The organism is Arthrobacter sp. SE2 (assembly GCF_058244265.1).
In genome coordinates this window covers 1-57,499 of the sequence record NZ_JBZAYA010000016.1, presented here as the reverse complement: position 1 = coordinate 57,499, position 57,499 = coordinate 1, and the positions used below count along the sequence as shown (strand labels likewise).

The 57,499-nt window shown below is 64.1% G+C and carries 50 protein-coding genes and 1 tRNA gene (1 of these 51 cut by a window edge); 26 read left to right on the top strand and 25 right to left on the bottom strand.

The annotated features are described in order from the left end of the window. Positions 1–765: the 3' end of an FAD-dependent oxidoreductase gene (locus AC4CS3_RS18840; protein ID WP_490784705.1), read on the top strand. It extends 1,017 nt beyond the left edge of the window; only the last 765 of its 1,782 coding nucleotides appear in the window; its start codon lies off the left edge, out of view; its stop codon occupies positions 763–765. On the opposite strand, the gene proC is transcribed toward AC4CS3_RS18840, so the two are convergent. From proC to AC4CS3_RS18805, 7 genes are all read right to left on the bottom strand, one after another. Beyond that, positions 746–1,576 carry a pyrroline-5-carboxylate reductase gene (proC, locus tag AC4CS3_RS18835; RefSeq protein WP_490784704.1) on the bottom strand — a complete coding sequence of 277 codons (831 nt, stop codon included), beginning with the start codon at positions 1,574–1,576 and terminating at the stop codon, positions 746–748. The two genes, AC4CS3_RS18840 and proC, sit on opposite strands and share 20 nt — an antisense overlap. A gap of 252 nt (positions 1,577–1,828) precedes the next feature. Beyond that, on the bottom strand, positions 1,829–2,665 hold the full coding sequence (locus tag AC4CS3_RS18830; RefSeq protein ID WP_059389509.1) for a sugar phosphate isomerase/epimerase family protein: 837 nt from the start codon (positions 2,663–2,665) through the stop codon (positions 1,829–1,831). 1 nt (position 2,666) lies between these two features. Beyond that, positions 2,667–3,731 carry a Ppx/GppA phosphatase family protein gene (locus tag AC4CS3_RS18825; RefSeq protein WP_490784703.1) on the bottom strand — a complete coding sequence of 355 codons (1,065 nt, stop codon included), beginning with the start codon at positions 3,729–3,731 and terminating at the stop codon, positions 2,667–2,669. A gap of 71 nt (positions 3,732–3,802) precedes the next feature. Next, on the bottom strand, positions 3,803–4,294 hold the full coding sequence (locus AC4CS3_RS18820) for an SseB family protein (protein ID WP_490784702.1): 492 nt from the start codon (positions 4,292–4,294) through the stop codon (positions 3,803–3,805). 223 nt (positions 4,295–4,517) lie between these two features. Beyond that, a complete protein-coding gene (topA, locus tag AC4CS3_RS18815; protein ID WP_441413200.1) occupies positions 4,518–7,247 on the bottom strand; it encodes a type I DNA topoisomerase in 2,730 nt (909 codons plus the stop codon). A 119-nt stretch (positions 7,248–7,366) separates the two neighbouring features. Then, positions 7,367–8,008: an ArsR/SmtB family transcription factor gene (locus AC4CS3_RS18810; protein WP_345449015.1), complete on the bottom strand. Its 642-nt coding sequence runs from the start codon at positions 8,006–8,008 to the stop codon at positions 7,367–7,369. 36 nt (positions 8,009–8,044) lie between these two features. Further along, the gene (locus tag AC4CS3_RS18805) at positions 8,045–9,718 is read right to left on the bottom strand and encodes a DUF7059 domain-containing protein (RefSeq protein ID WP_490784701.1); all 1,674 of its coding nucleotides are present in this window, start codon (positions 9,716–9,718) and stop codon (positions 8,045–8,047) included. 85 nt (positions 9,719–9,803) lie between these two features. On the opposite strand from AC4CS3_RS18805, the gene AC4CS3_RS18800 reads away from it, so the two are divergent. Both AC4CS3_RS18800 and AC4CS3_RS18795 read left to right on the top strand, forming a co-directional pair. Then, a complete protein-coding gene (locus tag AC4CS3_RS18800; RefSeq protein WP_490784700.1) occupies positions 9,804–10,241 on the top strand; it encodes a DUF6023 family protein in 438 nt (145 codons plus the stop codon). Between the two features lie 43 nt (positions 10,242–10,284). Further along, positions 10,285–10,821 (top strand): DUF6023 family protein, encoded by a 537-nt coding sequence (locus AC4CS3_RS18795; protein WP_490784699.1) that lies wholly within the window; start codon positions 10,285–10,287, stop codon positions 10,819–10,821. 9 nt (positions 10,822–10,830) lie between these two features. Here the strand turns inward: AC4CS3_RS18795 and trhO are convergent, their stop codons facing one another. Further along, positions 10,831–11,724, bottom strand: coding sequence for an oxygen-dependent tRNA uridine(34) hydroxylase TrhO (trhO, locus tag AC4CS3_RS18790; protein ID WP_490784698.1), 894 nt, complete (start codon positions 11,722–11,724; stop codon positions 10,831–10,833). 125 nt (positions 11,725–11,849) lie between these two features. On the opposite strand from trhO, the gene AC4CS3_RS18785 reads away from it, so the two are divergent. Together AC4CS3_RS18785 and AC4CS3_RS18780 are read left to right on the top strand one after the other, a co-directional pair. Further along, positions 11,850–12,545: a GNAT family N-acetyltransferase gene (locus AC4CS3_RS18785; RefSeq protein ID WP_490784697.1), complete on the top strand. Its 696-nt coding sequence runs from the start codon at positions 11,850–11,852 to the stop codon at positions 12,543–12,545. 87 nt (positions 12,546–12,632) lie between these two features. After that, positions 12,633–14,957 carry a DEAD/DEAH box helicase gene (locus tag AC4CS3_RS18780; RefSeq protein ID WP_490784730.1) on the top strand — a complete coding sequence of 775 codons (2,325 nt, stop codon included), beginning with the start codon at positions 12,633–12,635 and terminating at the stop codon, positions 14,955–14,957. Positions 14,958–14,975: 18 nt separating this feature from the next. Here AC4CS3_RS18780 and AC4CS3_RS18775 read toward each other — a convergent pair whose 3' ends face one another. The 7 genes from AC4CS3_RS18775 to ssd form a co-directional block, all read right to left on the bottom strand. Continuing rightward, positions 14,976–15,353, bottom strand: a complete 378-nt coding sequence (locus AC4CS3_RS18775; RefSeq protein ID WP_490784696.1) for an Rv3654c family TadE-like protein — start codon at positions 15,351–15,353, stop codon at positions 14,976–14,978. Then, positions 15,350–15,868, bottom strand: coding sequence for a TadE family type IV pilus minor pilin (locus tag AC4CS3_RS18770; RefSeq protein ID WP_490784729.1), 519 nt, complete (start codon positions 15,866–15,868; stop codon positions 15,350–15,352). Before AC4CS3_RS18770 ends, AC4CS3_RS18775 begins: the two co-directional genes overlap by 4 nt. Before the next feature lie 122 nt (positions 15,869–15,990). Next, positions 15,991–16,365, bottom strand: coding sequence for a DUF4244 domain-containing protein (locus tag AC4CS3_RS18765; RefSeq protein ID WP_490784695.1), 375 nt, complete (start codon positions 16,363–16,365; stop codon positions 15,991–15,993). A 175-nt stretch (positions 16,366–16,540) separates the two neighbouring features. Further along, complete coding sequence (locus AC4CS3_RS18760; protein WP_490784694.1) at positions 16,541–17,191, bottom strand: type II secretion system F family protein; 651 nt, start codon at positions 17,189–17,191, stop codon at positions 16,541–16,543. Between the two features lie 3 nt (positions 17,192–17,194). Beyond that, positions 17,195–17,989, bottom strand: coding sequence for a type II secretion system F family protein (locus tag AC4CS3_RS18755; protein ID WP_490784693.1), 795 nt, complete (start codon positions 17,987–17,989; stop codon positions 17,195–17,197). Further along, complete coding sequence (locus AC4CS3_RS18750) at positions 17,986–19,251, bottom strand: TadA family conjugal transfer-associated ATPase (protein WP_490784692.1); 1,266 nt, start codon at positions 19,249–19,251, stop codon at positions 17,986–17,988. Before AC4CS3_RS18750 ends, AC4CS3_RS18755 begins: the two co-directional genes overlap by 4 nt. After that, entirely contained in the window at positions 19,248–20,474 is a 1,227-nt protein-coding gene (gene ssd / locus AC4CS3_RS18745; RefSeq protein ID WP_490784691.1) for a septum site-determining protein Ssd, read from the bottom strand. The genes AC4CS3_RS18750 and ssd overlap by 4 nt, the downstream gene beginning before the upstream one ends. A gap of 214 nt (positions 20,475–20,688) precedes the next feature. On the opposite strand from ssd, the gene AC4CS3_RS18740 reads away from it, so the two are divergent. From AC4CS3_RS18740 to AC4CS3_RS18730, 3 genes are all read left to right on the top strand, one after another. Then, positions 20,689–22,383: a bifunctional 3'-5' exonuclease/DNA polymerase gene (locus tag AC4CS3_RS18740; protein WP_490784690.1), complete on the top strand. Its 1,695-nt coding sequence runs from the start codon at positions 20,689–20,691 to the stop codon at positions 22,381–22,383. A 44-nt stretch (positions 22,384–22,427) separates the two neighbouring features. Further along, positions 22,428–23,291 (top strand): CHAD domain-containing protein, encoded by an 864-nt coding sequence (locus tag AC4CS3_RS18735; RefSeq protein ID WP_490784689.1) that lies wholly within the window; start codon positions 22,428–22,430, stop codon positions 23,289–23,291. A 210-nt stretch (positions 23,292–23,501) separates the two neighbouring features. Continuing rightward, positions 23,502–23,702, top strand: a complete 201-nt coding sequence (locus tag AC4CS3_RS18730; RefSeq protein ID WP_441413186.1) for a YegP family protein — start codon at positions 23,502–23,504, stop codon at positions 23,700–23,702. 41 nt (positions 23,703–23,743) lie between these two features. Here AC4CS3_RS18730 and AC4CS3_RS18725 read toward each other — a convergent pair whose 3' ends face one another. The 3 genes from AC4CS3_RS18725 to AC4CS3_RS18715 are packed head-to-tail and all read right to left on the bottom strand — an operon-like array spanning position 23,744 to position 26,429. Continuing rightward, the gene (locus tag AC4CS3_RS18725) at positions 23,744–24,424 is read right to left on the bottom strand and encodes an NUDIX hydrolase (protein ID WP_490784688.1); all 681 of its coding nucleotides are present in this window, start codon (positions 24,422–24,424) and stop codon (positions 23,744–23,746) included. Continuing rightward, complete coding sequence (gene nth, locus AC4CS3_RS18720; RefSeq protein ID WP_490784687.1) at positions 24,421–25,212, bottom strand: endonuclease III; 792 nt, start codon at positions 25,210–25,212, stop codon at positions 24,421–24,423. The genes AC4CS3_RS18725 and nth overlap by 4 nt, the downstream gene beginning before the upstream one ends. Positions 25,213–25,223: 11 nt before the next feature. Next, a complete protein-coding gene (locus AC4CS3_RS18715; RefSeq protein WP_490784686.1) occupies positions 25,224–26,429 on the bottom strand; it encodes a hypothetical protein in 1,206 nt (401 codons plus the stop codon). Positions 26,430–26,848: 419 nt separating this feature from the next. Between AC4CS3_RS18715 and acs the strand changes: the two genes are divergently transcribed. The 6 genes from acs to AC4CS3_RS18685 all read left to right on the top strand — a co-directional run bounded on the left by acs (position 26,849) and on the right by AC4CS3_RS18685 (position 35,199). Next, complete coding sequence (acs, locus tag AC4CS3_RS18710; protein ID WP_490784685.1) at positions 26,849–28,894, top strand: acetate--CoA ligase; 2,046 nt, start codon at positions 26,849–26,851, stop codon at positions 28,892–28,894. Positions 28,895–29,090: 196 nt separating this feature from the next. Further along, a complete protein-coding gene (locus AC4CS3_RS18705; RefSeq protein ID WP_490784684.1) occupies positions 29,091–30,407 on the top strand; it encodes an ABC transporter substrate-binding protein in 1,317 nt (438 codons plus the stop codon). 14 nt (positions 30,408–30,421) lie between these two features. Further along, a complete protein-coding gene (locus AC4CS3_RS18700; protein WP_490784683.1) occupies positions 30,422–31,426 on the top strand; it encodes a carbohydrate ABC transporter permease in 1,005 nt (334 codons plus the stop codon). Then, a complete protein-coding gene (locus AC4CS3_RS18695) occupies positions 31,423–32,331 on the top strand; it encodes a carbohydrate ABC transporter permease (RefSeq protein ID WP_490784682.1) in 909 nt (302 codons plus the stop codon). Before AC4CS3_RS18700 ends, AC4CS3_RS18695 begins: the two co-directional genes overlap by 4 nt. Before the next feature lie 5 nt (positions 32,332–32,336). After that, positions 32,337–34,391, top strand: a complete 2,055-nt coding sequence (locus tag AC4CS3_RS18690) for a beta-galactosidase (RefSeq protein WP_490784681.1) — start codon at positions 32,337–32,339, stop codon at positions 34,389–34,391. A gap of 28 nt (positions 34,392–34,419) precedes the next feature. Further along, on the top strand, positions 34,420–35,199 hold the full coding sequence (locus AC4CS3_RS18685) for a DeoR/GlpR family DNA-binding transcription regulator (RefSeq protein ID WP_441415221.1): 780 nt from the start codon (positions 34,420–34,422) through the stop codon (positions 35,197–35,199). Between the two features lie 18 nt (positions 35,200–35,217). Here the strand turns inward: AC4CS3_RS18685 and AC4CS3_RS18680 are convergent, their stop codons facing one another. Next, complete coding sequence (locus AC4CS3_RS18680) at positions 35,218–36,237, bottom strand: LacI family DNA-binding transcriptional regulator (protein WP_441415220.1); 1,020 nt, start codon at positions 36,235–36,237, stop codon at positions 35,218–35,220. Positions 36,238–36,250: 13 nt separating this feature from the next. Continuing rightward, positions 36,251–37,453, bottom strand: a complete 1,203-nt coding sequence (locus AC4CS3_RS18675; protein ID WP_490784680.1) for a Gfo/Idh/MocA family protein — start codon at positions 37,451–37,453, stop codon at positions 36,251–36,253. A gap of 228 nt (positions 37,454–37,681) precedes the next feature. On the opposite strand from AC4CS3_RS18675, the gene AC4CS3_RS18670 reads away from it, so the two are divergent. The 5 genes from AC4CS3_RS18670 to aroQ all read left to right on the top strand — a co-directional run bounded on the left by AC4CS3_RS18670 (position 37,682) and on the right by aroQ (position 43,943). Further along, a complete protein-coding gene (locus tag AC4CS3_RS18670) occupies positions 37,682–38,653 on the top strand; it encodes a carbohydrate ABC transporter permease (protein ID WP_490784679.1) in 972 nt (323 codons plus the stop codon). Between the two features lie 9 nt (positions 38,654–38,662). Continuing rightward, complete coding sequence (locus tag AC4CS3_RS18665; protein WP_490784678.1) at positions 38,663–39,577, top strand: carbohydrate ABC transporter permease; 915 nt, start codon at positions 38,663–38,665, stop codon at positions 39,575–39,577. A gap of 74 nt (positions 39,578–39,651) precedes the next feature. Beyond that, entirely contained in the window at positions 39,652–41,004 is a 1,353-nt protein-coding gene (locus AC4CS3_RS18660) for an ABC transporter substrate-binding protein (RefSeq protein WP_490784677.1), read from the top strand. 168 nt (positions 41,005–41,172) lie between these two features. After that, the gene (locus AC4CS3_RS18655; protein WP_490784676.1) at positions 41,173–43,362 is read left to right on the top strand and encodes an alpha-galactosidase; all 2,190 of its coding nucleotides are present in this window, start codon (positions 41,173–41,175) and stop codon (positions 43,360–43,362) included. A 116-nt stretch (positions 43,363–43,478) separates the two neighbouring features. Beyond that, on the top strand, positions 43,479–43,943 hold the full coding sequence (aroQ, locus tag AC4CS3_RS18650; RefSeq protein ID WP_059389485.1) for a type II 3-dehydroquinate dehydratase: 465 nt from the start codon (positions 43,479–43,481) through the stop codon (positions 43,941–43,943). 131 nt (positions 43,944–44,074) lie between these two features. On the opposite strand, the gene AC4CS3_RS18645 is transcribed toward aroQ, so the two are convergent. Further along, a complete protein-coding gene (locus AC4CS3_RS18645) occupies positions 44,075–45,259 on the bottom strand; it encodes a MarP family serine protease (RefSeq protein ID WP_490784675.1) in 1,185 nt (394 codons plus the stop codon). A 247-nt stretch (positions 45,260–45,506) separates the two neighbouring features. On the opposite strand from AC4CS3_RS18645, the gene AC4CS3_RS18640 reads away from it, so the two are divergent. Continuing rightward, a complete protein-coding gene (locus AC4CS3_RS18640; RefSeq protein WP_011775987.1) occupies positions 45,507–46,184 on the top strand; it encodes a Crp/Fnr family transcriptional regulator in 678 nt (225 codons plus the stop codon). Between the two features lie 180 nt (positions 46,185–46,364). Here the strand turns inward: AC4CS3_RS18640 and AC4CS3_RS18635 are convergent, their stop codons facing one another. From AC4CS3_RS18635 to sp36, 3 genes are read right to left on the bottom strand one after another with little or no spacing between them, the layout of a single operon-like run. Continuing rightward, on the bottom strand, positions 46,365–47,276 hold the full coding sequence (locus AC4CS3_RS18635) for an NUDIX hydrolase (protein WP_490784674.1): 912 nt from the start codon (positions 47,274–47,276) through the stop codon (positions 46,365–46,367). A 17-nt stretch (positions 47,277–47,293) separates the two neighbouring features. After that, on the bottom strand, positions 47,294–47,830 hold the full coding sequence (locus tag AC4CS3_RS18630) for a RidA family protein (protein WP_236812779.1): 537 nt from the start codon (positions 47,828–47,830) through the stop codon (positions 47,294–47,296). 2 nt (positions 47,831–47,832) lie between these two features. Beyond that, entirely contained in the window at positions 47,833–47,988 is a 156-nt protein-coding gene (sp36, locus tag AC4CS3_RS18625; protein ID WP_009359196.1) for a Sp36 family protein, read from the bottom strand. Between sp36 and AC4CS3_RS18620 the strand changes: the two genes are divergently transcribed. From AC4CS3_RS18620 to AC4CS3_RS18600, 5 genes are all read left to right on the top strand, one after another. Beyond that, positions 47,987–50,320, top strand: a complete 2,334-nt coding sequence (locus tag AC4CS3_RS18620; RefSeq protein ID WP_490784673.1) for a transglycosylase domain-containing protein — start codon at positions 47,987–47,989, stop codon at positions 50,318–50,320. The genes sp36 and AC4CS3_RS18620 overlap by 2 nt on opposite strands. After that, the gene (locus AC4CS3_RS18615) at positions 50,313–51,275 is read left to right on the top strand and encodes a metallophosphoesterase (protein ID WP_490784672.1); all 963 of its coding nucleotides are present in this window, start codon (positions 50,313–50,315) and stop codon (positions 51,273–51,275) included. The genes AC4CS3_RS18620 and AC4CS3_RS18615 overlap by 8 nt, the downstream gene beginning before the upstream one ends. A gap of 211 nt (positions 51,276–51,486) precedes the next feature. Next, positions 51,487–53,316 carry an ABC transporter ATP-binding protein gene (locus AC4CS3_RS18610; RefSeq protein WP_490784671.1) on the top strand — a complete coding sequence of 610 codons (1,830 nt, stop codon included), beginning with the start codon at positions 51,487–51,489 and terminating at the stop codon, positions 53,314–53,316. After that, positions 53,313–55,130, top strand: a complete 1,818-nt coding sequence (locus AC4CS3_RS18605) for an ABC transporter ATP-binding protein (protein ID WP_490784670.1) — start codon at positions 53,313–53,315, stop codon at positions 55,128–55,130. Before AC4CS3_RS18610 ends, AC4CS3_RS18605 begins: the two co-directional genes overlap by 4 nt. 85 nt (positions 55,131–55,215) lie before the next feature. Then, positions 55,216–55,292, top strand: a tRNA-Pro gene (locus tag AC4CS3_RS18600). A gap of 289 nt (positions 55,293–55,581) precedes the next feature. On the opposite strand, the gene AC4CS3_RS18595 is transcribed toward AC4CS3_RS18600, so the two are convergent. After that, positions 55,582–55,845, bottom strand: coding sequence for a hypothetical protein (locus AC4CS3_RS18595; protein ID WP_284983317.1), 264 nt, complete (start codon positions 55,843–55,845; stop codon positions 55,582–55,584). 138 nt (positions 55,846–55,983) lie between these two features. Here AC4CS3_RS18595 and AC4CS3_RS18590 point away from each other — a divergent pair, with 138 nt between their 5' ends. After that, positions 55,984–57,270 carry a helix-turn-helix domain-containing protein gene (locus tag AC4CS3_RS18590; protein ID WP_490784669.1) on the top strand — a complete coding sequence of 429 codons (1,287 nt, stop codon included), beginning with the start codon at positions 55,984–55,986 and terminating at the stop codon, positions 57,268–57,270. Positions 57,271–57,499 lie beyond the last annotated feature (229 nt).

Sequence of the window (57,499 nt, the reverse complement as noted above, 5' to 3'; positions counted from 1 at the left end):
GTTCCGTACCGCAGCGGACGCACGGGAACGTTCCCGCACATCATGGACCGCGCCAAGCCTGGCAGCATCGGTGTGCGGCCCGACGGGAAGCGCTTCGTCAACGAGGCCAACGGCTACTACGACTACGTGGAGGGAATGCTTAAGGCGACCCCCGACGGTGAACCCGTCGAGGCCTGGCAGATCGCCGACGCGGAGTACGTGCGCAAGTTCCCGCTGGGCATGGCCAAGCCCTTGCCGGTTCCCCTGTTCCCTTACCTGCGTTCCGGGTACTTGAAAAAGGGAAACACCATTGAAGAACTCGCCGTCGCCTGCGGCATCGATCCGTCTGCTCTGGCGAAGACCGTGGCGGAATTCAACGAAAACGCCCGCCAGGGGGTTGATCCGGACTTCGAACGCGGAGCGAGCGAATTCAACCGCTATGGCGGCGACCCCAAAAACGCCCCGAATCCCTCGCTGCGCCCGTTGGACAAGGGACCGTTCTACGCCGTGAAAATCGTCCCGGGTTCCTTCGGCACCTTCGCGGGCCTCGCCGCCGATCCGCGGGCAAGGGTCCTGAACGAGGCCGGACAGCCTATCGATGGCCTTTATGTCGCGGGCAATGACCAGGCTTCGGTGATGGGCGGACACTATCCTGCCGGAGGCATCAACCTCGGCCCTGCCCTGGCTTTCGGCTACATCGCCGGACGGGAACTAGCCAATGTCACGCCCTACGAAGACGACGACACTCCGGCTCCAGTGGGAGGACCTAAGCGAGCTGCTGTGTGATCTCCGCAGCCCGGGCCGCTGCTGCGCGGGCTCCGTCGGCGATGATCGCGGGTATGCGGCCGTCGTTGAATGCCGCGATGGCACGTTCCGTGGTGCCATTGGGGCTGGTCACGGCGATGCGCAGCGCAGTGGGGTCCGCACCCGGCTCTGCAAGCATGAAACCCGCGCCTGCCACGGTCTCGCGGGAAATCATGAGGGAGAGCTCCGGATCCAGGCCAAGTTCGACGCCGGCGGCAGCCATCGCCTCGGCAAGGTAGAACACGTACGCAGGGCCCGAGCCGCTGATGGCGGACAATGCATCCACCTGCTCCTCCGGTATCTCCACCACGGTGCCTGCGGCGGCGAGGATGTCCTTGGCCAGCTGGAGCTGCTCGGGACTGCAGTTGGTCCCGGGTGAAACGGAGACTACGCCTCGTCCGAGCCTGGCAGGAGTGTTGGGCATGGTGCGGATGACCGGCTGACCTGCGGGAAGGGCTGCTTCCAGCTGGGCGATGGACACGGCCGCGGCAACGCTGATCACAATGGTGTTCTTAGCCAGCGAGGGCGAGATTTCACGTGCGAGATCGGCAATGCCGACAGGCTTGACACCAAGTATGACAACCGAAGCGCCCTTCGTAGCCAGCTTGTTGTTGTCTGGCTCCTCGGCTCCGGCGATGGTCATGACATGGTGGCGCTCAGCCAGTTCGGCGGCGCGCTCTGCTCGACGTACGGTTGCGACGACGTCCGAGGGATCCGTTCCGGCGGCAAGCAGGCCACCCAGGATGGCCTCGTTCATGGACCCACAGCCAAGGAATGCGATTCGGTTGCTCATGGCTCCATGATGCCAGTTCAGCCGCGCCACCGCAGAACCAGTGCAAGGCTTTCCAGGGCCGCAAAGAATTCCCAGCTAGTTCCCAAGGTTATTGCAGGCTGCACCCAAAATCGCTCCGTAACTTAGTAATTACCTCATTGAGGGTGCGAGTGATGAGGCGGGCATGGGGATGTCCGCCACAAGCACCGGTGGTCGAACGGGTTTCCCCCCATTTTCCCGTATCGACCGCCGGTGCTTTCTCGTTTAAGGAACCTAGATCTCGAAGGCTCCCACGAGCGGCGCCCCCAGGTGCTGGCGCGCAAAGCGCAGCGTTTCGGCGAGCCACTCCTCGCGTTCACCGGCAGCCTTGGCCTTGCGCGTTGAAATCTCGGCAACCACGGTGCCCTCGAATCCGTTGGATGCGAGATACTGCAGCGCCTCGGCGCACTGTTGGGTTCCGTAACCGGGGATCAAGTGTTCGTCCTTGCCCGATCCCGAACCGTCCGTGAGGTGGACGTGGCGCAGCTTGCTCCCGAGCGCCCGGATCGCCTCAAGGCTGTTGGCACCCGCGGTGGCGGCATGCGAGAAGTCCCAGGTCACGTCGTCGTAATCCTGGCCCATCGGATCCCAGTGCGGAAGGTAAGCGAGCGCCTCCCGGCCGCGCACACGCCACGGGTACATGTTCTCTACCGCGATGTGCACCTGATACATCGCCGCGATCTCGCGCACACCGGCAGCGAAGTTCTCCGCGTAGTTCGACTGCCAGCGGAACGGCGGATGGACCACTACAGTGTTGCAGCCGACTTCGCGCGCCATCTGGCAGGACATCTCGATCTTGTTCCACGCCGGACCCCAAACCTGCTGGGTCAGGAGCAGGGTGGGGGCGTGGATGGAGACGATCTGCTGGTCGTATCGATGGCTTAGCTGGATGAGGGCATCCGGGTTCTGGCTGGTGGCGTTGTTGGTCACCATCACCTCGACACCGTCGTACCCCAGGTCCTGGGCCACGGCAAAGGCGTCATGGACGCTGAGCGGATAGACGGAAGCGCTGGATAGCGCCACCGGGATCCTCGGCGTGTCTTCTTCGGAATGCTCGACGTCGGTGCTCATGTTAGTTGGCCTGCCTCCCGGCGATGGGGATTGGTAAAGATACTGCCGCGGGCGCGGCCGTTCCGGTGTTGGCGCCCAGGCGTGGTACCGGTACCGCGCCTCCGAGCCCGACGTGCGGGGCCGGGGCCAGCGGGCCGTCGAAGATCAGCTGGTCGAGCCGGCGCAGGATCAATCCCTCGCGCAGGGCCCAGGGGCAGATCTCCATGCTGGGAAACTCGAACATTTCCAAGGCGGCCTCAGCGACGAGCGCACCCGCAAGGATCTGCGCCGCCCGCGCATCTGAGACGCCCGGGAGGTACAGCCGGTCCTCGACGGTCATGGCCGAGATCCGCTGCGCCCAAAGTCCCAGGTCCGTGGCGTGGAGTTCGCGTTTGACATACGGACCGGCGCCGCTCGGTGCAGCACCCGCGATGCGGGCAAGCGATCGGAAGGTCTTGGACGTTCCGGCCACCAGGTTGGCCCGGCCCAATTGCTTGAACTCACGCACGACCGGCTTGAGTGTATGGCGGATGTACTTGCGCAGCTCTTTGACGCTCTTGGCCGTGGGAGGGTCATTGTGGAGCCAGTCCCTGGTCAAACGGCTGGCGCCAAGCGGTACTGACACTGCGAGTTCGGGCAGTTCGTCCTGGCCAAACGCCATTTCGAAGGAGCCGCCGCCGATATCCAGGTCCAGGATCGGACCGGCGCCCCAGCCGTACCAGCGCCGGACCGCGAAGAACGTCATGGATGCTTCTTCGCTGCCGGTCAGTTCCTGCAGGGTCACGGTGGTCTCGTGCTTCACCCGGGCAAGGACCTCGACGCCGTTGGTGGCTTCGCGGATGGCCGAAGTACAAAAAGCCAGGAGGTCCTCGGCCTTGTGGCGGGCTGCGAACTCCCACGCTTCGAGGACGAATTCGATCAACTCGTGTTGTCCGGCGTCGTTGATGTTACCGTCGGCGTCCAGGAACTGAACCAGCGAAAGTGGTCGCTTATGGGAGGCAAACGCGACCGGGCGTGCGCCTGGATGCGCGTCCACCAAAAGCAAATGGACGGTGTTGGAACCGATGTCTAGGACGCCAAGACGCATTCTGCCATTATTCCCCGATTCGAAGCGTGTGAAGCAAGTTCGACTGCCGATTCGTGCCGGCGGTTAGTCAATTAGTCCCGGGGTCCGTCGGTGCGTGCTTCTACGGTCGCGTCTGCGGCCGGGCCGTTGGCTTCGTCGGCTTCGTTGGCTTCGTCGGCGCGGGTGAAGTCGCGGCGGACGTTGGCGATGCCTTCCGGGCCCATCTCGAAGCCGTGCTCGCTGCCGGGGTTGATCACCAGGCCCAGCTCGTCACCGATACTGTCCAGAATCGCAGAGCCGTGGGTGCCAAGGACGTTTGGCGCTGCCTCGAGGAAGTGCGACTCCACCCGGCTTGGGTGGCTGAACACGGCGAGGACAGGCTGGCCCTCTGAGTTCGCAAGGACAAGCGGCTCCACGGCGGCGTCAGGCTTATCCAAGGAGTCGGTGCTCAGGATGTAGACCTCGTTGTTCAGGAAGGCCAGGATGACGTCCACCGGGTTCGCGTCGGGTTGCCCGGACTTTGCGAGCTTGGACTCAAGGTCGTTCAAGGGCAGGGATTCCGGTGCTGCAGGCTGATCTGTCATGGTTCCACTCGATCACGGTTCCCCTGCCCGAAGCAATTCCCGGGCCGCTCTCCGCCCTCCGCCCGACCACCCGCCGCCCACCCGCCGCCGAGATCGTGGGTGCGGGCCGGAATTCCTTAACCATCCGACCGGCAGTCCGACCGGCAGTGATCCGGCAGCGTGCGTCTAAGCGAGGAACGAGCGAGCACGCAGAGGATTGCTCCCGTTCGGAGCTGTAGCGGAACTACTTCTTCGCAGCAGCCCTCTTCGCCGGCGCCTTGCGGGCCGTCGTGGTGGTCCGCTTGACCGGACCCTTGGCGCGCTTCTCCGCAAGCAGCTCGATGGCCTGCTCCCGGGTCAGCTCCTCCAAGGACGTGGCGCGCGGAACCGTGATGTTGGTGACGCCGTCGGTGATGTACGGGCCGAAACGGCCTTCCTTCACCACGATGTTCTTCTCCGAAACAGGGTCCGGACCGAACTCGGCCAGGGGCGGTACGGCTGCACGCGCACCACGCTGCTTCGGCTGGGAGTAGATCTCCAGTGCCTGGTCCAGGGTGATCGTGAAGATCTCTTCCTCGGATCCTATGGAACGCGAGTCCGTGCCCTTCTTCAGGTAAGGCCCAAAGCGGCCGTTCTGCACCGTGATGGGGTTGCCTTCGGCGTCCGCGCCGAGGACGCGGGGCAGGCTCATGAGCTGAATGGCTTCATCGAGCGTCACCGAGTCAACGGACATCGACTTGAAGAGCGAACCCGTACGCGGCTTGGCCTTGACAGGCTTCTTCGCCGGCTTGGGTTTGCCGTTTTTGTAGTACTCCACCGGCTGGTTTGCCAGCTGCTCTTCCGTCATCTCGGGGATGATCTCGGTGACATAAGCGCCGTAGCGTCCGTTCTTCGCAACCACGGTGTGCCCGGTGTGGGGGTCTGCACCCAGGACACGTTCCTCGGGGGCGGCCGTTTCCATGAGCTCCACGGCCTTGGCGGCAGTGAGCTCGTCCGGTGCGAGGTCCTCGGGGACGTTGGCACGCGCCGACTCCACGACCTCGCCGGTCTTGGGATCGATAGTGGGGATCGAGCTTTCCAGGTACGGGCCGAACTTGCCGACGCGCAGCGTAATGCCTTCGGCGATCGGCACCGAGTTGATCTCGCGGGCATCGATTTCACCGAGGTTGTTGACGATGCTCAGGAGACCGGGATCGGCGTCTTCACCGTAGTAGAAGTGCTTGAGCCAAGCAGCACCGACGGCCTGGCCGTTGGCGATCTTGTCCAGGTCACCTTCCATGTCCGCCGTGAATTCGTAGTCCACGTAGTCGGTGAAGTGCTGTTCCAGCAGGCGGATCACGGAGAAGGCGATCCAGCTGGGAACCAGCGCAGACCCTTGCTTCCGGACGTAGCCGCGGTCCTGGATGGTGGAGATCGTGGACGCGTAGGTGGACGGACGGCCGATGCCACGCTTTTCCAGCTCTGCCGTAAGCGATGCTTCCGTGTACCGCGGCGGTGGCGAGGTCTCGTGGCCAACGGCAACGATTTCCGAAGCGGTGAGGGAATCGTCCTTGGCCACGTTGGGCAGGCGCCGGGCTTCGTCGGAATCGTCGTCGCCGCGGCTCTCGTCCTTGCCTTCTTCGTAGGCCGCGAGGAAGCCCGGGAAGGTGATGACCGTTCCGGAGGCCGAGAATTCGGCGTCGCGACCATCGCTAGCCACTGCGCCGAGGCGGATGGTGGCGGTGGAGCCCTTGGCGTCGCCCATCTGGGAGGCAATGGTGCGCTTCCAGATGAGTTCGTAGAGGCGGAAGGCGTCGCCGGTCAGATGGTTGGCCACCTGGGCCGGGGTGCGGAAGGAGTCACCCGCGGGGCGGATGGCTTCGTGGGCTTCCTGCGCGTTGGCGGCCTTGTTGGCGTAGACGCGGGGAGACTGCGGCACGTACTCGGGACCATAGAGTTCGGCGGCCTGGCGGCGTGCAGCCGTGAGGGCTTCGTCGCTCAATGCGGACGAGTCCGTACGCATATAGGTAATGTAGCCGTTTTCATACAGGCGCTGGGCGATCTGCATGGTGCTCTTGGAGGTGAAGCGCAGCTTGCGGCCGGCCTCCTGCTGAAGGGTCGACGTCGTGAACGGCGCCGCAGGACGGCGCGTGTAGGGCTTGGTGTCGACCGAACGGACGCGGAAGTCCGCATTCTCGAGTCCGGCGACCAACGACGTCGCGAGTTCCTCGTTGAGGTGGACCGCGTTCGCGGAGGTGAGGACACCGTCGTCGTTGAAGTCACGGCCGCTGGCTACCTTCGCGCCGTCGACGGCAGCAAGCTTCGCTTTGAACGTCGCGGAGCCGGTACCGAACTGGCCCGTCAGGTCCCAGTACGATGCGGACTTGAAGGCCATGCGTTCGCGCTCGCGGTCGACCACCATGCGGGTCACCACGGACTGCACACGGCCGGCCGACAGGCCACGCGCAACCTTGCGCCACAGCACCGGGGAGATTTCGTAACCGTACAGGCGGTCCAGGATGCGGCGCGTTTCCTGGGCGTCGACGAGCGCACTGTCGACGTCGCGCAGGTTGTCCATGGCGCGGTGGATGGCTTCCTTGGTGATTTCACCGAAGGTCATGCGGTAGACGGGAACCTTGGGTTTCAGGACCTCCAGGAGGTGCCACGCGATGGCCTCGCCCTCGCGGTCCCCATCGGTTGCGAGATAGAGCGCGTCAGCGTCTTTCAGCTGGGCCTTGAGCTCGGCGACTTTTTTCTTCTTGTCCGGAGACACGACGTAATACGGTTTGAAGTCGTTTTCGATGTCGACGGCGAACTTGCCAACCGAGGTCTTCTTCAGTTCTGCAGGGAGGTCCGAGGGCTGTGGAAGGTCGCGGATGTGACCGATCGAGGCCTCGACAATGAAGCCTTCGCCCAGGTACTTGGCGATGGTCTTGCTCTTGGCCGGAGACTCCACGATCACGAGTTTCTTGCCGGTTTTTGCCTTGCTGGGCACGGTTCTCCTACAGAAAAATGAATTGCTTGGGCTCGTGCCCATATTGGCCTAGTTCACCATATTTTGCAGAATCGTGCGTTTCCATGTGCACAAGTGCTGTTGAGGAACGGTGCGTTTGGTTAGCTTGAAGACGGCGTCCGGTCGTCCGGAATCATCGACCACATCGTAGCGATTCGCACCGCTCCTTCGGGAATCCGCGTGGGATCTTCGAGTTCATATGACCTGATGAGGTTCTGGAATTTGGCCTTGAGATCCGTTCGCTGATCCGGGGTCAAGTACAGCAGGTCGCTGGACAGCACCATGGCGGCTGCCTCGTTCGCGGCCTCTCCGCGCTGGCGCCGCTCACCCCGGGCCCGGGTAAACGCGGTGGCCCGGCGCCGGAAGGCGTCCAGTTCGAGTTCGACGACGGCGATCTCCGGGCTCGGAGCGTTGCCGCCGGATTTGATAGTGAAGTCCGAACCCGCGGCCTTCCAACGGCGTTCGCGCGCATCGCCCTCGTTGTCTGCAGCCGTCACAATCCCCCATTTCTGGAGGGCCCGCAGGTGGTAGCTCATGGCGCTCGGCGTGAGCCCTGTCTGCGCGGCGAGCTCCGTGGCCGTGCGGCTCAGCTGCGTGGAATACAGCTCCGAGATCACCTCAAGCCGGGCGGCATGCGCAAGCGCACGGATCGCTTTGGGGTCGGTGATCTCCACCGTCTTCTCGGGCCGTTTCCGGCGCTTCGGGGATGCCAGCCCGGTGGGTACCCCATTGTCTTCATTCACCGGAACAGTTTATCCGCCGGTGCCGGCGCAAATGTCCTATGCCGCGGGAAGCAGGAAGCCGTCGCGGACAAGGTTCTCCACGTCGGAGAGCAGCCCGGCGCGGAATGCGTCGTCGTCGAAGTCGTCCCCTCCACCCAACAAGGCGGCCAAGGCACCGATCAGCTGGCGGACGGACAACTCGCCGTCACATGCCGACACGAAGCCGGCGAGCTCGGTGCTCAGCAGATTCGTCCGGCGCAGCCCCGCGCCTTGGCGCAACAGGATGACGCCTGGGTGTTCGGCGCCGGGCCGCTGGTGGCGTTCCTCGGTCACGTCTTCGGCCACCACCAAGTGGGCCTCGGAGAGCTTGTGGGTGACCAGCCAGTCAGCGCGTTCGACGGCGGCGGCAAGGTGTGGGCCGATCGGTTGCTCGATGGGGTAGGTGATTTCTTCGAAGCGGGTCGGCGCAGCTCCTGGACGCTCGCCCAGCGGCCGTCGGAGCCAGATCATTCCGAAGCCAATTGCCTCCACGTTGCGGGACGCGAAGTCCTCCAGGTAGGCCGCGTAAGCATCACGGTAGAGCTCACGGTCGCGGCCTTCGGAGGCGTCCTGCAACCAGGTCTCCGCGTACAGCTCGGGACTCACCTGTTCCCGCTGGATGAACCAGGCCTCCGTGCCGGACCCCGCCAGCCACGACGCAGGCCGTTCGCTCCAGCCGCTGCCCGCAGGGATCTCCCAGTTGCCGAGCATCTGCGCCGTGCCGCCGGGCGCGAGGATATCGGGAAGGGTGCGTACGAGGTTGGCGACGATGTCGTCGCCGGGCAGGCCGCCGTCGCGGTAGGTGAACTGATCCGAAGAGTGCTCGCCGGCACTTCGCGGGGTTATGACGAAAGGCGGATTGGACACCACCAGATCGAACGTCTCACCCCCGACGGGTTCCAGGAGCGAGCCCAGCCGCAAGCTCACCCGGGACTCGAGATCGGCCGGGTCAAGGTGCAGTGCCTCGGCATTGAGCATCAGGTTGAAACGGGTGAACGCGAGGGCCCGTTCAGAGATGTCCGTAGCCGTGACGTGCTCGCTGTGGTGAAGGAGGTGGAAAGTCTGGATCCCGCAACCCGTCCCGAGGTCCAAGGCGCGTTTCGAGTGCCGCCGGATGGTGGTCTGGACAAGCGTGGTGGATGCCTGCCCGATACCCAGCACATGGTCATGCCGGAGCACGCCCGGCTGCTGGTGGGCGGCGAGGTCGCTGGAAACCCACAGCTCGGCGCCGCCGCTGCCACTGCTGTCTGCTCCGGAGTCGCCTTCCCAGCCGTACGGCCGCAAATCCACTTTCGCGGCGACAGCACCGCCGTCGTTCTTCTCCACCAGGCCAAGCTCTGACAGGCCCGAGGTGCGGATGCGCGGCAGGGCGGCGTCAACGTCGCTTTCGGTTTGCGGGACAGCGAGAAGCCACAAGCGCACGACGACGGCGAGGGCGGCTTTCGCGCTGTCCGTCGCCGGGCCTTGGGCGGAGGCAGCCGGTTCGGTGACGATGAGTGCGGGGATGAGCTGATCGCGGGCGAGGGCCGCGTGGGCGGACCCTCCCAGAATTGCTGCCACTCCGTCCACCGTGTAGCCAACGTTTCGCAGGTCTTCGGCGAGCGCTGTGAGCAGCTCGGGAAGGTCGCTGCGGGGAGCGTCGAGGGTGGTGGGGGCGGTCCCAAAGATGGCGGGCGTTGCGGGATCAGTCACCGTTCAAGTCTATTGGGGGTGGCTGGGCGCCTCTCGCCGGATTCCTGCGTCGGCGAGGAGGCGTTCGAGCAGGTAGCGTTGAATCATGGCATTTCACCCCTCCACTTGGCGTCGCGCCGCACTTTTGGTCATTGGCGCAGCCGCCCTGGCGATGACGGCGTGCTCCTCCGGGGGATCCGTCTCCAACGCGGACATCCCCGCGTGGAAGGCGACCACCCTGCCCTCGGCGGCCGGGGTTGTCCTGGAGGACTCCGGGAAGATCCCGAACCGCGACCCCTTGGTCAAGAGCTTCGCGAACGTCGCCGCGGGTAGCTACACCTTGACCGTGGCCTGCGATGGCGGCGGCAAGGCATTCTTCGACGTTTCCTCGGGCAGTACGCAGATCACAGAGGCCGGGGCGGCATGCAATGGCAGCCGCGAAACGTCCCGTATCAAGATTCCCTCGACCGGTCCGCTGAGCATCAGCGCAAGCAGCGTCGATGCTCCCGTGATCTACGCGTACCAACTGGTACCGGCTTCGTAACCCGCCCCTCGTTCGGGCCTACAGCCCGGCGTAGAGTCGGATCATGGGGTGGGCACGCGCCCTGAAGGTAGCGACGACGCGGCCGGCGATTCCCGCCGTCGTGCTTTGCGGTGTGCTCGCGTGCGGCACGATGGCGTCGTGCGAATACAGCTACGAGGACGGTCGTGCGGCGGCAAGCAGTCCGCCGTCGGCGGCCATCACGGATCCGGTAGTGACCCGCGACCCTGGGCTGGGACAAACCGTCACGGGCGACGCGCTGAAGGCTTGGGCGCAGGACGTGCTTCCGGACGTGAACGGGTTGTCCTTCTATAGCAGTTTCGGCGTGTTATCGGCCGGCGAATCCCGCGACGAAGAGACCACCCAGCTTCCGGGCGGAACTTACGCAGTGACGCTGGCGTGCCGAGGTGCCCGCAGCGCCGAATTCACCGTGCGAAACGGAAGCGAAGTCATCACCGAGGTGATGCTGCGGTGCGGCACCACGCGGGTCAGGGTCCTGAAGCTGGAGACGGACGCCGTCCTCGGTATCACGATCACCGCCAATGCACCGGCGAACTTCGCGTACCGGGTGAGCCGGATCTAATGACCGGAGCTAGGCTGCGCAGCCTTCCGGGCAACGCAACGTTTCCGGGTTCGAGGCACATTCCGCGCAATACAATGTGAGGTTGCGGCAGCTCAGATTGGAGCAATTTTCAAACTTGTTGGTGGGCGCCTGGCAGCGGACGCATTGGCCGATGGTCTTGGCGTCCTCACTGAATTCCATGTGCATGCGCTTGTCGAAAACGTACAAGGAGCCTTCCCACAGGCCCTGGTCCTTGTAGGTTTCGCCATAGCGGACTATCCCGCCGTCGAGTTGGTAAACCTCCTTGAAACCGCGGTTCACCATGAGGCTGGAAAGGACTTCGCAACGGATTCCGCCTGTGCAGTAGGTGACGACAGGCTGGTCCTTGAGGTCGTCGTATTTTCCCGAGTCGAGTTCCTTGATGAAGTCGTGGGTCGTGGCGACGTCGGGAACGATCGCGTCCTTGAACTTGCCGATCTGGGCTTCGAAGGCGTTGCGCCCATCGAAGAACTTCACCTTCTGGCCCGCCGCCTTCTTTTCCTCCACGAGTGCGTGGAGCTCCTCAGGCTGAAGGTGGGTGCCGCCGCCGACGACCCCGTTCTCATCCACCTTCAGTTCGCCGGGGGCACCGAAGGACACGATCTCATCGCGAACTTTGACGCTGAGCCTCGGAAAGTCGTCGGCTCCGCCTTCGGACCATTTGAAGTCGATACCGTGGAAGCCTTTGTATTCCTTGGTGGTCTTCACATACTGCTTGACGTTGTTCAGTTCACCGCCAACTGTGGCGTTGATGCCGTCGCGCGAAATAAGGATGCGCCCGGTCAGGCCGAGCTTCTCGCACAGGGCGCGCTGCCAGAGCCGGACGGCGTCCGGGTCCGCGATCCTAGTAAAGCCATAGAAGAGCACAATTCTGTTTAAAGCCACGTATTTAAGGGTACTTGGTGGCCCCAAACCCAGGTGTCGGGCCGTCGTCGGGCTGCTCTAAGTGTTAATGGAGCTGTTACTGACCGCCACTGTTGATTCCCAGACCGCTGGCATAGTCTCTCTACATGAGTCACGACGCCTTGGTTGAAGACATCGCTGAGCTGCTCGAAGTCTGGGTGGCTGGCTGGTCCGGGTCCCGGAGCTACGAAACGCGAAAGGAAGGCCGGTTCCCGGCGGCCCTGCGTGCGGACAAAACCGGCGACTGGGAATTCTTCGCACATGACCCATCGGATGCCGAGTTCGCCGAGCTGGCTGCCAAGACCGCCCAGGCAGACACTCGTATCCTGACGATCCTCACGAACGACGCCGGCCGCTATACCCAGTTGGCCCGCGAGAACGGACTGAACGTCACCTCCGATTCCCAGACCATGATGATCGTGGACATGGGGACACAGGATGCGGAAGATCCGTGGCTCTCGGATGATGACCTCAAGCTCACGACCTTCGACAGCAAGGGCGTCCATTACGCCGTGGTCCGTGCCGGCGAAGAGGTGGCAGCCAGCGGTCAGGTGTTCGTGGTCAGGCAGACAGCGGTGTTCGACAAGATCGTCACCGAGCCCAACTACCAGCGCCGGGGCCTGGGCAGTTTCATCATGAAAGCCCTCGCCGCGCAGGCATTTCAATACGATGTTGAAAGCGGCCTCCTCCTGGCTTCCTTGGATGGACAGCATCTCTACTCGCACCTTGGCTGGAAGCACGTGTGCCAGGTGCTCATGATGTCCACCAAACCGGTCGACGAGACTGACCTGTCTGTGGCGTAGCCGACCTTCCTTTAGGCGTCGGCGGCCCTCGGCGCCGCTCCGTTTCCGGCGCGGTGACAGAATGTTCAAGTGAATGCAACTGAATCGATGATCTCCCTTCTGGGCAGGAGCCCGGACCCGGAGCAGTTGCGACACGTCCGCACTATTCCGGCGCGCCAGGCGATCCATGAGCCATGGCCGGCCTGGACCCATCCCGATGTCATTGCCGCCTACGGAACCTTGGGCATCCACGAACCGTACCGGCACCAGATCGAAGCAGCCGAGCTCGCCCACTCCGGCCAAAACGTCGTCATTGCCACCGGGACCGCATCCGGGAAGTCGCTTGCCTATCAGCTGCCTGCCCTCGACGCGATACATCGTTCCGAGTTGAGGGTGCTGTCCGAGCCGGGCAAAATCCACGACGACGGTGCCGTCACCCTGTATCTCTCCCCCACCAAAGCGCTTGCAGCCGACCAGCTGGCAGCGATCCGCGCACTCAAGCTACCTACGGTCCGGGCGGAAACGTACGACGGCGATACCGAGCAGTCCCAGCGCCGCTGGATCCGCGATCACGCCAACTTCATCCTCGCCAACCCCGACATGCTGCATTTCGGGATCCTGCCCAACCACACGTGGTGGGCCCGCTTCTTCCGCAGGCTCCGGTACGTCATCGTGGACGAAGCCCACAGCTACCGTGGGGTGTTCGGGTCCCATGTCGCCAACCTCATGCGCCGGCTCCGGCGAATCTGCGCCTACTACGGTGCCGGCACCTCCTTTCCTGAACCCGTGTTCATTGCGGCGTCGGCGACAGCGTCGGACCCCGGAACATCCTTTGCCCGGCTCATCGGCACTCCCGTCCGCGAAGTTTCCGAGGACTGTTCCCCGCACGGCTCCACCACGGTGGCTTTCTGGGAACCTGCCCTGACCGAGCTGAAGGGCGAAAACGGTGCAAAATCCCGCAGGACCGCCGTGGCCGAGACCGCCGACTTGCTGGCCAATCTGGTGTCCTCCCGTGTGCGTACCATCGCCTTCATCAAGTCAAGGCGCGGCGCAGAAACAATTTCGTCGATCACCAAGAGGCTCCTCGATGAGGTGGACCCCAGCCTGCCCCAGCGGGTTGCGGCGTACCGCTCCGGCTATCTCCCCGAGGAAAGACGGGCTTTGGAAAAAGCTTTGCGTTCCGGTGAGCTGCTTGGCGTCTCCAGCACGTCGGCATTGGAATTGGGCATCGACATTTCCGGACTCGACGCGGTGCTGGTAGCCGGCTGGCCCGGGACGAGGGCGTCCCTCTTCCAACAGATCGGACGGGCCGGCCGCGCAGGCCAAGACGCCATTGCCGCCTTCGTGGCCAGCGACGATCCCCTGGACACATACCTCGTCAACCATCCGGAGGCGATCTTTGACGTGTCAGTCGAGGCCACCGTCTTCGATCCCGGAAACCCCTACGTGCTCGGCCCCCACCTGTGCGCGGCAGCCGCAGAGCTCCCGATCGGAGTGGCCGAACTTGAGCTGTTCGGGCCAACGTCCGAATCCCTGTTGAATCAGTTGGTGGAGCAGGGGTACCTGAGGAAACGGCCTGCCGGCTGGTTCTGGACCCATCCCGAGAGCGCCGCGGCCATGGTGAACCTCCGGGCAGATGGAGGCGGCCCCGTAAGCATCGTGGACTCCGAGACTGGCTCCCTTTTGGGCACCATGGACTCGCCGCAGACGCACTACCAGGCGCATACCGGTGCGATCTATGTGCACCAGGGCGACAGTTACTTGGTCGAGGAGCTGAACGAAGAGGACCATTGCGTGGTGGTTCGTCGAACCAACCCGGACTACTACACCACAGCACGGGACGTGACGCAGATCGAGGTCCTGCAGACTCTCCGGACCATGGAATGGGGCGATATCGCAGTCCACTTCGGCGAAGTGAAGGTAACAACACAGGTGGTCTCCTTCCAACGTAAGGCACTGATTTCCAATGAGGTTTTGGGGGAAGAACCGCTGGAACTCGGGGCCAGGGATCTTTTCACCAAGGCGGTATGGTTCGTGGTTCACAATCGTTCGCTGACTGGCGCAGGCCTTGTTGAGGCCCAGTTCCCGGGTGCGCTTCACGCCGCGGAGCACGCCGCCATCGGACTTCTCCCGTTGGTCGCTTCGAGTGACCGTTGGGATATCGGTGGAGTCTCAACAGCGCTGCACGCCGACACCGGAGTTCCCACGATCTTTGTCTACGACGGGCATCCAGGCGGTGCCGGATTTGCCGAACGTGGCTTCGAAAAAGCCAAAGTGTGGTTGACCGCCACAAGGGACGCCATCAAAGCATGCGAGTGCGACACCGGCTGCCCTTCCTGCGTCCAGTCCCCCAAATGCGGCAACAAGAACAATCCGCTGGACAAGGACGCGGCGGTCACGCTGATCAACGTGCTCCTGCGCGACGCTGCCTAGACGCTGGTCCGGGCTGTTCTAGGGCGGCGGCCCGGCCCGGGAGCGGCCGGTCGCGGTCCCGAAGACTGCGCCGCGGTCCAGCTCAGTGCGGACCTCTACGATCCCGCCTGCGCCCACTGTGCAAGCCGACAGCGAAGCTCCGTGGCGCGCGGCCGTTTCGCTGGCTACCACGCAAGGATCTCCGGTTGTCAGGCCGCGGGCTGCGTCGGCTCCTGCGAGCGCCGCGAGATCGGCGGCAGATGCTGCGCGGTGCCCCATCGCCACGGCCTGGGCCAGCATGAACGCCGCCGCCATGCAGATCATGACAACAAGGCCCAGGGCAACGGCGAGGATGGTTCCCGAACCGTATTCCGCAACACGCCCGCCATCGCCGGCGCGGGCGCTACCTGCCCTCACGCCGCGACCTCTTCCACCGCGGCTTCGAGCCCGAGCAACGGCACAGCACCTCTGAAATCCACAACGCCGTCCCGGGAGGCGAGGAAGGTAACGGTGGCTGCCGACGACTGCGGGGCCTCTCCCCTTGCCGATGCCGTCGCCGAGAGCCTCCATGGGATGAGGGAGCCCAACGGGCCAACGACCCGGGCGGAGACTGTGACCTTGATCCACTCGCCGTCTTCCGCAACGACAGCCGAGGCGGCATCGCCCGCCAGTCTTCGAACGATTCCGTCAACGGCCAAGTGGCCATCTCCACGGGCGAGGGCCCTGGCTCCTGCCCTGGCCGCCTCTTCCAAGCGAAGCTGCGTAATTCCCGCGGCCGATCCTGCCAGAAGCAACGCCAAAAGAAGCAGGACAGCGGGCAGCGCCACGGCGAACTCCGCAGTGACGGCACCGTGGTTCCTCTCAGGAAAGACCCGTCGCCGACCGTGCTTCGGCGGGCCATCGAGCTTCTCGGCCGGAGGAGGCCGTCTGATCGAAGGAGGCCCCTGCCGCGCCACTCCGGCAGCGGAACGGGCCTTCTTCCCCGCGAGCGCCCATATCAACGCCTGTGCAGGTATCGAGCTGACAGCACGGCGCTTTGAACCCCACCGCGGCGTCATGGCAGGGAGAGCGCGCTGCGAATGAGGTTGAGGAGGAAGCCACGTACTTCCTCACTGCGAAGAATGACCACCAAGAGTCCGGCGAAGCCCACAGCTGCAAGCGTGGCGATTGCATATTCGGCCGTTGCCATCCCTAGCTCGGATCCCATGAGCCGCATCTTCGACCGTTTCGGAGCGGCAGAATCGTCGCTGGGCCGCGCACGGCCTGTTTCAACGTTGGAATGCAGGCGGGTTGGCAGCCGAACGGGCTTCCTTCCCGACGAGCCCGGGAACAGTTCAAGGACCTCGGCCTCCGGCCGACGAAGGGATACGTGGGCAGGGGCCATGGCAGTCTGGACGGGGGCCGTGACGGTTTCGACGGTTGCGTTCATTTCAGTTCCTTTCTTCGCGCCGGCTTGGCTGCCGGCCGTACTCCGACTCTTCCGTTGGCATTTGGGCTTCGAAAGGCCCCAAGTCTCCTAAGTGGAAAACTCGCTTCTGACCTTTCCTGTGGAGGGAAACTGGCATGTGCACCAACGCTCAGGCCGACCCGGGCGGGGCTGCCGGCTATCCCCCGGACGGGAGCATGGCCAGCAGCACTGGGACGACGCCAAGACAAATGAAGGCAGGCAAGGAACACAAACCCAGTGGAATCACGAGTTTCACTCCGAGCGCGGCAGCGCGCTTTTCCGCCATCCTGAACTGTTCACGCCGGAGGCGAGCTGCCTGGGCATAAAGGATGGCCGAGGATGGCGCGCCTGTCAGGGCAGCGAAGGTGAGCGCATCCTTTAGCTTGCGCGCTTCAACGCACAGCTGGCCCGGACTCCGCCATGCCGCCTCCCAGTCCGTTCCGATGTCGAGCGCAGCAACCACCGTCCGCAGGGAGCGGCCAAGCTGAGGGGAAGCGCACCCGGCGATCAACTCAAGGGCCCGTCCGAGCCCCGCCCCTGAGTCGAGCATGGCAGCCACCAACTCTAGGATCATCGGCACATTGCGCAAGCCTTCCTGGCTCTCGGGATTCGAGTGAGCGCCCACCGCCTCGCCTCTACGAGCGTTCTTCAGCGGGCCGCTGCTCCCGGGCGTGCCGTTGCCCCCGGGTGAGCCGCGAAGCATCCGCAGGGCCGTGCGCCGCCAGGTTCTTCCCTGATACCCCAGCCCGAGAATTGCTGCGAAGATCAACGTCAGGGACACAGCGATGGCTGGGAAGGTCGAGCCCATCAGTCAACGCCCCGCTGCGGCATGCACCAATCGAGATGACCAGATCCTGCCGGTGACGGTCAGGACGCCCCCAGCCGCGAGCGCTGCCAATCCGACGCCGTTGGCCAGCAGGACCCCCAGCGGGTCCACGCCAAGCATCATGCCCAACCCCAAGCCGAACACCGGCAGCCACGTCAGAAGGCGCACCGTGGCTTTCGGGCCGGCCAACGCAGTTTGCCGCGCATCACCGGCGTCGTCCTCGGCCTCAAGCTGGGCGGCGAACCGGGTCAGCACGTCGGCTAAGGGACAACCACTCGCCTCCGAAACATCCAAGCAGGCGGCAAGCTCTCCCCAGATTCGGCGTTCCACGGGGTTCCCGCCCTGAAGATTCTTAGCTGACGACGCCCTGATGGCTCCGGCGACCGACGTCCCCATCATCGAGGCCGCCCGCGCAGCCGCGAGAACTTGGAGAGACCCTGACGACAGCTTTCGTCGCGCATTGAGGACCTCCGGGTCGCCCGAACCAAGGCGGTGTTCCCTGCCTCCGTGCACCATCCAGAGTTCCTCCCAGAGCCTCGAAGTCGAACGGCCTCCCCGGAGGAGAGCGGCCAACTGCTGCACGAGTACCGTGAGCGGCAATGCGTCGGCGCGAGAGCGTCTCCGCAGCGTGCGCGCCTCAGCCCCGGCCCCGGCCCCGGCCCCGGCCGCAGCCGAGGGGGCGCCCGGCAGGGCATGCACTACCCGTCTGCCAAGTCGCCGGGACGGTTGGAAGACCATCCACGCAGCGGCCGCCAGGACGAGGACGAGGAGTCCGCTCACGCGAGCGCCCCAAGGTGATCTGAACGGGAAATCGGTCCCTGCGACCCGGGCAGGGGCACAGGCAGGAGCCCGGGATCCAGCTCAAGGCGCGCTGCGAGGTCCTTCCACGCGGGGCCGGCAACGGCGGAACCGGCCCGCAGTTCGACTGCAGGCACGATCGATTGGACGGTCGCATCCTCCGCCAACAATCCAATGCAGGAAACTCGTCTGCCGGCCGGCGTCCGCTCGACGTGAACCACCGCGTCCAATGCCGTTGAAATCTGCAATTGAACAGCTTCCCGGCTCAACCCTGCGAGCGCGCCCAACGCCACGAGCCTAGCCGGGACGGCGGATGCAGTGTTTGCGTGGATTGTGCCACCGCCACCCGTGTGGCCGGTATTGAGTGCCGTCAACAGCTCACGGACTTCCGCACCGCGGCACTCGCCCACGATCAACCGGTCCGGCCGCATCCGCAGCGCCTGGCGGACGAGCTCGCCGAGGTCGAGTGCGCCGCTGCCTTCAAGGTTTCCGTGCCTGGACTCAAGGGAGACGACGTGCGGGTGCACCGGGTTCAGCTCCGAGGCGTCCTCAATCAGGACAAGCCGATCATGGGGGCTACTCAACGCGAGCATGGTGGACAGCAACGTGGTCTTCCCGGAACCGGTGGCACCACTGATCAGGAAGCTCAACCTGTGGTCTACGATGGCCTGCAGCACCTGCTGGACGGGCGCCCCGAACATGCCTCCATCACGCAGCTCGTCCATGGAGAAGACCTCCTCGCGCCGGATCCGAACGGACAACAAAGTTCCGGCGGCGGAAATCGGAGGCAGCACTGCGTGCACCCGGTATCCGCCGTCGAGGCGGACATCGACGCACGGCGAACCGTCGTCCAAACGACGCCCGCCGGCCGCCACAAGCCGGGAGGCCAAGGCACGGATCTGAGGTTCGCCGTCGAAATGCACCCGTGCCCGTTCCAGCCCCTTGCCGCGGTCGAACCACACCGAGTCCGGGCCATTCACGAAGATGTCCGTCACCGAGGCATCGCGTGCAAGCTGTTGGAGGGGTCCAAGTCCGCTCAGTTCGGCGCTGATCGATTCGACGGCGGCAAGCGCCCCGGCGGTGCCGAGTAGCCTGCCCGTGGCGTGGACGGCCGCTGCCACGCGCGATGGGGTGACCGGTCCGGCGTCGGCCATGACGGTTTCCCGCACGGTTTCAAGGAGCGCGGCGTCCACGAGCCGGGTATTGCGTCGGCGCTCGCCGCTTGGGAATGCAGGGGTACTCATGCCGCGCCGTCGTCGAGTAGTTGAAGGACGGATTCTGCAAAGCGACGCACGGCCTTGCGCTTGCCGAATTCCAGAAGGCGTCCAAGTTCAGCCGCCGCGGCAGTACCGCGGAGTTCGCGGAGCACCCCGTGAAGCGGCAGTCCCAGCGATTCGGCGATGAGGGGTCCGTCGAGAGCCGAACCGGCATCACCCCGGACCACCAGGGCTGTGTCCACGGGAGGCAGCTCCTGCAGAAGCCTGGCCGCAGCTACTGTCGCCCGGAGTTGGGCCGGTGCCACGAGAAGGATCCTGTCGCAGTCCCAGGCGAAACCGTCAAGCGATTCTGTTCCGCGGCCGATGTCGACAATGACCAGTTCAAATCCCCGCCGCGCCGCATCAAGGACAGTCGCGACGGCTCCGGGCTCCACGTCTGGGGAACGGTCGCGACTGCCCGGCCAAGATAAGAAGGAGAATCCTCCGGCTATGGGCAGTGAGTCGCTCAGCTGCCCGGTGCCGATGCTGCCGCTGGCACCTGCAAGATCGGGCCAGCGCAGTCCGGGCGCATCTTCAGCGGCCAGGCAAAGCTCAAGGCCCCCTCCCCGGGGATCTCCATCAACCAGCAGCGTCCGGACTCCGTGGACGGCCGCTTCCTGGGCCAGCCAGATGGCAGCCGTGGACGCGCCCGCACCCCCGCATCCTCCCGTCACGCCGAGCACGAGTCCTCCGGGGTCCGGATCACGGGACCTGCCGAGGTGCTCCGCCAGCCAGGCTGCAGCTTCCGGCAATACAGCCACGCGTTCGGCCCCCAGCGCCGCTCCCAATTGCCACAAACTGTCCCCCTCCCCGTTGAGGCCCAGCAAGACGGAAGGTGCACGACGACGGGGCGGAAGTCCGCGGACATCGCTGCCAAGAAGCACCATCCCCGCGGTGTCCCACATGGGCAAGGCAGCGGATGAATCGACGATTGTCCGGAGACTGACACCGACGGCGGCCGCGATCCTTTCGGTTTCGGCTTGTAACCTGACGTTCGCCGTCACCAAAAGGACTTCCCCGGAATTGGCAGGAAGCCAGGGCTCTCCAGACACCGCGTCTGAGGACACCGGGTCCGGCTCGGCGCCGGACGATGGACCCGATCTTCCGGGCCGCGGGCGGCCACGTTGCAGCGCCGTCGGGCCGCGCACGCCGTGATATCCGACCCCGTGTCCCCGGCTGTTCTGGCTCCGCTCGAGATGTTGCCCACTCATGAAGCCACTCTCTCCGTTCCGCCACGAGCGTTGAAGGCCCGTATCGGCGTATGTGGATAAGCACCGGCAACAACCCCTGTGGGGGACGGGTCCCGCATCGCGGACGGAAGGGCCACGGGCGGAAGGCCCCCGGACTGAAGCGCCAAACGCATAGCGGACGGCAGCTGTCCGCAAAGTGCAAGGTTCCACGGATTCACAGGGCAGAATTGTCAGCATGTACCTGCTGCTCGCCGCCCATCCAGACGGCGCAGCTATTCAGGAAAGCAATGCTGCCGGAGTAGCCGTGGCGGAGCCGCGCGTCGTACGCAAGGCCGATCTCGCCGGCGTCGTCAGCGTGTTGGAGAAGAGCCGTCCGCGCTGGGTCTGGAACCGGACCCAGGATTGGTACCCGGCGATGCTCCAATCCGGGGTGGAACTGGAACGTTGCCATGACCTCACACTCTGCCGCGCCATCCTGGTCCATTCCGAGTTCACCGCCCACACGGAATATGCCCGCAGCGCGGAAAAACTCACTCAAGACGACGACATGCCGGTCCCGCCTCGGGTCCTCCAGCCTCCCCCGCCGCCCGCCGATCAGGACGCGCTGTTCGACGACCTGGTCCCACGAAGTACCCAGCCCGGGCTGGACGAGATCCGGGCCGAGTTCGCGGCACAGCAACACGCGCTCGGCCTGGCCACCAAGGAGGAAGGCCGGCAGCACCGCCTGAAACTGCTGCTCGCCGCGGAATCCGCCGGCGCGATGATCGCCGCCGAAATGCAGTTCACGGGTGTGCCGTGGCAGGAGGCGTTGCACGAAGAAATCCTGGAAGGCCACCTCGGTCCCCGGCCTCCCGCCGGCCACCGGCCAGCACGGCTGGAGGCTCTCTGCAACGAGCTTCGCGGGATTCTGCAGTCTCCGAAGCTGAATCCGGATTCACCACAGGACCTCATGCGTGCCCTGCACCGGAACGGGATCGAAGTAAAAACCACCCGCCAGTGGGAACTCAAGGAATCCAAGCATCGGGCCATTGAGCCACTGCTGGAGTACAAGAAGCTCTCCCGCTTGTTCACTGCCAACGGCTGGTCGTGGCTGGACGCGTGGGTGAACGACGGGCGGTTCCGTCCCGAGTACGTGGTGGGTGGCGTGGTTTCCGGCCGTTGGGCGTCCAGGGGCGGCGGGGCGTTGCAGATTCCCCGCCAAATCCGGGGCGCGGTGCATGCCGACCCGGGGCACAAATTGATCGTCGCAGACGCCTCCCAGCTCGAGCCGCGGGTTCTGGTGGCACTAGCGCAGGACTCGAAGATGGCCGAGGCTGCGCGCGACAAGGACTTGTACGCCGGCATCGCCGCGCAGGGCTTCGGTGGCGACCGTTCGAAAGCCAAGATCGCCCTACTCGGCGCAATTTACGGTGCCACCACGGGCGAATCGGGTCGCCTCATGCCTCAGCTGACCCGCACTTATCCCCGGGCAGTCGGCTTCGTCGAACAGGCAGCCCGCGACGGCGAAGGCGGCCGCACCGTGACCTCAAGGTTGGGCCGCAGCAGCCCGCCGCCGTCGGAACGCTGGATCCGCAGCCAGCAATCCACGACGGCGGAAGAACAGCGGCGCGCGGACAGCATTGCCCGCTCGCGGGGCCGTTTCACGCGGAACTTCGTGGTGCAAGGTTCCGCGGCGGACTGGGCGTCGTGCTGGCTCGCTGAACTTCGACGGCGGCTGCGCACCGCACGTGCCGACGGCCTGCCCGCCGGGGAACTCGTGTTCTTCCTGCACGACGAGGTCATGGTGCACGCGCCTACAGAGTCGGTGGAAGCCTGCATCAAGGCCATCGAAGAGGCCGCGGCCGCCGCCAAGGAACTGTTGTTCGGGCGGGTTCCGGTGGAATTTCCGGTGAGCGTCGCCGTCGTCGATTCTTACGACAAAGCGAAGTAAGAGCCGCTCTTGCCCCGGGCGCAACAGCAGAGGACGATTGCCCCGTGGGACACAAGGGCCACGCACCGCTGGCTGCATACATTGCCTTCCAACTGACAGAGTTGGAGGGACAATTGCCGCTGATCGCAGCGGCAGATCCGGAAGCCGTACACAACGCGAGGCTTGCCCTTCGCCGGCTCCGTTCAGTGCTCAGCTGCTATCGAGGCATGATCCCGAAACTCCCCCGGCCGGCCCGCGAGGAAGTGAGTTGGCTCGCAACTTCACTTGGCGAGTCCAGGGATGCCTACGTCCTGGCGCAGAGGATCCGGCTGTCCCTCGACACAAAGGATTCCTGGAAAAGCCCCGAGGCCGTGCACCTGGCCGTGGAGGAACTGGAAGCGTCCAGCGCCCGGCTGGCCGCTGCCCTTGGAGGGCACAGGCGCAGCAAACGCACGGTGCGGGCCGCAAGGGCAGCGCTCTTGGAAGTCCCCGCTGCCCGGGAATACAAGCACCCGACGGCGGACCTTGCCGAGCGTCTCCAGGCGCGGTGGGAGCGGTTGCAGCACAGCCTCGCGGAGCAGGCGGGGAGCAGCGACCCGGAGGTGCGCAACGCTGCGCTCCACCAGGCACGCAAGGACGTCAAGTGCCTCCGCTACTCGGTCGAGGCAGTTGCGGAGGCCTTCAGCCATCACGCTTCCGGGGTGATCCAGCCGGCGATCGGCCTGCAGCGTTTGTTGGGCGAGCAACATGACGCCGTCGTGGCCGGCGAATGGATCAGGGAGCTGGCGAAAACCCCCGGCATTGACGCTGAGGATGCCCAGAGGCTGGAATCGATGGAGGTCCGGCGGCGACTCAATGCGGAGGAAGAGTTCCGGATGGCGATCGCCGAATATCCGGTGCCGGCGCCCAGGCGCGCACTGATCTTTTGAAGCCCGGAACCATAGCCGCCGGACGGCCCGAAAGCGAGTCATATGGCGGAAACGAACCCGGCATGACACGGGCAAGTAATGTACCCCAAAGTAACTTCAGCCCTCCCTGCTCTTCTCGATAGTCTCGAGTTATGGCTTCCGAAGTGAGGAATGCCACAGTGCAAGGACGCACGAACTGTGCGAGGCAGTATCCAAGGGGGAACCGCAACGATGGCTGGACGATTCGAAATTCTCAGAGACGGCGAAGATGGTTACCGATTCCGGCTGGTGACAGCCGACGGAACCCTGGTTGCGGAGTCTCCGCAGTTTAAACACCTGAAGGCTGTGGCGGCCGGCATCACCGCTGTGCGGGAAAATGCCGCCACCGGCATCGTGGTGGATCGCTCAAAAATAACCCCGCACGCAGCGTAGCGGGAGGGGCGCAGCGCCCGGCGGCGCCCCTGCTGCGCGGGCTAGATCTCTATTTCGAGTACGCGCTCCGTGTCCCACGGAACAGTCCACCCCAAAGCGTCGAACAGGCCGCTGAGCACCATCCCGGTGAAACCCCAGACCATTAGTCCGTTGACTTGGAAGACCGGGCTCGAGAACGTCCGGCCAAGCCGCGTGAGCGTCCCGGTGTATCGGTTGTCGGGATCCAAGAGGTCACGCACCGGAACACGAAACACTTGCGCGGACTCGGCGTAGTCCACCACCCTCACTGGCGACGGCGACGCCCACCACGCCAAGACCGGTGTGACCACAAAATTGCTGCGGATCAGGCCGAGTTCCGGCATGACACCCAGCACCTGCACGCCACCGCTGTCCAGGCCGGTCTCCTCCACCGCCTCCCTGAGGGCTGCCGCCACGGCTGACTCATCCCCGGGATCGATGCTGCCGCCGGGGAACGCCACCTGCCCTGGATGGTCGTCCAAGGTGTGGGCGCGTTCCAGGAGCAACACGTCCAAATCCGCCGGGGCCACCGGTTTCCCGGATTGGGCGGGAATGTCGTCCAAAACGCCGAAGAGCATGAGCACGGCCGCTTTTCGCGCCCTGTCCGGATCTACAGTCGCGGCCGCAATCCGCGGATCAGGGGCGGGATGCTGGCCGGAATCAATCCTGGTGATGAGGCATACTAAATCCTCGAGCGCGGTCATGCCGGTCTCCTCTGTGATTCCATCCGAATCTCGGCCGCACGATGGGTTTCGGCAAGCAGCTTTTCGAGAAGCGCTTCGTTGCCCGGCGCCAGTTCGTACTTGAGCAACTTGGCCGCTTTGACGGGATCCTTTTCGCCTTCGCCATAACTCGGGCACCAAGTGGCCACCGCACACGCTCCGCACGCCGGCCGGCGTGCATGGCAAACCCTGCGGCCGTGGAAAACCACGCGGTGGGACAGCATGGTCCAGTCTTTGGGCTCGAACAGCTCCGCGACATCGAACTCGATTTTCACCGGGTCCTCGGACGTCGTCCAGCCAAACCTGCGCGCCAGCCTGCCGAAATGCGTGTCCACAGTGATTCCCGGAACGCCGAATGCGTTGCCCAGCACCACATTTGCCGTCTTGCGCCCGACGCCGGGAAGCGTCACCAGATCTTCCAGCCGGCCGGGAACCTCGCCATCGAACTCGTCCACCAAGCGCGTGCTCAACGCCAGGACGTTCTTCGCCTTCGCACGGAAGAAACCGGTGGGCTGCAGGATTGCCTCGAGCTCGGCAATCTCAGCCTCGGCCATGCTCCGGGCATCCGGATAGCGTGCGAACAGGATCTTGGTGACTTGGTTGACCAGCACATCGGTGGTCTGGGCGGACAGCACCGTGGCCACTACCAGCTCGAAGGGGTTCCGGAAATCAAGCTCAGCGTGGGCGTAAGGATAGAGCTCAGCAAGCGCCTTGTTGATTTTGCGCGCACGCCGCTTCAGAGCGAGCGGGGTCTCGACGACGGTGTCCACGGCCGGCCTGGTCAGCCGCGTTCGATGTGGGCGAGATCGCGCAGGACGCCCACACTGCCGTCAGTATCCTGCACGAGGAATTCCTCACCTCGGTCTTCGAGGGCCAGGACCCACGCGCCCGGTTCGATGGTGAAGGCGGGCATTCCTGTGTGCTCGTCGACAACGACGCGGGGATGGGCCACGGCGAACCAGAATGCCTCGTACCCGGAGGCGTGGTACCCGGAGGCGTGGTCGGATTCGTCCTTCCGAGTGGCCGGATCAACGGTGGCGCCGATGGGCTCGTGTTTCCGGGGCTGATCGACCGTGCCGATGTGCTGGGTAGCCGGTCCTGCGCCGGCGTTCGGGCCGCCGACGATCGGCGTAGCCATGGTGGCGGTAGGCAGGTGCTTGGGCTCCTCGGGCGTGGGCGCTTGCGCGTCCCGTCCCCGGTCGGCAACTGCAGCCTCTGCGGATTCGGCAGGTACGACGGCGGCGGGCACGGCTGTCGCGACGGCGGCGGCTTCGGTGGCCGCCGGTTCAGGGGCAGCGGCTTCTGCGGCAGCCTCAGGGGAAGCGACAGGTGCGGCTGAGGCGGGTGCGGCGGGGGTCTCTACGTGTGCCGGGCTGGCAGGCTCCGGCTTGGGCTTGGCGGTCTTCGGCACCGCAGGCTTGCGGGTTGGAACGGCCGATTCCCGGGCCACAACGTGAGCTGGCTGTTCTGCCCTGTCCTGGAAATCGTCGCGGAGAAGCGGCAAGTGGGGAGCCAAGACCGTCGCTGCCAGAAGACCTACCGAGCCGATGAGTCCGACGAGCACGAAAACCGTAAACGCGCCTGCAGCGGACAGAAAGTACAGGGTCAGGGCGAACGACGCCACGACCGAAGCGAACTGGTCGGTCGAAAGGGAACCGATTCGCACGATATTCGCCGGCTGCAGGCGCCGGGCAACGAACAAAGCGGCAACTACGAGGGGAAGAATGATCCCGAGTGCCAGGAAGAAAAGGTTGTCAAGGTTCCACAGGTTGTAGCGCCCGCCAAACATCGGCAAGAGGGACCCCACGAACATCAGGAGGGTGGAGCCGAAAACGGTCAGGTCCCGGATAGTGAACGGACCCAGCACGGCCTGGTACTTCGGGGAGGTCATGCTGCCGGGCTCTGGCGCCCCGGCTCCAGGTGTTGCTTCGGGGGCCGATCCAGGCGCGATTGCACCGTATTTCGGACCTTGGCTCGTCTGGTTCATATGCAAATCTCCTTTGTACGGCGGTGCCCGGTACGCTGCCGCCCGAGGTTGCAGCCCGTGTTTTCGGGCAAGGCCAGGCGGCAAGTTTTCGCGTCTCGAGACCTCTTCAGCCTATGCCACGCGTCTGACAGTCCACTAGTTGGCACCAGCGCGGAGGCAGGCATGCTGCTCCGTAATATTCCCCGCGTTTGAGCCAAGCGAAAGCCTTCAGCGCCGTTCGGCGCGAATCACCAGCCGCTCACTGTCCGGATTGTGACCGTGGACACTTGTTGTCGGTCCAAAACGCTAAGGTGGGTTCCGGAAAAGCTCTTTGCGGAATCCCGTGAGGCGCCGTAGCCCAACGCCGTGCACGATTGGTGGTGGGGCGGCCTCGTGGCGGGACTGCCGCGCGGCAGAGATCGATGAATGATGAGGTTCACATGTCCCAGGACGCCAATGGATCGACGACCACCGCTGCAACCGGATCTGACGGGGCCGGCAACGGCGATGCCCTCGAAAACCTTCTTCACGAGGACCGGAAGTTCGCGCCCGCTGCTGAGTTCGCCGCGAATGCGGTAGTCGGCGCCGACGTGTACGCGGAAGCGGCTGCGGACCGTCCCGCGTTCTGGGCGAGGCAGGCCCGGGAGCTGCTGGACTGGGACACGGACTTTGACCGGGCGCTGGACTGGTCCGATCCGCCGTTCGCGAAGTGGTTCGTCGGCGGGAAGATCAATGCCGCGTACAACGCCCTGGACCGGCACGTGGAGAACGGGCTCGGGGACCGGGTGGCGATCTTCTTCGAGGGCGAACCCGGAGACACCCGCACGTACACGTACGCGCAGCTGACCGAAGAGGTCAAGAAAGCCGCCAACGCGTTCGAGTCCCTCGGGGTGGCCAAGGGTGACCGGGTGGCCGTGTACCTGCCGATGATCCCCGAAGCGGTGATCACGATGCTGGCCTGCGCCCGGATCGGGGCCGTGCATTCGGTGGTGTTCGGCGGTTTCTCCGCCGACGCGCTGCGCTCCAGGATCGATGACGCCGAGGCCAAGCTTGTGGTCACCGCGGACGGCACGTACCGGCGCGGCAAGCCCAGCCCGCTCAAGCCGGCCGTGGACCAGGCCCTCGCCAAAGAAGGACATTCGGTCCGGAACGTCGTCGTGGTCAGGCGCAACGGTGAGCCGGTGGACTGGCACGAGGGCCGGGACCGGTGGTGGGAGGACACCGTGGGCACCGCGCCGGGCGAGCACACCGCCGTCGGGCACGATTCCGAGCACCCGCTCTTCATCCTCTACACCTCCGGGACCACGGGCAAGCCCAAGGGCATCCTGCACACCACCGGCGGCTACCTCACCCAGACCGCCTACACCCATAAGGCGGTGTTCGACCTGCACCCGGACACGGACGTGTTCTGGTGCACCGCCGACGTCGGATGGGTCACCGGCCACTCCTACGTCGCCTACGCACCCCTGGTCAACGGCGCCACCCAGGTCATGTACGAGGGCACCCCGGATTCCCCGCACCAGGGCCGCTGGTGGGAAATCGTGGAGAAGTACAAGGTCTCCATCCTCTACACCGCCCCCACCGCGATCCGGACGTTCATGAAATGGGGCAAGGAGATCCCGGGCAAGTACGATCTGTCCTCGATCCGGGTCCTGGGTTCGGTGGGGGAGCCCATCAACCCCGAGGCGTGGATGTGGTACCGGGAGGTCATCGGCTCCAATGCCGGCAAGAACGGGGAAAAGAAGGAACACCCTGCCCCGATCGTGGACACCTGGTGGCAGACCGAGACCGGCGCCCAGATGATCGCGCCCCTGCCGGGCGTGACGGCGACCAAGCCCGGTTCCGCGCAGGTGGCGCTGCCGGGCATCGCGATCGACGTCGTGGACGAGGCCGGGGAGTCCGTCCCCGACGGGCACGGAGGCTACCTCGTGGTCCGCGAACCCTGGCCGGCCATGCTCCGCGGCATCTGGGGGGACCCCGAACGGTTCAAGGAGACCTACTGGTCCCGTTTCGAGGGCATGTACTTCGCCGGCGACGGGGCCAAGAAGGACGACGACGGCGATATCTGGCTCCTGGGCCGGGTCGATGACGTCATGAACATCTCCGGCCACCGGCTCTCCACCACCGAAATCGAATCCGCGCTCGTCTCCCACCCCTGGGTGGCGGAGGCCGCCGTCGTCGGAGCCTCCGACGAAACCACCGGCCAGGCCGTCGTCGCGTTCGTGATCCTGCGCGAATCCGCCCCGTCGGGACAGGACAGCGGCGACTCCACCGTCGCCGAACTGCGGAACCATGTGGGCAAGGAAATCGGCCCCATCGCCAAGCCCAGGCACATCCTGGTGGTCCCGGAACTGCCCAAGACCCGTTCCGGGAAAATCATGCGCCGCCTCCTCAAAGACGTCGCCGAAGGCCGCGAACCCGGCGACGCCACCACCCTTTCCGACCCCACGATCATGGCCCAGATCGCGCAGTCGCTGAAGAAGTAGGCTCTGGCCCAGACCACGCGGCGCCACGCCACCACGCAAGGGCGGCGGTTCTCTGCAAAGAGGACCGCCGCTTTAGTGCCAAAAACCCTCCGTCGCAAGAATGTTATATTTAGTTCTTTCATGTTCTCTTTTGAGCGGTTATAGTCGAGTTCTACGTGAGAAAACTCACAAGCACCACGCTTTCAAGGGAGAGAACATGGCAGCGAATCTTGACCCGTTCCAGTCGGCCCACAACGCTGGCCCTGGACGCCGCACCATCCTGAAAACGCTCGGTATCGGTGCAGCTGGGCTCGCCGGCATTCCGCTGCTGGCTGCCTGCACCGGTGGCTCCGGGCCGGCCCCCGGGGCCTCCTCGAACAGCCTGACCTTCGGCTCGGGCTCTTCGGACGATGTTCCCAAGGCCGCCTACAAAGCCGTCACCGATGCCTTCACCAAGAAGTCCGGCGTCACGGTGGCCACCAACGTCGTCCCGCACAACGACTTCCAGAACAAGATCAACTCCTACCTCCAGGGCAGCCCGGACGATGCCTTCACGTGGTTCGCCGGCTACCGCATGCAGTACTACGCGGGGAAGGGCCTCCTGGCTCCCGTGGATGACGTGTGGACAACAATCGGCAGCAACTTCTCCGACGCCATGAAGAAGGCCTCCACCGGGCCGGACGGCAAGATGTACCTGGTCCCCAACTACAACTATCCTTGGGGCTTCTTCTACCGGAAGAGCTTCTGGGCGGAAAAGGGCTACGCAGTCCCCAAGACGTTCGATGAGCTGAAGACCTTGGCCACCAAGATGAAGTCCGACGGCATCATCCCCATCGGCTTCGCGGACAAGGACGGCTGGCCCGCGATGGGAACCTTCGACTACATCAACATGCGCCTCAACGGCTACCAATTCCACGTGGACCTGACCGCCCACAAGGAAAGCTGGGACCAGAAGAAAGTCAGCGATGTCTTCGACACCTGGAAGGCCCTCCTGCCGTTCCAAGACCCGAATGCCCTCGGCCAGACCTGGCAGGACGCGGCCAAGGCCCTCGAAGCCAAGAAGACCGGCATGTACCTGCTGGGCTCCTTCGTGACCCAGCAGTTCACGGATACCGCCGTGCTGGCGGACATCGACTTCTTCCCGTTCCCGGAAATCGCAGTGGAAGGCACCGACGCCGTCGAAGCCCCCATCGACGGCCTGCTCCTGTCCAAGAAGGGCGGCGACAACAAGGCGGCGCACGACTTCCTGGCGTTCATGGGATCAGCCGAAGGCCAGAGTGCCTACTCAGCCGTGGATGGCTCCAACATCGCTACCGTCAAGGGCGCCGACACCTCGAAGTTCACCCCGCTGAATAAGAAGTGCGCGGACACCATCGCCAATGCCAAGTACATCAGCCAGTTCCTGGACCGGGACGCCCTCCCGGCCATGGCCAACAACGTAATGATCCCCGCGCTCCAGTCCTTCATCAAGGACGGCACCGTGGACGTCAAGAACCTTGAAGCGCAGGCCAAGACCCTTTACGCAGCCCAGTAGCTGAAGGAATCCCCATGAGTACTACCGCCGAGAAACCGGCAGCACCGGACAGCGAGCCCGGTGCTGTTGGGCGAACCATTGCCGGCAAGAGCCGGCCCGGCACCGGCAGGCGGACCGGCAAAGCAGGCAGGGTCCGCCGCCTCACCCGCCGCGACAAATTCATCCTCGCGATCATGGTGGGCGTGCCCACACTGATCCAGCTCCTGCTGGTCTGGCTGCCGACGCTCTTCTCCATTGCGCTGAGCTTCACCCGCTGGAACGGCCTGGACCTGAAGGACATCAAGGCCGCAGGGACGGACAACTACCGATACGTGGTCCAGGACTATCCTCCGTTCTGGCCGGCCATCCAACACAACGTCCTGTGGCTCGTCTTCCTGGCCCTGATCGCGACGCCCCTCGGCCTGCTGCTGGCCGTGCTCCTGGACCAGAAGATCCGCGGCAGCAAGATCTACCAGAGCATCTTCTTCACACCCGTCATGTTGTCCCTGGCCCTCATCGGCATCATCTGGCAGCTGTTCTACAACCGGGACAGCGGGCTGCTGAACTATCTCCTGGGCACGGCGGGCACACCGCAAGCCGTGGACTGGTTCGGAAATTCCAACGTCAACATCTGGGCGGCCATGGTTGCAGCTACCTGGCGTCACGCGGGCTACGTCATGATCCTGTACTTGGCCGGGCTGAAGGGCGTGGACCCCTCGCTGAAGGAAGCGGCGTCGATCGACGGCGCCAATGCGGCGCAGACGTTCTTCCGCATCGTTTTCCCGGCAATGCGCCCCGTGAACATCGTGATCGTGGTGATCACCATCATCGAGTCGCTGCGTGCCTTTGACATCGTGTACGTCATCAACCGAGGGACCAACGGCCTTGAATTGATCAGCGCCCTGGTGATCCAGAACCTGATCGGCGAAGGCCAGGTGATCGGAGTGGGCTCATCCCTCGCGGTGATTCTCCTGGTCATCTCGCTGATTCCCATCGTCTTCTACCTCATCCGCACCTTCGGCAAGGAGAGCAAGGCATGAGCACCCTCGCCAACCCCATCCCGCGCACGGCAGCCGTAGGCGGAACCCGGACCTCCGGGAAGCGCCACTACGGGACCCACATCTTCCTGACCGTCATGGCAATCATGTGGCTGATTCCGCTCGGTTGGTCCTTGTTCACGGCTTTGCGTCCCAAGGCGGATACGGACAAATTCGGCTACTTCAGCCTTGGCGGCACTTTCAATTTCGACAACTTCATCACGGCCTGGACCCAAGGCGGATTCTCGAAGTATCTGTTGAACTCGGTGATCATCACCGTCCCCTCGGTGCTTTTGACCCTGTTCTTTGCCTCGATGATGGCATTTGCCGTCTCCAGGGTGAGCTGGAAGTTCAACATCACGCTGCTGATCATGTTCACGGCCGGCAACCTCCTGCCCCCGCAGGTCCTCGCGGCCCCCTTGTTCGAGATGTTCAAACACGTCACGTTGCCCTACTCGTTCAGCGATTCCGGCAACCTGCTCAACACCTATATCTCGGTGATCGCGGTGGACACGGCATTCCAGATCGGGTTCTGCACCTTCGTTCTTTCCAACTACATGAAGGCCCTCTCGTCCGACTTGACGGAGGCCGCGCTGGTGGACGGTGCCGGGATCTGGCGGCAGTACTGGAACATCATCCTGCCGCTGTGCAGGCCCGCCCTCGCGGCGCTCGGGACCCTGGAAGTCATCTTCATCTACAACGACTTCTTCTGGCCGCTGCTCTTCATCCAAAGCGGTAACCGGCTGCCGATCACTACAGCAATCAATAACCTGCAGGGCGAGTTCCTCAGCAATTACAACCTGCTCGCAGCGGGCGCCACCATCACCGTGATACCCACCCTGATCATCTACCTCGTGCTGCAGCGCCAATTCGTGGCCGGTCTCACGCTCGGTTCCAGCAAAGGATAAAACGCATGGCAATGGATTACATCGTGGACAAGCTGGGCGGCCGGATCGCGTTCGGCGGCGACTACAACCCAGAACAATGGCCCGAAGAGGTCTGGAAACACGACGTCGCCCTGATGAAGGAAGCCGGGGTGAACCTGGTCAGTGTCGGCATCTTCAGTTGGGCCCTTCTGGAGCCCGAAGAAGGCCGGTACGAATTCGGCTGGCTCGACAGGATCCTCGACCTGCTCCACAGCAACGGCATCAGCGTGGATCTGGCGAACGCGAGTGCTTCTCCACCGCCGTGGTTCAGCCGCAAGTACCCCGATTCACTCCCGGTGGATGCCGACGGCGTCCGGCAAAGTTACGGTTCGCGGCAGGCCTTCGCGGCGTGCTCGCCTGACTATCGCCGGGCGGCAGCAGCCCTGACGACGGCGATCGTGCAGCGCTACGCGGGGCACCCCGCCGTCGTGATGTGGCATGTCCACAACGAGTATGGCTGCCACAACCAGCCGGACTTCGGCCCCCACGCGGAGCGTGGCTTCCAGGAATGGCTCCAGGCCAGGTACGGGAGCCTGGACGCGCTCAACGAGGCCTGGGGCACGGCCTTCTGGTCCCAGCATTACTACGACTGGGCCGAGATCCTGCCGCCGCGCCGCTCGGGAACGTGGGTGAACCCCACGCAGCAACTGGATTTCGCGAGGTTCTCCTCCGATGCCCTTCTTGAGTGCTTCAAGGCAGAGGCAGACATCATCAAGGCACATTCGAAGCACCCGGTGACCACCAATTTCATGGGCTTCAACATGGGCCTCAACGCCCCTGTTGACTATTGGCGCTGGTCAGGACACATGGATGTCGTGTCCAACGACCACTACCTGATCGCCTCCGACGAACGGAACTTCCAGGATCTGGCCATGACGGCGGACCTCACCCGCGGCTGGGCACAGGGCAAACCATGGCTCCTGATGGAACACTCCACCTCGGCAGTCAACTGGCAACCCCGCAATGTGGCGAAAGCGCCGGGCGAAATGCTGCGCAACTCCCTGCAACACGTGGCCCGCGGAACCGACGGAGTGTTGTTCTTCCAATGGCGCGCCTCCCGCGCCGGGGCCGAAAAGTACCACTCCGGACTGGTCCCTCACACCGGCCGCGAGAGCAAAGTGTGGCGGGAAGTGGTGGAGCTCGGCCGTGCGCTCGAGAGCATTTCGGAGGTGGCCGGCTCCACGGTCCAAGCCGAAGCCTGCATCATCCACGACACCGACGCCCGCTGGGGCACCGAACTGGACTCGCACCCCAGCGAGGACGCACGGAACCTCCCGGAAACGCGGCGTTGGCACGACGCCCTCTACCGGGCCGGCGTCACCACGGACATCCGGCAAAGCACCGATGACCTTTCCGGCTACAAACTGGTGATTGCGCCCATGCTGTACCTGGTCACGGATGAAGGCGCGGCAAAACTCCACGAGTATGTCGAAGCCGGCGGAACCCTGGTGATCACCTATTTCTCCGGAATCGTCGACCAGAACGACCACATCCGCATGGACCCGGTCAACGGCGGCGGCTATCCAGGGGCGTTCTCCGAACTGCTCGGCGTGAGCATGGAGGAATTCTTCCCCCTGCGATCCGGGGATGCCGTCGGCTTGAGCCGCTTCGGCTCCGGGACGGTCTGGAGCGAGCTGGGTAAGGCAAGCGGGGCGGAGGTGCTTGCCACGTTCGACGGCGGCACGGGGCCGGGCGGGTCCGGCGTCGACGGCTCGCCGGCAGTGACCCGTCGGGCCGGATCTGCCGGACGCGGCTCCGCCTACTACGTGGCCACGAGTCTGGGCCGCGAGGGGCTTGCCGAACTGGTGCAGCTCCTCTGCTCGGACGCCGGGGTGGAGCCGGTCCTGGGTGTCCGGCCTCCGGAAGATGTGGAAATCGTCCGCAGGAGCAACGGCACCAAGGACTGGACCTTCGTCATCAACCACAGCGCGCAGGACGTGGAGGTGCCGCTCGACGGCGTCGAGCTCCTGAGCGGGTCACCCACCGGAGGTACGCTAAACCTTACTGCCGGAGGCGTCGCCGTCGTCGCCACTCCCGCTTAGCCACCCCCCGTCGTCCAGAAAGGCTCCGATGCTTCAGGCAGCCCGCCACACCGCCATTGTCGACGCCGTCCAGCGTGAACGGGTTGTCCGTGTCTCGGACCTCGCGCAACTGCTGGGCGTCTCAGCGATGACCGTTCGGCGCGACATCGAGTCGCTTGAGGAGTCCGGACTCGTCGAACGTATCCATGGCGGGGCCAAGATACCCGGCGATGCCCGGACCCACGAGCCCGGCTTCGAACTGAAATCAACCCAGCTGATCGATGAAAAGCACGCGATCGCCGTCGAAGCCGCCACCCTGGTCCATGAGGGCATGGCCGTGGGACTGAGCGCCGGAACCACCACCTACGAGCTCGCCAAGGTACTCCTGGAAGGCCCGCGGATCACCGTAGTGACGAACTCCATCAGGATTGCGGATCTCTTCCACAACGCCTCAGGTTCACGGCAGGGTTTCCCGGTCATCGTGACCGGCGGCGAACGCACGCCGTCGGACGCCTTGGTGGGTCCCATCGCCACTGCCGCGCTGAAGCAACTGCACCTGGACACCCTGTTCCTGGGCGTCCACGGCATGGATGCCGACGCGGGATTCACCACGCCCAACCTGCAGGAAGCCGAAACCAACAGGGCCTTCATCAGTGCGGCCCGCAACGTGGTGGTCTTGGCGGATCACAGCAAGTGGGGAACGGTGGGCATCGCCTCGATTGCCCAGCTGGAGGAAGCCGACGTACTCGTGACGGACTCGCATCTCGGCGAGGACGCCCGGCGCATCCTCGCCGACGGCGTCGGGAAGCTCAAGATCGCCGCACCATAGCGTGGGAGGGGGAACGCGCTACGGGCACCCGCACGATTGCCGGATGCGAAGCTGCGTGGGGAAGACCCTATGCTGCGGGGGTTCGTTCCGGTTCTCGCCCACCAGTGCGGACACTGCGGCCTCTGCCATCTCCCACACGGGCTGCTCCACCGTGGTCAGGGCCGGCCAGCTGTATTCCGCCTCGATCGAACCGTCGAAGGACGCCACGGCGATATCGTCCGGAACGGACAAGCCAGCCTCGCGGATTGCCCGGAGGAGTCCGATTGCCTGCATATCGGAGCTGGCGAAGATCGCCGTCGGGCGGTTGTCCGCGGCCAGGAGGCGCTGTCCGGCAGCATAGCCCCCGGGGCGGTCGAACCCACCGCGGGCGAGCGGCCCAACCGGGAGTCCGGCAGCTTCCAGCGCCCGCCGCCAACCCTCCTCGCGCCCGTCAGCCTCGTTGTCGGCCGTGATGCCCATGGCGAGTCCGATGTTGGTGTGTCCGTGGCCGATCAAATGTTGCACGGCCAGGCGGGCTCCGGCTTCAAGGTCCACGCCCACGCTGTTGAAACCAGGGGCGACCGAGGCATGGTTCAGCAGGACCGATCGGATTTCCGTGCCGAAAAGCTCCAGTAGATCGGGTTCGAACATGACGCTGGCCAGGACCACTCCATCAACCTGCCGGTCAGCGAGGTTGCGTATGTGGCGGCGTTCGGAGTCCAGGTTGTTGTCGGAATTCGTCAACAGCAGGGCATATCCGCGCTCGGCGGCAGCCACTTCCACCGCGTGTCCCAGCAGCGCCCAGAACGGGTTGCTGGAGTCGGGAATCACGAGGCCGAGGGTTTGGTTGGACCCCATTTTGAGCGCACGTGCGGCGGCATTCGGCCGGTACCCCAGGATCCGGATGGCCTCCTGGACCTTCGCTTCCGTTGCCGGCGCCACCTTCTTGGGGCCGCCGTTCACCACATAGCTCACGACGGCGGTGCTCACCCCGGCGTACCGGGCCACGTCTTTGCGCGTCACCGGTCCGCGCGGGGTGTGCACTGCCGAAGTTGTCATTGGATCATGCTAGCTACAAAGCCTCGGGAGCATCGCCGAAATCGCGGATGGGAAGCCGCTCGCCGCCGCGGAGGGCGGACTCGTGCGCCACGACGCCGGGAAGCGTGAAGCGCGCCGCCACCCACGCGTTGACCGGGGGAAGGCTTCCTTTGTTCACGGCGGTGACGAAGTCGTCCACGAGGAACTGGTGGCTGCCTTCGTGCCCGGTGGGGGCTCCCTCGAATTCAACCGGGAGCCGGCCGGCGTCGTGCACCGGAGCGAGGCCGGAGATGAACGCACCGCGAAGTTCGGGTGCGACGTCCGCCAACGAGGGGTCATCGGCCGACATGCTGGGCTTGGTCTCCACCTGGTCCGAGACGTCGAGTACTCCCTTTTTGTCCTGCCACAGCGTGGTGGTGGCCAGCTGTTCAAAGCTTGCCTCCGTGCCGAAGAAGCGGAAGCGCGATTCCCGGATGTGCGAGGGGTAGCCGACGCGGCGCATCTCGTTGGTGCGCATCACGCCGCCGTCGTTCATTTCGAACAGCGCAGTGGCGTTGGAGAAGTCATTGTCGAACATGCTGACTTCCTTGTCGAAGACGCCGTCGCCGCGGTCATCCTTGACGCCGATGCAGCTGACGCTCACGGCGTGCCCGGGTATGGCGCCCAGCACGCCTCCGATGGCGTGGGTCGGGTACAGCATGGGCGGGTAGCTTGCAGTTGCTTTCCAGTTTTCGCCGCCGCTGTACTGGTAGGCCTCGTAGAATCCGAGGTCCATGTCGTGGACGTAGTCGCCTTCGGTGTAGAAGATGCGGCCGAACTTGCCGGCGGCGTGCTGCTTGCGGGCATAGACGGTGGCGGGGTTGTAGAAGCTGGTCTCTCCCATGGCATACACGAGCTTGGTTTCACGCACGGCGTCGATGATTCCGGAGATCTGTTCCTCGGAGATTGCCATCGGAACAGCCGAATAGACGTGCTTCCCGGCGCGCAGCGCCTTGATCACCAGCGGCCCGTGCGTCCAGCGCTGCGTGAAGATAGCGACGGCGTCGACGTCGGAGGCCAGCAACTCGTCGAAACTGCCCATGGTGCCGTCGAGCCCCAGCTGTTCAACAGCTTTGGACGCGCGTTCAGGGAGCTCGTCCACTGCGTAGACCGCGGAAACCCCGGGGTGGAGCTTGAAGAGGTGGGCAAATTGGCCGCCGAACTGGCCGAGGCCTACTACTCCCATTGAAAACGTCATTGTTAGCCCTTCGATTCATGTGGGTGGCTTCAGAGTGCCCTCGCCGCGCCGGGAGAGGCTCGACGAAGGACTCAGGCCAGTGAATCACTGGGATCTACTCGAGTCAACAAAAAGCAATAAATCTAAAATAATCGAACAAAAGTTCACAAGATCACTTGACCACTTCAGATCTACTCGTGTAGATTTCCATCAGTTGTAACCCATATCACAGTCAGGGAAGGGTCGAAGATGACCACGCTCACCAAACATCCTGATCCGGAGCTCTCCGCTGCCGGCCGGTCGCGGAAGTCACGGAAATCGCAAAAAAGGGGAAAGCCCGGTGCAGGTTTCCGCGGCATCGGCGATCTTAAGATCGCGCTCCTCTTCATCGCCCCGGCGATGGTCGGCTTCGTGCTCTTCTACCTGGTGCCGACCATCCGCGGCATCTACCTGAGCTTCACCGAGTACAGCATCCTCGGAGACCCGGAATGGATAGGCGTCAAGAACTACCAACAGATCGCCAAGGACCCGCTCTTCTGGAACGCCCTTGGGGTCACGTCGGAATACGTCGTGATCAACATCGTGCTTCAGACGATCCTTGCCCTGGGCCTCGCAATCCTCATGCACCGGGTCGCCAAGTCAACCCTCATCCGCGGGGCGCTCCTGCTTCCGTACCTCATGGCGAACGTCATCGCCGCGCTTCTGTGGTTCTGGATGCTCGACTACCAGATCGGCATCGTCAACCAGTTCATTGAGTGGTTCGGGCTGCCCCGCGTGGCCTTCTTCGGCAGTGAGCAATGGGCTATCCCCACGCAGGCGCTCATCAACACCTGGCGGCATATGGGCTACACCGCGCTGCTGATCTTCGCAGGCCTGCAAGCCATTCCCAACACGGTGTACGAAGCCGCCAGCATTGACGGGTCCAAGGCGGTCAGCACCTTCTGGCGGATCACCCTCCCGCTGCTGCGCCCCGTTCTCGCCCTGGTGCTCGTGGTGACCGTCATCGGTTCCTTCCAGGTCTTTGACACTGTTGCCGTGACCACCCAGGGCGGCCCCGTCAACGCAACCCGCGTGCTGCAGTACTACATCTACCAGCGCGCCTTCAACGAGCAAGACTTCGGCTATGGCTCGGCCCTCGCCGTGATCCTCTTCCTCATCCTCGCGATCGTGGCCTTCATCCAGATGAAGTTCCTTCGCGGCAACCAGTCGGACCTGGACTAAGGACACAACATGACCACCGTTTCCTCCCTCAAGGCAGGCGCCCGCCGTCGTCCGTTCAACTGGCGCCGCGCAAGCGCCTGGGTGCTGCTTGGCATCGCCATTGCAGTGAGCGTGCTGCCGTTCTATTGGGTTCTGCGCACGGCCTTCTCCACCAACGGATCGCTTGCCGCCAACTCGGCAAGCCTCCTCCCTGCCGATTTCAACCTTGGTGCCTTCAAGCGCGTCTTCGGCCTCCAGACCGCCTCCGAAGCCATCGCCGAGGGAGGCTCCGGTGCCTCCATCAACTTTTGGCAATACCTGTTGAACTCCCTGCTCTTCTCGAGCATCACCACCGCGGGCGCCGTGTTCTTCAGTTCAATGGCGGCCTACGCCTTCGCCCGGCTGCGTTGGAAGGGCCGCGACGGCGTGTTCACGCTTTTCCTCGGCACCATGCTGGTCCCACCGATCTTCACGGCCCTGCCGAACTTCCTCCTCGTGAAAAACCTTGGCCTGCTCAACTCGATGCTCGGATTGGTCCTGCCCTACCTGTTCATGACCCCGTTCGCGATCTTCTTCATGCGCCAGTTCTTCCTCAACATGTCCCGCGAGGTGGAGGAAGCCGCAATGCTGGACGGCGCGAAACACTGGCGGATCTTCTTCCAGATCGTCATGCCCAACGCGGCCGCCCCCATCGCGACCCTCGCCCTGCTCACCTTCATGGGCCAGTGGAACGAATACTTCTGGCCGCTCCTGGTCGGGACCTCCGAGGAATCGCGCGTGCTCACGGTGGGACTGGGCGTCTTCAAATCCCAGTCCCCGCAGGGCGCCCCGGACTGGTCCGGCCTTATGGCCGCAACCCTGATCTCCGCCCTTCCCGTCCTCATCCTGTTCGCGATCTTCGGCAAGAAGATCGTCAACTCGATCGGCTTCAGCGGCACCAAGTAGTCCCTCCTCCATCACGTCCCCAACGGGCCGGCTCATGCCGTGTGCCCAACCCTCCCCACCCGAAAGGTCCCACCATGAAAAAGAAACTACTCGGCGCCGTCGCCGCGGCCGCTGTGGCCACCCTCGCCCTCTCCGCCTGCGGGAGCGGAGGAGGCAGCACCGCCGACTCTGCCAAGGGCGAGGTCAGCTATTGGCTCTGGGACGCGAACCAGCTTCCCGCCTACCAGCAGTGCGCGGATGACTTCCACAAGGCCAACCCGGACATCACGGTCAAGATCACCCAGACGGGCTGGGATGACTACTGGGGCAAGATCACCAACGGGATGGCCTCTGGAACCGCCCCCGATGTCTTCACCGACCACCTTTCCAAGTACCCGGAATTCATCAAGACCAAACAGCTCGTCGCACTCGACGACGCGGTGTCCAAGGACAAGGTGGACCTCGCCCAGTACAACGCTGGCCTCGCGGACCTCTGGGTGGGCCAAGACGGCAAGCGCTACGGCCTTCCGAAGGACTGGGACACCGTTGGCCTCTTCTACAACAAGAAGATGGCAGCCGACGCCGGCCTCTCGCCTGAGCAGATGGCCTCGCTGAGCTGGAACCCGCAGGACGGCGGAAGCTACGAGAAGGCGATCGCGCACCTCACCGTTGACAAGAACGGCAAGCGAGGCGACGAGCCCGGTTTCGACAAGAACAACGTCGCGGTGTTCGGGCTTGGGCTGCCCGGTTCCGACGCCGAAAACGCCGGACAGACCCAGTGGAGCTTCCTCTCAGCCACCACGGGCTGGAGCGCTACGGACAAGACCCCCTGGGGCTCGCACTTCAACTACGATGACAAGCGCGTCCAGGACACCATCGCCTGGTGGGCTTCACTGGCCCAGAAGGGCTACATGCCCAAGCTTGAGACCACAGTTGGGGCCAACGCACCTGACGCCTTCGGCGCCGGCAAGGCCGCCATCAACGCTAACGGCGACTGGATGATCGGCCAGTACAGCGGCTATAAGGGCATCGACCTGGGCATCGCCCCCACCCCGAAGGGCGTTGACGGCAAGAACGCCTCAATGTTCAACGGCTTGGCCGACTCCATCTGGGCCGGGACCAAGAAGAAGGACGCCTCCATCAAGTGGGTAGAGTACCTCGGCTCCTCGGCCTGCCAGGACGTCGTAGCATCCAAGGCCGTTGTCTTCCCGGCAATCAAGACCTCCACCGACAAGGCCGCCGCGGCCTTCACGGCAAAGGGCATTGACGTCTCCGCCTTCACCCAGCATGTGAAGGACAAGTCCACCTTCCTGCTCCCTATTACTGACAACGCCGCCAAGGTATCGGGCATCATGAAGCCGGCCATGGACGCCGTCATAGCGGGCAAGGCACCGGCAAGCTCCCTCACGGCTGCTAACGACCAGGTCAACGCCCTCTTCTCGAAATAGTCCCTCGGCGAGAGCCCTTCAACGGCCGGCTCCCGCTATCCTGATCAGCAACGCCGCAGCCCCGCCAAACCGGTCCGGGCGCCGCCGCTTCACTCCTTTGCCGGCGGCGCCCGGACTCTCCACTCCCTCGTAACGCACTCCCGCGACTCTCTGAAAGGGAACCAGCACATGGACCCGCTCCACCTCCGTTCCGCCGGCACAAGCCTGGTGGTCAGTTTCGATAACGGAGAGGCCGAGGTCATCCACTGGGGTGCCGATCTCGGCAGCGCCCTCCCGGACCTCGCCATCCTGGGCGAACCCATCCCGCACTCCGCCGTCGACGCGAACGTACCGGCGGCGCTCCTCCCCCAAGGCTCCTCCGCCTGGCAGGGCCGTCCGGGCCTCCGCGGCCAGCGAATCGCCGACGGCGTCCCGGGACTGGACTTTTCGCTCCGGCTTCGCGTAGTGGATGTGCAGGCTGACGGCAGCTCCGCCGTCGCCTCTGCAGCGATTGTCCAGAAGGATCCCGACGCCGGAATCACCGTGACGTCCACGCTCACCCTTCACCCCGGCGGCCTCCTCGAGCTGCGCCACACTGCCGTCAACGACGGCACGTCCCCCTTCCAGCTCGACGAACTGGCCACCGTCCTCCCGGTGGGGCCGGACGCCGTCGAACTCCTCGACCTCACCGGGCGCTGGTGCCGCGAACGGCACCCACAGCGCCGGGCCGTCCAGCAAGGGACCTGGGTGCGGACGGGACGCCACGGGCGCACGGGGCACGATTCCTCGCTGCTTTTCGCGGCGGGTACCGCCGGATTCGGCAATCGCCACGGAAAGGTCTGGGCCACCCATCTGGCCTGGAGCGGCAACCACGAACAATTCGCCGACACCGTGGCCGATGGCCGTACCATGATCGGCGGCTCCGAGCTCCTGGGCCCGGCCGAAGTGGTGCTCCAGCCCGGCGAGGGCTACACCACGCCCGCACTGTTTGCCGCCTACTCGGACCGCGGCCTGGACGGCATCAGCGAAGCCTTCTACAGCTGGTTCCGGTCCCGCCCGCACCACGTCCTGCCTGCGGCTTCCACGGGACTCCCCGCCGGCAAGGCCCGCCCGGTGGTCCTGAACACCTGGGAGGCCGTGTACTTCGACCACAAGCTGGACAGCCTGATCGAGCTCGCGGAGTCCGCTGCGGAACTGGGCGTTGAGCGCTTCGTGCTCGACGACGGCTGGTTCCGCGGGCGCCGTGACGACCACGCCGGCCTGGGTGATTGGTACGTCGACGAAACCCTTTGGCCCGACGGCCTGACACCGCTCATCGAGGCCGTGAACTCCCACGGCATGGAATTCGGGCTCTGGGTGGAACCGGAAATGGTCAACCTGGATTCCGATGTTGCCCGGGCGCACCCCGACTGGATCGTGGGCCCCGCTGCGCTCTCCCACAAGAACGGCGGCCGCCTCCCCCTGGAATGGCGCCACCAGCACATCATCGACCTCGTCAACCCCGCGGCCTGGCAGTACGTGTTCGAACGGATCGACGCCCTGCTGGGGGAAAACAACATCAAGTATCTCAAATGGGACCAGAACCGGGACCTCAGCGAGCATGGCCATGCAGGCCGGGCATCCGTGCATGCGCAGACCCTTGCGGCCTACCGGCTCTTCGACGAGCTCCGCAAGGCCCACCCCGGCGTCGAGATCGAAAGCTGCTCTTCGGGCGGGGCCCGGGTGGACCTCGGCATCCTTGAGCGGACCGATCGTATCTGGGGATCGGACTGCAACGACGCCCTCGAGAGGCAGACCATCCAGCGCTGGACCGGCGTCGTGGTTCCACCGGAACTGGTGGGCGGGCACATCGGACCCACCACCTCGCACACCACGGCCCGCACGCACGATCTCTCCTTCCGCGCCATCACTGCGATGTTCGGGCATTTCGGCATGGAATGGGATGTCCGCCAAGTGCAGGGCGCCGAACGCGAGGAACTCAAGCGCTTCATCGGCCTCTACAAGGAGCACCGCGGGCTCATCCACAGCGGGCGGATGGTTCGTGCGGACGTCCCGGACGACTCGCTGATGCTGCACGGCGTAGTGTCCGACGACGGCGACGCTGGTTTGTTCGCCGTCGTCAGCACCCGGACGTCGTTCGCGGAACAACCCGGACGGCTGGCTGTTCCGGGCCTCGACCCCGAGCGTTCCTACAGGGTGCAAGCCATTTTCCCGGCCCCCGGCGATGCCGACTATGCCCGCACGTTCACCCAGGTGCAGCCGCCGGCATGGTTGCCATCCGGGGCCCAGGCGAGCGGCCGATTCCTTGCGGAGGTGGGGCTTCCGATGCCGGTCCTGAACCCGGAGCACGCGCTGCTGCTCAGCTGCACCGCGGTGTAGCTGCTGTTTGGCGTTTCTTACGCTGTTTGGCGTTTCTTACGCTGTCCAGCGCCGCGGCGCCGCCGGGCAGCGTAAGAAACGCCGGACCGGCTCGGCGCACCGATAGATTGGGAGTCATGACTGAAGCTCCCACCGCCACCGAAGCCGGTCGCGGCACCATCCTCGTCCTCAATGGCCCCAACCTGAACCTGCTGGGCACGCGCGAGCCGGAAAAGTACGGCACTTCCACGTTGGCCGACGTCGAACAGCTCGCCATGGCAGCCGCCGAGGCCAACGGCTTCACAGTGGACTGCGTCCAGTCCAACCATGAGGGCGACCTCCTGGACGCCATACACGGAGCCCGCGGAACCGCCGTCGGGATCGTCATCAACGCTGGTGCCTACACACATACTTCCGTGGCACTGCGGGACGCCCTTGCAGCAGTGCAGCTTCCCGCCGTCGAGGTCCACATCACCAATGTGCACCAGCGCGAGGAATTCCGGCACCACTCCTACCTGTCTCCGGTGTGCTCCGCAGTGATCGTCGGCGCAGGAGTCCAGGGCTACAAGCTGGCCATCGACTACCTCGCCACCGCGGTCTAGATCCTCGGACGGAGCAGGGTTCCCTCGGCACTCCCCTGGGGACATGCTCAACGTTCGCGGCCAGCACTGGACATATTCGCAATATGTCCAGTGCTTAGATCAAGCGCAGAGCATGTCCCTTGGTGGGAGGGCTATTTCTTGGTGCACTGGCCCGACGACACCGCATCGCTCAGGGATGGTGCTTGCTTGGCCACTGGCGAGAGCTCGTCCATGGTGAGGGCATAGCCAACTGCCACATCCGAAGTGGTCTTGGCGAAGACCACGCCGGCAACCTGCCCCTGGGTCGTCAGCAGCGGACCGCCCGAATTGCCCGGCTGCACGTCTCCGGCCAGCTTGTAGACCTGCTCCGGGGACGGGTTGTTGCCATAAATGTCGGGGACCAGCAGGGTCGAGATGCCCTCCACCGCGGCTGGCTTGGACTGGAACGGACCACCGTGGGGGTAGCCTGCGAAGGCCGCCGGCGAACCAGCCGGAAGGTCGGCGCTCAATTGGAGCGGCGCCGTCGGGAGACCGTCGACGGCGACCACGGCCAGGTCGCGTTGGCTGTCGAAGAAGACCACTCGACCAGGCAACGCACCGCCGTCGGGGATTTCAACTACAGGCTGCGACACGCCCGCCACGACGTGCGCGTTGGTCACCACGCGGCCGGGGGAAACCACGAAGCCGGAGCCCGTCTGGTTTTGGCCGCACTGGTAGGCCGTGCCTGCAATCTTCAGCACTGAATGGGCCGCGTTGTTGAGTGCCGGAGTGTCAGTGCTGGTGTTCGGAACGGGCACTGGAGCCACGGGGCCAATGCCCTCGATGAGCTGCGGAATGCCGTTGCCCATGACCGTGGAACGCAGTTGCGCCACGCTGGCCTTGACGGGTGTGGGCGTTATGGTGTCGATGAAGCGGATCACCTTGGAATCGGCGAGCTGCTGCGAAACGAATGGCACACCCAAGGAGCCGATGCTGAATGCCAACATGGACATGACCAGTGCGGCGACTATCAAGCTAACGAAACCACCCAGCACGCGGTCAAGTGCGTGCAATGGCTGGATGCGCACCGCTTTGCGGACCCTCTGGCCGATCCAGGTACCGAGCCCGTGCCCCAGGACAATGAGCACCACGGCCGAGCCGATAATGGCGGTCAGCCTCCAGCCACTGTCCTTCACCCAGTCGCCGACAAGCGGGACCGCGATAAAAGCAGCCGCTGCGCCTACTGCGAAGCCTGCGATTCCTCCGAGCGTCACGAAGAAGCCGTTGCGCAGTCCGTAGATCAGGTAGGAAAGAAGCGTCAAAATCAACGCCAGGTCCAATATGGTCAAGCCGAACACCAAAGCTCCTCACAGCCGGGTAAGCCCCAATTGTAGTTGCACAGACTGACAGCTTCCCTTCGGAAGCAAGCTGTCGTCCAGATCGCGCAGCCGCCGCCCAGCAGGGCATTCCCGGCCGATTGAGGCGCGGATTTGGGCCTCTTCCGCGTGATTTAGGGCGTTTCGGCTGCCAAGTACGTCACAGAGGCGACAAAATTCTGAAACAATGGCTGAAGCGCCCCAGCCGAACTTTTACTCAGGAGATTTCATGGATATCGAGGTATTGCGCCGCGCACCCCTCTTCGCCACCCTTGACGACGACGCTTTCCGTCTGCTGACGGACGAACTCACAGAGGTGGACCTTTCACGCGGAGCGTCCGTTTTCCGTGAGGGCGATCAGGGTGACCAGCTCTACTTCATCGTGTCCGGCAAGGTTAAGCTCGGCCGCACCTCTCCGGACGGCCGCGAATCCCTGCTGGCCATCCTCGGCCCGGGCGAGCTCTTCGGCGAGATGGCCCTGTTCGACCCCAGCCCGCGCACCGCGACAGCCACGGCCGTTTCCGAGACCCGTCTGGCAGGCCTGAAGAACGAAAGCCTCAACGCCCTGCTGCGCACTCGGCCCGAGGTGTCGGCACAATTGCTGCAGGCCCTCGCCCGCCGCCTGCGCCGCACCAACGATTCCCTGTCCGACCTCGTGTTCTCAGACGTCCCGGGCCGTGTCGCCAAGGCCCTGCTGGACCTCGCGGACCGCTTCGGCCGGCCCGCGACCGACGGCGTCCTGGTGGCCCACGAACTCACGCAGGAAGAACTGGCCCAGCTGGTCGGAGCCTCCCGCGAGACGGTCAACAAGGCCCTTGCCGAGTTCGTTCAGCGCGGTTGGCTCCGCCTGGAGGCCCGCGCAGTGGTCATCCTGGACATGCAGCGACTCCGCCAGCGCTCCCGGTAAATATCCACCAAGACACACATGCACGAAGGTCGCCCCGGTTGAACCAGGGCGACCTTTTGCATGAGCGGGATGGGGACAATCTGGGGAAGGACAGAAGCCCGGCATCCGGCAGCGTGCGTCTAAGCGAGGCACGAGCGAGCACGCCGAGGATGTCGGGCTTCCGTCCGAGATTGTGGCAGCTCAGCGCTCCCGCTGCGGCTCCCCTGAAACCGTCCGGGCGGCTTCGACTTCGAGCATGAGTGCGCCATCCTCCTCGACGAGCCGCGGCTGGTACATGTGTGGCTTCCGTTTGTAGCTGAGGTACGCAATGCAGCCTTGGGAAGCGGCCATCTTCTCGAGGATGATCTCCGACCCCGGCACCAGCAATTGGCCCAGTGGCAAGCCAACCGTGTTTTCCTGGCCGATTTCGTCCCCAAGCGCAGTGGTTTCGCGATCGGCCATAAGTTTGGAAACGCACACCCAACGCCCCCAGACACCCTTGCTGGCCAGCAGCGAGGGCTGTTGGTTAACCGGAAGGGTTGCCGCGAAGTAGCGGGTGTTGAAGCGACGGTGCGCGAAGTCCGGGCTGAGCCAGTTGACGAGCGGCTTGAGCAGGTCCGTCCGCAGCGACAGGCCACGCTTGGCCAGGACATCCGTGAAGGACTTGTCCTGCGCTGCTACGGCCTCGCGGGCCTTCATCCACTCGGGAGTGGATGTCGCCTCCACTGTGGAGGACAGGTCAGGGCCGGCCAGAAGCACGCCGGTTTCCTCGAACAGTTCGCGGATGGCGCCCACCACGTGGCGGCGGGCAAGTCCGACGTCGGCGGTCCCTAGCGTCTCAGCCCAATGCTGAGGTGAGGGGCCCAGCCAGCCGAGGGCGTCCTCGTCGGTGGGTTCCAGCGATCCGCCGGGAAACGCGACAACGCCCAGCGGCGAGGAACCGGGACGGTAACCCATCCACGTTTCCAGGCCGGTAGGCGAATCGCGGAGCAGGACAACAGATGATGCAAAACGCGCGGCGCGGGGGGCCCGTTCGCCGAGCTCAAGCCAATTCCGTGCAGCCCCTTCTAGTTCAGGGGGTAACGCAAACAGGCGTCGGGCTAGTTGTGGCAATTGAGTGAACCGGTTCCTTAGCTGAATTCAGCGATCAACTCGACCTCGACGGGAGAGTCGAGCGGAAGGACTGCAACGCCGACGGCGGAACGCGCGTGCTGCCCTTTGTCGCCGAAGACACGCCCGAGGAGCTCGGATGCACCATTAATTACACCGGGCTGGCCGGTGAAGGAGGCATCGGAAGCCACGAAGCCGACGACCTTTACGATGCGCGTGATGCGATCGAGGTCCCCGATGACGCTCTTGACGGCCGCCAAGGCATTGACGGCACAGACGGCTGCATACATCTGCGCGTCTTCCGGAGACACCGTGGGCTCTTCCGAAAGGCCCTCTTCACCGCTGGAGACTTTGCCCGTAGCTTCGAGTTTGCCGTTAATGAAGGGCAGCTGTCCGGAGGTGTAGACGTGGTTGCCGGAGACGATGGCCGGAACATAGGCGGCCACCGGAGCTGCGACAGCCGGCAGGGTCAGTCCCAGTTCGGCAAGGCGCTGCTCGACGGCGGATGCCGGAGCTGTGGAATCCGCGCCAACGGTGGCTTCTGCGGGGGTTGTCATTGTTACTGCTTCTCCCTCTTCAAGTATGCAACAAGTCCGTTTCCGTCGGGTCCGGGGACAACCTGGACGAGCTCCCAGCCGTCCTCTCCCCACTGGTCCAGAATCTGCTTTGTGGCGTGAATGATGAGCGGAATCGTCGCGTACTCCCATTTGGTCATGAAAGAAAGACTAGCCCTTGCCGGTAAAGTGGTGAACATGGTGACTCGTAGGAACCCTCTATTCGACACTGCCACCACTCTTGGAAAGATCCTCGGATTCCTCGGTGTGAGCGCTATTTGTGGTGTCCTGGTGGCGGGCTTGCTCGTTCCCGCGGCCGCCGTTTCAGGCAGTGCGGCTAGTGGGTCCATTCAGTTCTTTGACACGCTGCCGGCGGAACTTCAGGTGAATCCGCCCAGCCAGGCCACCACCATCCTGGCCGCGGATGGCAGCCAGATCGCCTCCATCTACTCCGAAAACCGCACGCGGGTCTCGCTCGACCAGATGAGCCCTTTCATCAAGGACGCGATCGTCTCGGTCGAGGACAGCCGTTTCTATGAGCACGGCGGCATCGACGCCACCGGCATCATGCGCGCCATCGTCAGCACAGCGCGCGGAAAACAGCAGGGTGCCTCCACCATCACCCAGCAGTACGTGAACAACGTCATCAACGAGTCCCTCGTTTCCCAGGACAAGGCTTCCGACGTCAAGCTCAACGGCGTCAACAAGGGCGTCGGCGACAAACTCCGCGAAATGAAGCTGGCCATCGCGCTGGAGAAGAAGTTCTCCAAGCAGCAAATCCTTGAGGGTTACCTCAACATCGTCTTCTTCAATAAGGACGCTTACGGTATCGAGGCCGCTTCGAGGCTGTTCTTCAGCACCAGCGCCAAGGACCTCACCTTGCCGCAGGCCGCATTGCTGGCCGGCGTGGTCAACAGCCCGTCCTACTACGACCCGGTGACGAACCCGGACCACGCGAAACAGCGTCGCGACCTGGTGCTCGGCCTCATGCTGGACCAGGGAAAGATCAAGAAGGCTGACTATGATGCCGCCATCGCGACGCCGGTGACCACCAAGGTCACCCAGCCTCGCCAAGGCTGCGCATATGCCGCTACGGCCCCGTATTTCTGTGACTACGTACTTCACTTGCTCCTGAACAACCCGGCGTACGGCGCCACCCCGGTCGAGCGCGCCAACCGCGTCGCACGAGGTGGCCTGACCATCCAGACCACTCTGGATCCCAAAGCCCAGAGCGTTGCCCAAAGCCAAGTTGATGCCACTACGGGGGCAAACCCGGATAAGTGGGGCGCCACTATCGTCTCGGTCCAGCCTGGTAGCGGAAAGATCGTTTCCATGGCCCAGAACACCGTGTGGCTGCCCGCACCGGGAAAGTTCGACCAGACGCAAAATTTCAACGTGGATGTGGTCGATCCACAGGGCAACGACCTTAACGGTTTGGGCGGATTCCAGCCCGGCTCTACCATGAAGCCCTTCACATTTGCCGAGTGGCTCAATGAAGGCAAATCGATGAACACCACCATCAATGCGACAGTGCGCAAGTATCCGCAGAATTTCCCTTGGCGGAACACCTGCCCCACCCCCGAAAATGGCTTCTACGACGCCAATGTCACAGGGAGTTACGACCTCCAGAACTCCGATGACACCCACTACCGCTCCATGACGGTCCTTTACGGTCTGATGAACTCGATCAACACCGCGACCTTCGCCTCTGCATCGCAACTGGACCTTTGCGGCATCCAGAAGATCGTCGACGCCGTGGGCATCCACGGGGGAAACCCTGCACGCGACAAGTCCGGGGCGGTCACGGATGCCAATCCGAAGGTTCCCATGACCACGCTGGGTAACCTGATCGGTTCAACGCAGACCGCGCCGCTCACTATGGCCAGTGCCATGGCAACGTTCTCCAACAACGGCAAATACTGCGAGCCCATCGCTGTCACTTCCGTGACGGACCAGACAGGCGCAAAGCTTCCCGCCCAGTCCCCGAACTGCCGCGACGCAGTCTCTCCGGAGGTTGCCCACGGTGTTGCTTACGCCATGCAAGAGGTGCTTAACCAGGGTTCCGGTTCGCTGATCCAGCCCAGGATTTCCACCAAGACCAGTTTCCCGATCGCGGCCAAAACCGGAACCAATGACAGCAACGGCTCCACCTGGGTTGTGGGCTACACTTCCGGCCTCGCGACGGCCAGCTGGTTCGGCGATCCGCTGGGTGGCCAAACCCGCTTCGGCCGTAATATCACCGTGAACGGGAAGTTCTATCCCAGCATCGACGGTTACATGATCGCCGGTCCGCAGTTCTCCAACTACATGTCCCAGGTTGCTCCTGCTTATGGAACCAACCCGTTCCCGGCACCGCCGTCGAATCTGCTCGATCCGCCAGGGTACAAGCCGTCGACGCCGAGCAATAACACTCCGGGCAACACAGCTCCGAACACTCAACCGACCACTCAGCCGAGCGGCAATGGAAATGGCAACGGAAACAAGAATGGCTAACGGCTCCAAGCCCGCCATGGAATCGCTGGCAAGCCGCGTCCGAAGCATCGGACGCGGCTTTGCCGTAGCTGCAGGTGCGGGCGCAACTGCAGGCGTTGCCGGCCTCGCTTATGGCCTCTGGGAAAAGAACCAGTTCGTGCTCCGGGAGGAGACCGTTCCCATCCTGCCCGAAGGCTCGGATCCCCTCCGGGTGCTGCACATAAGCGACATTCATTTCGTACCAAGCCAACGCAAAAAGGCCGAATGGCTGCGTTCGCTCGCGGCGCTTGAACCTGACCTCGTGGTGAACACAGGTGACAATCTCAGCCACCCCCACGCCGTCGTTCCGCTGTTGGATGCATTGCGGCCCTTGTTGAAGTTCCCGGGCGTCTTCGTCCCGGGCTCCAACGACTATTACGCCCCCCGGTTCAAGAACCCGGCCACGTATTTCCTCGGCCCGTCGCGCGTCAAGAACAATCCGGTCGAGCTCGATTGGCCGCGCCTTCGTTCGGGATTCGGGATGTCGGGCTGGATCGACCTCACCAACAGGCACCAGTCCCTGCCCCTCAACGGAATCCGTTTCGATTTCTCCGGAGTGGACGATCCCCATCTGAATCGGGAACGCTACACCGGCTGGCCGCGCGGCACCGTCGGACAGGACTCCCGCCCACACCTGCGCGTAGCCGTCATCCACGCCCCCTACCAACGGGTCCTGGACCATTTCACGAACGACTCCGCAGACCTCATCCTCGCCGGACACACCCACGGCGGCCAGATCTGCATCCCCGGTTACGGTGCTTTGGTTGCCAATTGCGATCTCCCCACCTGGCGCGCCAAAGGCCTGCATGACTGGGAGAACAACGGACGCACGACGCCGGTCAACGTCTCGGGCGGCATCGGCACCTCACGCTTCGCCCCGGTCCGGATCGCCTGCAAGCCGGAAGCCGTGCTGCTGACACTGACGGCACGCCAATAGCCAGCCCCACGGCCGAGCATGCCCCTCCGGCCACGCCAAGAGCCGAGCATGTCCTGGCGAGGGGCGGTTCCGAATACCTCGTATCACGGAACGCAATGGTGCTGTGAATCCTGTTACACGATGGCATAGGGTAGTTGCTATAGGAAACTACCTCCGTGCATCGCGCCGGACAGGCGCGGAACGCCGGGGACAAAGCTGTTGAGAAGCGGGCATGGCCAAACAGACTTCATTCTTCACCTCCGTCAAACGTCTCTATCCGCACGTTAAACCGATCCTCCCCCGGCTTTTCATGGGGCTGGTCAGCGCTCTGCTGGCCAGCATTATGGCGCTTGCCATCCCGCAGGTGCTGCGGGTTTTGATCAACGGCTCCCTCCACCCTGGCGGCCCTACCAACGCTGTCTGGACTGCAGCCGTAGTGGTTCTGGCACTCGGCATCGCGGAAGCCGGGCTTGTGGCGCTGCGGCGCCAGTTCGTCATCAATCCCGCGACCACCGTGGAATCGAGGATGCGGGTGTCCCTCTACGGGCATCTGCAGGACCTCACTGTTTCCTTCCATGACCGTTGGGGTTCAGGACAGCTCTTGTCCCGCGCGATGACGGACTTGAACTTCCTGCGGCGTTGGATGGCCTTCGGCGCGATCATGCTGGTGGTGACCACCTTGACCGTGGTGATCGGCGTGGCGGTGATGTTCGCGATGAGCTGGCAGCTAGCGTTGATCTTCCTGGCCGCCGCGGTGCCCATCATGATCTATTCCTTCCGTTTCCGCCGCCGCTTCAGCCTCGTGACCCGGCTGAGCCAGGACCAGGCCGGCGATCTCGCCACCACGGTGGAGGAGTCCGTTCACGGCATCCGCGTGCTCAAGGCCTTCGGTCGCAGCCGCGAAGCGCTGGAGAACTTCAACGAGCAGGCAGAGGAGCTGAGGCAGACCGAGATCGCCAAGGCCAAGCACCAAGCCACCTTCACTCTCGTTGTGACGCTGCTGCCCGAGCTGGCGCTCGGCGTCGGGCTCGTGGCGGGCGTCCTGCTCGTCTCCACGGGCCAACTCAGCATTGGTTCCCTGGTTGCGTTCTTCGGCACCGCGGCTGTTGTGGCAGCACCGGTGGAATTCTCGGGGACCCTCCTGGCCATGGCATTGACCGCCAAGACCGCGCTCGACCGCCACTTCGAGGTCATGGACACGCCCAACACCATCACCAGTCCGGCGAACCCCAGAACACCCAAGGAACTGCGCGGGGCTTTGAGCTTCAAGGGCGCCGCCTTCGGTTTCGACGACGGCGCCCGGCTCCTGAACGACATCACCCTGGACATCAGGCCCGGCGAAACCATGGCCCTGGTGGGCATTACCGGCAGCGGAAAGAGCGCCTTGCTCCAGCTGGTCCCCCGGCTCTACGACGTGACCGAAGGATCCGTAACCATCGACGGCGTGGATGTCCGCGACTTCAGCGTCGAGCAGCTGAGGACCGTCGTAGCGGTCGCCTTCGAGGACACCACCCTCTTTTCCAGCTCGGTCCGGGACAACGTGCTGCTCGGCGCGCCCGACACGTCCGAGGAAGCCCTCGAGGAAGCGCTCGACGTCGCGCAGGCGCACTTCGCGTATTCGCTGCCCGACGGCGTCGGGACCCTCATCGGAGAGGAAGGGCTGAGTCTTTCCGGCGGCCAGCGGCAGCGGATCGCGCTCGCCCGGGCCATCGCAGCCAAGCCCAAGGTGCTCGTGTTGGATGATCCGCTATCGGCCCTGGACGTGAACACGGAGGAACTCGTCGAAGCCGGGCTCCGCGAAGTCCTCCGGGACACCACCACGCTCATCGTCGCGCACAGGCCCTCGACCGTTGCCCTGGCCGACCGGGTGGCGCTGCTCGAAAACGGAACCATCACCGCCGTCGGGACCCATACGGAACTGTTGGCCAACAACGCCCACTACCGCTACGTGATCGCAAGCCTCGACTCCGGTCCGAAGGACCTCGACCTCGAACTCGACGAGCTGGAACACGAGCTGGATTCGGAACAGCACATGGACCAAGCCGGGGAGGGCCGCCGATGAGCACCTTCGGAACCGCCAATGAAGACAACGCCCACCTCAGCCGCAGCGACAGCAAAGCAGTACGACGGCGGTCGGTCGCCTTGCTGGGGTCACTCATCCGGCCGGTGCGGTTGCGGTTCTGGCTGACGCTGGTAATGGTGGTGCTCTCGCAGGCCACCCGGGTAGCCGGACCGGCGATCATCGCTTTCGGCATCGACCACGCACTGCCCTCGCTGCTTGCCGGGAACAACATGCCAGTGATCCAGGCCGGCGTCCTCTATCTGACGGCGGCAGTCGCCACGGCGATTTTGACGGCCCTCTACGTCACTTCCACGGCGAAGCTGAGCCAATCCATGCTTCTGGACCTGCGGCTGCGGGTGTTCCGGCACACCCAACGGCTTAGTTTGGAGTTCCACGAGAAGTACACCTCGGGCCGGATCATCGCGCGCCAGACTTCGGACCTTGAGGCGCTTCGCGAGCTCCTCGATTCGGGTGTCAGCTCGCTGGCATCCGGGATCCTGTTCATGCTTTTCACGGCATTTACGGTATTTGCCCTCGACTGGCGCAGCGGGCTACTCATGCTGGCCACCGGCGTGCCCGCGTACTTCCTGGCCCGCTGGTACCAGAAGCACTCTCAGATTGCCTTCCGCGAATCGCGGGTGGTATCCGCGAGGCTGATTGTCCACTTCGTGGAAACCATGACCGGCATCCGGGCCATCAAGGCATTCCGCAAGGAGCCGGAGAACGCGCAGCGGTATGCCGAACTCTCCGAGGACTATCGCAAAGTCACGGTCCGCTCCATCAACCTCAACGGTGTCTTCCAACCGGGCCTGGTCCTCATCGGCAACGTGTGCGTGGCAGTGGTCCTGCTCTTCGGCGGCTTCCGGGTGCTCTCCGGAGACCTGGCGGTGGGTGTACTCCTGGCACTGATCCTTTCAACGAAGCGCTTCTTCCAGCCCGTGGACCAGATGGCCATGTTCTACAACTCCTTCCAGAGCGCCCAGGCCGCGCTCGAGAAGGTGTCCGGCCTGCTCGAAGAAGTCCCGACGGTCCGGCCGCCCAAGAACCCTGTGCCCTTGCCCCATGCCCGCGGAGAAATCGACTTCCGTGGCGTCGAGTTCGGCTACGGGAACGGCAAGGTAGTGGTCCCCAAGCTGGACCTCCACATTCCCGCCGGACAGACCATAGCGCTCGTCGGACAGACCGGTGCCGGCAAATCGACCTTCGCCAAGCTGATCGCCCGCTTCTACGACGTCACCGAAGGCTCATTGACCCTCGACGGCGTCGACCTCCGGGAGCTCTCGACGGCGGACCTGCGCCGCGCCGTCGTGATGGTCACCCAGGAAGCCTTCCTCTTCAGCGGCTCCGTAGCGGACAACATCGCCTTAGGGCGGCCCGAGGCCACGCGTGCGGAGATCGAAGCCGCCGCGAAGGCCGTTGGTGCGCACGACTTCATCTCCGCCTTGCCCGACGGCTACGACACCGACGTCAACAAGCGCGGCGGCCGCGTCTCCGCCGGGCAACGGCAGCTGATCGGCTTTGCCCGGGCATTCATCGCGGCCCCGGCAGTACTCATCCTGGACGAAGCGACATCTTCGCTTGATATCCCCTCCGAACGGCTGGTGCAGGCCGGCCTCGGCAGGCTGCTGTCCGGAACGGACTCCGAGCGGACCGCCATCATCATCGCCCACCGGCTCTCTACTGTGGAGACCGCAGACCGGGTGCTGGTGGTGCACGAGGGGCGCATCGTCGAAGACGGCACGCCTGCCGAACTCATCGGCCGAGGAGGACGCTTCGCCCGCTTACACGGCGCCTGGAAGGACTCGCTGGTCTGAGGTTGTTGTTCCCGGGGGCGGCTTCCTTCGATTTCGCATCCGGGGAGGGATCGGCTATTCTTGAACAGTTGCTTTCGCAGCGGATCGGGATGTAGCGCAGCTTGGTAGCGCGCTTCGTTCGGGACGAAGAGGTCGCAGGTTCAAATCCTGTCATCCCGACCAATTGGTAGAAGACCTTCCACTCGGAAGGTCTTCTACTTTATTTAACGAGCTTTTCGGGAGCCCTGGAAAACCGGAAAAAACATTCCCCTGACCGGTTTTCCTCACCCGCCCAAGGTTTAGAGACAAGTGTTGTTAACAACCCCGGCACAATGACCCGGGGTATATCACGGTCCACGCCGAACTTGGCGCAAAAGAAATCCCCGGTGTGTCGATTTCAGACTACCGGGGATTTCTTCACTTCATTTGAATTATCCAGCGCCTGCCGGGATCTCCGGGAGTCGCCGTCGAGCTACACGGGATCGGGCCAGTTGCCGATAGCCTGCGAGACCCTCATCGGATCAGGCCAGTTACCGATAGCCTGCGAAACCACGCCCATCGGATCTGGCCAGTTGCCGATAGCCTGCGAGATCCTCATCGGATCTGGCCAGTTACCAATGCTGAGCACCGTACTGACGGTGTCTGCCACAGGGGCTGCCGAAACCACGGCTGGCGCCGCGGCGGAGAATGCAAGAGCGCCGGCCAAGGCCACTGCTGCAGCAATCTTCTTCAACATAATTTTTCCTCAATGCGAGTCGGATTCGTTACGGAAATTTAGCGGTCCCTGTTGACATTCATTGTAAAATGTTTTCCACAGCGACTGTCAAGCTTTAGGCGTAAAGACAGCGCAAAGACAAGCCTCTAGGAGGAACCTGTGGGGAACGGATTCGGAGAAAAGCTCCGTGCCGAACGGCTCGAACGTGGGCTGACCCAGGCTGAATTGGGCAGGGACCTTTACTCGCCCAGCTATATTTCGCTTCTTGAAACCGGCCGGCGGGAGCCCACGGCCGAAGTCATTGAAGAACTCGCCCGCCGTCTGGAGCTGGCACCAAAAGCCTTGGAAGCCTGGAGCCAGCCCGTATCCGTCAGTGACGCCGAATACGTGCTCGCGGGGCTGTACGCCAGGCAAGCTTGGGACCTCAGGGACTACCCGCTTGCCGCAAGCCACGCATCAACCGCCGCCCAAATCGCGCTCGAGGCAAAGAACACCAGCGCCTGGTGGAACATGACCTACATGCAGGCCGAATGCCTCATGAAGCAGGGGCAGTTGAAGGAATGCCAGCAGATCATCCAGCATCTCCTGGAACATCCCATGGCTACCGAATCCGCAGGCCTCGGAGTCCGTGCCCGGCAGATGCTTGCCGCCGTCTGCCACGGACAAGGGCAGCTGGCCACCGCCGTCGAGCATGCCAAGCAAGCCGTAAGGCTATCTGAGCAGCTGCCGAAAGGCTCAACGTTGATCATCGGGGCGCACCGCGCCTTGATCGGTGCATTGGCCGAGAGTGGCAGGTTGGACGAAGCCTGGACATATTGCCAGGCCATGAACAACCAGATGGACGACCATTCGATGTCACAGCTTGCAGGCGAAGTGGCCTGGGTGGTGGGAAACGTGGCCTTCATGCGCCACGACTATGTTGAAGGCATCAAGCATCACGAGCGCGCCGCAAAGCTGCTCTCCCCCGCCAATGACATTGAGCTGTGGGCCCGTTTCAACAAGGCATCGGCGGCCGTCCGGCTGTCCTCGGGAATCGTAGAGCCGGAGACGCTCTCAGCTATCGAACGCGCTGAACTCGCTCTGTCGATTGTGGGCGGAAACAAGACGGATCAGCTCGAAGTTGCCTTTATCCGCGCCCGCTGGCTGTACTTGACGGGCGACATCCCGGCCGCCATCACCAAGCTGCGCGAAATCCACGCGGACCGCGATGTACTCGCCCGGCACACTGCAGGCGAAGTCGCTTTCCTCCTTGGCAAGGCACTCAAAGCGGCCGGTGAAAACACGGACGCACTGGTCCATCTCGAAGAAGCCCAACGCGATTTCACCGCCGCGGGTGCAGCCGACCGCGTCCAGCAGGCCATGGACTCCGTACTGGAGATCAGGCTGGCGGAACGTCGGGCGGCGTCGGGCCATGGCGGGAGCGCGCAGTCTTCCCGCGCAAGCTGAGCAACGCGGCTCTGATCTGCTGGGGCGAACCCAACTGACTTGCAGTTGTGGGGGGTGTTGGGGGGGGGGGCCGACCACCCAACCGGCGCAGAGCGGGGTGGGCGGGGGCGGCGGGGGGGGGGGGGGGCCGGCGCGGGGGGGGGGGCCGCAGGCCGGGGAGGGGGGGCAAGCGGTGTGGGGGTGTTTGAACCAGGCCCCCAAAGCGGGGGGGAGGGTGGCGCACCCGCCC

Coding starts and splice junctions, on each gene's coding strand:
- AC4CS3_RS18750 (WP_490784692.1), bottom strand. CDS start 19,251: ATGAGTACCCCTGCATTCCCAAGCGGCGAGCGCCGACGCAATACCCGG.
- AC4CS3_RS18785 (WP_490784697.1), top strand. CDS start 11,850: ATGAGTCACGACGCCTTGGTTGAAGACATCGCTGAGCTGCTCGAAGTC.
- sp36 (WP_009359196.1), bottom strand. CDS start 47,988: ATGACCAAATGGGAGTACGCGACGATTCCGCTCATCATTCACGCCACA.
- AC4CS3_RS18665 (WP_490784678.1), top strand. CDS start 38,663: ATGACCACCGTTTCCTCCCTCAAGGCAGGCGCCCGCCGTCGTCCGTTC.
- AC4CS3_RS18830 (WP_059389509.1), bottom strand. CDS start 2,665: ATGAGCACCGACGTCGAGCATTCCGAAGAAGACACGCCGAGGATCCCG.
- AC4CS3_RS18670 (WP_490784679.1), top strand. CDS start 37,682: ATGACCACGCTCACCAAACATCCTGATCCGGAGCTCTCCGCTGCCGGC.
- acs (WP_490784685.1), top strand. CDS start 26,849: ATGTCCCAGGACGCCAATGGATCGACGACCACCGCTGCAACCGGATCT.
- AC4CS3_RS18820 (WP_490784702.1), bottom strand. CDS start 4,294: ATGACAGATCAGCCTGCAGCACCGGAATCCCTGCCCTTGAACGACCTT.
- AC4CS3_RS18640 (WP_011775987.1), top strand. CDS start 45,507: ATGGATATCGAGGTATTGCGCCGCGCACCCCTCTTCGCCACCCTTGAC.
- AC4CS3_RS18730 (WP_441413186.1), top strand. CDS start 23,502: ATGGCTGGACGATTCGAAATTCTCAGAGACGGCGAAGATGGTTACCGA.
- AC4CS3_RS18705 (WP_490784684.1), top strand. CDS start 29,091: ATGGCAGCGAATCTTGACCCGTTCCAGTCGGCCCACAACGCTGGCCCT.
- AC4CS3_RS18675 (WP_490784680.1), bottom strand. CDS start 37,453: ATGACGTTTTCAATGGGAGTAGTAGGCCTCGGCCAGTTCGGCGGCCAA.
- AC4CS3_RS18605 (WP_490784670.1), top strand. CDS start 53,313: ATGAGCACCTTCGGAACCGCCAATGAAGACAACGCCCACCTCAGCCGC.
- AC4CS3_RS18725 (WP_490784688.1), bottom strand. CDS start 24,424: ATGACCGCGCTCGAGGATTTAGTATGCCTCATCACCAGGATTGATTCC.
- AC4CS3_RS18685 (WP_441415221.1), top strand. CDS start 34,420: ATGCTTCAGGCAGCCCGCCACACCGCCATTGTCGACGCCGTCCAGCGT.
- AC4CS3_RS18690 (WP_490784681.1), top strand. CDS start 32,337: ATGGCAATGGATTACATCGTGGACAAGCTGGGCGGCCGGATCGCGTTC.
- AC4CS3_RS18715 (WP_490784686.1), bottom strand. CDS start 26,429: ATGAACCAGACGAGCCAAGGTCCGAAATACGGTGCAATCGCGCCTGGA.
- AC4CS3_RS18760 (WP_490784694.1), bottom strand. CDS start 17,191: ATGGGCTCGACCTTCCCAGCCATCGCTGTGTCCCTGACGTTGATCTTC.
- AC4CS3_RS18780 (WP_490784730.1), top strand. CDS start 12,633: ATGATCTCCCTTCTGGGCAGGAGCCCGGACCCGGAGCAGTTGCGACAC.
- AC4CS3_RS18620 (WP_490784673.1), top strand. CDS start 47,987: ATGAAAGAAAGACTAGCCCTTGCCGGTAAAGTGGTGAACATGGTGACT.
- AC4CS3_RS18660 (WP_490784677.1), top strand. CDS start 39,652: ATGAAAAAGAAACTACTCGGCGCCGTCGCCGCGGCCGCTGTGGCCACC.
- AC4CS3_RS18695 (WP_490784682.1), top strand. CDS start 31,423: ATGAGCACCCTCGCCAACCCCATCCCGCGCACGGCAGCCGTAGGCGGA.
- ssd (WP_490784691.1), bottom strand. CDS start 20,474: ATGAGTGGGCAACATCTCGAGCGGAGCCAGAACAGCCGGGGACACGGG.
- aroQ (WP_059389485.1), top strand. CDS start 43,479: ATGACTGAAGCTCCCACCGCCACCGAAGCCGGTCGCGGCACCATCCTC.
- AC4CS3_RS18615 (WP_490784672.1), top strand. CDS start 50,313: ATGGCTAACGGCTCCAAGCCCGCCATGGAATCGCTGGCAAGCCGCGTC.
- AC4CS3_RS18740 (WP_490784690.1), top strand. CDS start 20,689: ATGTACCTGCTGCTCGCCGCCCATCCAGACGGCGCAGCTATTCAGGAA.
- proC (WP_490784704.1), bottom strand. CDS start 1,576: ATGAGCAACCGAATCGCATTCCTTGGCTGTGGGTCCATGAACGAGGCC.
- AC4CS3_RS18655 (WP_490784676.1), top strand. CDS start 41,173: ATGGACCCGCTCCACCTCCGTTCCGCCGGCACAAGCCTGGTGGTCAGT.
- AC4CS3_RS18700 (WP_490784683.1), top strand. CDS start 30,422: ATGAGTACTACCGCCGAGAAACCGGCAGCACCGGACAGCGAGCCCGGT.
- AC4CS3_RS18610 (WP_490784671.1), top strand. CDS start 51,487: ATGGCCAAACAGACTTCATTCTTCACCTCCGTCAAACGTCTCTATCCG.
- AC4CS3_RS18765 (WP_490784695.1), bottom strand. CDS start 16,365: ATGAACGCAACCGTCGAAACCGTCACGGCCCCCGTCCAGACTGCCATG.
- AC4CS3_RS18595 (WP_284983317.1), bottom strand. CDS start 55,845: ATGTTGAAGAAGATTGCTGCAGCAGTGGCCTTGGCCGGCGCTCTTGCA.
- AC4CS3_RS18795 (WP_490784699.1), top strand. CDS start 10,285: ATGGGGTGGGCACGCGCCCTGAAGGTAGCGACGACGCGGCCGGCGATT.
- AC4CS3_RS18825 (WP_490784703.1), bottom strand. CDS start 3,731: ATGCGTCTTGGCGTCCTAGACATCGGTTCCAACACCGTCCATTTGCTT.
- AC4CS3_RS18800 (WP_490784700.1), top strand. CDS start 9,804: ATGGCATTTCACCCCTCCACTTGGCGTCGCGCCGCACTTTTGGTCATT.
- AC4CS3_RS18680 (WP_441415220.1), bottom strand. CDS start 36,237: ATGACAACTTCGGCAGTGCACACCCCGCGCGGACCGGTGACGCGCAAA.
- AC4CS3_RS18630 (WP_236812779.1), bottom strand. CDS start 47,830: ATGACAACCCCCGCAGAAGCCACCGTTGGCGCGGATTCCACAGCTCCG.